The sequence below is a fragment of the Rhodothermales bacterium genome (assembly GCA_039944855.1).
Taxonomy (GTDB): domain Bacteria; phylum Bacteroidota; class Rhodothermia; order Rhodothermales; family JANQRZ01; genus JBBSMX01.
In genome coordinates this window covers 1-53,651 of the sequence record JBDUXZ010000039.1, presented here as the reverse complement: position 1 = coordinate 53,651, position 53,651 = coordinate 1, and the positions used below count along the sequence as shown (strand labels likewise).

Below are 53,651 nucleotides of genomic sequence, written 5' to 3'. Positions count from 1 at the left end.
AAGGACCGCGCCTCGCCGCCGGACTTCAGCGAGAGCACCGACGTGATCGCCGCCGTGAGCGTGGTCTTCCCGTGGTCGACGTGGCCGATCGTGCCGACGTTCACGTGCGGCTTCGTGCGCTGAAACGTTTCCTTTGCCATGGCCTTTGCTTACTGGTGATGCGGAGTGGAATGAGGGGCGTCGCTGGCGCAACGCGGAAGAACGAGGGGTATAGCAAAAAGGCGCATCCCCTGGCCCCATCGGGCGCACCCGATGAGACGGGCGTGGGACACGCCACGCGGCGCCGGGTCGCACGCCCGGGCCGTCATCGACGGCGTACCGGGCGGCGCTTCGAACGCCGTGGAGCCTCCTCCCGGACTTGAACCGGGGACCCCTTCCTTACCATGGAAGTGCTCTACCGCTGAGCTAAGGAGGCGGATACTACATGTGGAGCGGGAGACGAGATTCGAACTCGCGACCCTCAGCTTGGAAGGCTGATGCTCTACCAACTGAGCTACTCCCGCAAACGGGTCGGAGGTGCGAGGTCGAGAGTTGTGGGCTTCTTCAAACCCAGAACTTCCAACCTCAAACCTTTTGTGGGCAGGGAAGGATTCGAACCTCCGTACTCGTATGAGAACAGATTTACAGTCTGTCGCCTTTAACCACTCGGCCACCTGCCCAGGTGTATCAGCACGTCAAGACTGCCAGCGTTTCACAGCCGGCGAGCAGAGCTGGCGAAGGGACTCGAACCCCCAACCTGCTGATTACAAATCAGCTGCTCTACCAGTTGAGCTACGCCAGCCTGAATGGCAGATCTAACGCGCGCAGACAGACAGGAAAGGTAGGGAGCGTTCTGTCCGCTGTCAACTCTCCGGAGCGTCCGAAATCCCCGTTTTGGGGTCTTCGCCGTTTCTTTGAGAGCCCGCCCGCCGCTGCCATGCCTTCAGGCCGACGTAAACCACAGCCACGACGACGAGCACGACGGTGACGCCTTGCCCATACCGCTTCAGCCACTCGCCGACTAAGGCCCAGTTGTCTCCGACCACGGCACCGAGGTAGGCAATGATCCCGGTCCACACCGCCGCGCTCAACGCGGCCCACACCGCGACCGGCCCCGCCGGCATCCGGGCGACACCGACCATGAGCGAGATGACGGCCCGCGCCCCGCTCAGAAATCGGTTTGCCGCGACGACGCCGTAGCCGTACTTCTGCAGCCACGCGCGCACCTTCCACGCCGCCTGCTTCGGAATCCACCGCATTCGATCCGGGTCCAACACGGCCTCCCCGACCGTTCGCCCCACCGCGTACATCGACATGAATCCGAGCGTGCCCGCGACCGTCGCGAGCAGGATGACGGGGACGAGTCCGACCTGCCCCAATCCGGCGAGGTAACCGCCGAACACGACGATCATGTCGCCGGGAATCGGCGGGACGACGTTTTCGAGATACGCGACGCCGAACACGGTGACGTAGATCCACACCGGCGAGAGCCCCTGCATCCACGTGACGATATCGCCGAGGAGCTCACCCATCGGCGAGCAGCAGGCAGACGGCGTGCACGGCGGCTCCTTCTTCGCGCCCGACGAAGCCCATCGTCTCCCCCGTCGTCGCTTTCACGGCCACCTGACCGATCTCGACGCCGAGTACGTCGGCGATATTCGCGCGCATCGCGTCGATGTGCGGACGGAGCTTTGGCCGTTGCAGGACGACGACGGCGTCCACATTGCCGACGTTATAGCCTGCCTCGCGGACGAGGCCCCGGACGTGCGCGAGCAGCTTCATGCTGTCGGCCCCTTTCCACTCGGCATCGGTGTCGGGGAAGTGCTGGCCGATATCGCCGAGGGCAGCGGCGCCGAGGAGCGCATCGATGATCGCGTGGACGAGCACGTCGGCGTCGGAATGGCCGTCGAGCCCTCGGTCGTGCGGGATGTGGACGCCGCCGAGGATGAGCGGGCGGCCTTCGGCGAGGCGGTGGACGTCGTAGCCAATTCCGATGCGCACGGCGAAACAGGGAGGGGTGAGAGCACGAGGGGACGGAAACTACAGCCGCCGCTCCCCATCCTCCGCGCGCGCCCACTCCCTTTCCCAAAAAGGCCACAGCGCCTCGGCGAGCGTCCAGTCGGCAGGCGTGGTGATCTTGAACGTGAGCGCGCTACCCTCGACGATCCGCACCGCCCGGCCGAGCCGCTGCACGAGTTCGACCTCGTCGGTGCCGGGGACGCCGGCGAAGCGGGCGTGGGCTTCGCGGAGCAGGTCCAGCCGGAAGGCCTGTGGCGTCTGCATCCGCCAGAGCCCGTCGCGCGGGACCGTCTCCCCGAACGTCTCGTCGCCGCGCCGGACCGTGTCGGCCACCGGGATGGCGAGCGCGGCGGCGCCGTGCGCGCGGGCGGCTTCGACCACCGCACTCAGCGCATCAGCTGGGAGGAACGGGCGGACGGCATCGTGGACGAGCACGATCTCGGTCTCAGCCGGGAGCGCATCGAGCCCGCGCCCAACCGAGGCCTGCCGTGTCGCCCCGCCCTCGACGACAGCGTGGAGCTTCGTGAGACCGTAGTCTCGTAGTTCGTTGCGTAGCGCATTCGTCTCCCCCACTGGCCCGACGACGACGAGCGCACCCACCTCGGCGTGCCGCTCGAACACCTCCAGCGTCCGCACGAGGACGGGCGCACCGCCGAGCGTACGGAACTGCTTGCGCTCGCCCCCCATCCGGCGCCCCGATCCGGCGGCGGGGATTAATACGGTAGTCTCACCACTATGCATTACCCAGCCTTCGGCGGAAAGACTGCGTCCTTTAACAAATCAATGGCGCGAGGTACATAGCGCTTGTGTGCCCAAACTAGAGATCCGACGAAGTATCCAATGAGCCCAGGGAAGAGAAAGAACCCCATAGGATCCAGTATTCCTCGCTGTAGCATGGATATCATCGCGGCCGTGCACATGAATGCGAATAACCCGTTCACGAGGATTGCCCACGCAGCCAAGCCGGCTTGTGCTTGCAAATACGATCCGCCCTTCCGCTCTTCGATTACTCCTCGGATGACAATCATCGCGGCACCGAGCCACAGACCCCGAAGGCAGAACCAGAACGAGGTCTCTTTAACGAGCCCTGAGAGTCGTAGCCGCCAAGCGAAGAACCGCCACTTCGTTCGCTCACGAAGCCGGGCGACAACAGCCCCCCGTTCTTCCCGAAGCTCAAGCTCAATGGTCTTGGAGAAAAACAAGTCAGCAACGGACAACGAGCCAATGACGACGGACTACACGATGATCATCGCGTCGCCGAAGGAGAACAGCCGGTACTCCTGCTCGACGGCCTGCTCGTAGGCGTGGATCATCAGCTCGCGGTCCGAGAACGCCGAGACCAGCATCAGCAGCGTCGACTTCGGCATGTGGAAGTTGGTGATGAGTTGCTCGGCGATGCGGAACTCGTAGGGCGGGTAGATGAACTTGTCGGTCCAGCCCGAGCCCGACTTCAGCCCGCCGTTCGCCGAGATGCTCGACTCGAGGGCGCGCACGCACGTCGTCCCGACGACGGTCACCTTGTTGTGCGGCGAGGCGAGCGCGCGGTTGATCGCCTCGCACTCGTGATCCTCGACGATGAAGTTCTCCGAGTCCATCCGGTGCTTCGTGAGGTCCTCGACTTCGACCGGGCGGAACGTCCCGAGCCCGATGTGGAGCGTGACCGGGCAGACCGTGACGCCCTTCGCTTCGAGGTCGGCGATCAGCTCCGGGGTGAAGTGGAGCCCGGCGGTCGGCGCGGCGACGGCGCCGCGGCGCTGCGCGAACATCGTCTGGTAGCGCTCCTTGTCGTCGTCCTCCGCGTCGCGCTTGATGTACGGCGGGATCGGCGTGTTGCCGATCTCGTCGATCTGCTCGTAGAGCTCCTCGCACGTGCCGTCGAAGATGAAGCGGATCGTCCGGCCCCGGCTCGTCGTGTTGTCCACGACCTCGGCGACGAGGCCGTTATCGAAGTAGAGCTTGTTGCCGACGCGGATCTTGCGGGCGGGGTTGACGATCACGTCCCACAGCCGGCTGTCGCGGTTGAGCTCGCGGAGGAGGAAGACCTCGATGCGGGCGCCCGTCTTCTCCTTGTTGCCGAAGAGCCGTGCGGGAAACACCTTCGTGTTGTTCACCACGAGCACGTCGCCCTCGTTGAAGTAGTCGACGACGTCGCGGAAGGTGCGGTGGTCGACAGTCCGCTCTTTCCGGTTCACGACCATCAGCCGAGCGCTGTCACGCGGTTCCGCCGGATACTTGGCGATGAGCTTCTTCGGGTACTCGTAGTCGAAGTCCGAGAGCTTCAGCGAGAGGGTGGGGCGGAAAATGCGAGGCGCGGTAGCAACGCTACTCATATGACGGGGGGCAAGCGGTGAGTCGGGAGCACAGCGGGCAGGGGCATACGTCCGAAAAACGTGAAGGCGTCGTGAACCCCACCCACAGATCGGCCGCTAATATAACCGTGTTCCCAGGCGGCGCCAACCTTTTTGAACGGCCATACCGCTTCATTTCGCGCGGTTCGGCGCGCCGATGCGTCCCATTCCTCCCGTTCCGCTTCGGGGCTGTGGGCTCCGTTCGGAACCCGCAGCCGTCATCGCAGCGCGACGCGGAACCCCGTCAAATCGCCGGCTTCACGCGGCCCGCTACTTCCCCGAAACCAACGCGGTAGCCGTCGCCCTGCGCCCAGCCGGTCATCGTGACGAGGTCGCCGTCTTGGAGGAACTTCCGCTCGCCGCCACCGGGGAGTTGGAGCGGCTTCGAGCCACGCCACGAGAGTTCCAGCATGCTGCCGTACGAGCCCTCGTCGGTGCCGCTGATCGTGCCGCTCGCCATGAGGTCGCCGGGGCGCGCGTTGCAGCCGTTGACGGTGTGGTGCGTGAGCTGCTGCTCGACGCTCCAGTACAGGTTTTGCGTGTTCGACCGGGCGATGACGGCGGGCCGCTTCATCCCCTCCGCCTGCAACGCCACTTCGAGGTGGATGTCGAACGAGCGGTCGTCCCGCTGCTTGAGGTAGTCGAGGATTGCGGGATTCCCGGCCTCTTCGGTCTGCGGCTCGCCGGGGACGCGGAACGGTTCGAGCGCCTCCAGCATCACGACCCACGGGCTGACGCTCGTGGCGAAGCTCTTGCCGAGGAACGGCCCGAGCGGGACGTACTCCCACTTCTGGATGTCGCGCGCGCTCCAGTCGTTGACGAGGACGAGGCCGAAGATGTGCTCGTCGGCGTCGTCGATGGGGATGGGCCAGCCGAGTTCGTTGCCGGGCCCGACGAAGAAACCCATCTCGAGTTCAAAGTCGAGGAGCTTCGAGGTGCCGAAGACGGGCGGCGCGTCGTCGCTCGGCTTGAGTTGGCCGTGGGGCCGCACCACGTCGGTCCCGCTGACGACGACGGATGACGCGCGGCCGTGGTAACCGACGGGGAGGTGCAGCCAGTTTGGGAGGAGCGCGTTGTCCGGGTCGCGGAACATCGAGCCGACGTTCGTGGCGTGCTGCCGCGACGAGTAGAAATCGGTGTAGTCGCCGACGTGGGCGGGCAGCAGCATCTCGACCTCGTCGATGGGCACGAGGGCCTGCTCGCGGAGGGCTTCGTCGTCGCGGAGCGTCGCGTTGTCGTGGCGGAGGAGGTCCTGCACGGTGCGCCGCGCCTCGCGCCACGCCGGACGGCCGAGCCCCATGAACAGGTTCAGCGACGACTGCGAGAACGGCCGCCGCCCGGCGAGATATTCCCCGGTGAACAGCTTCCGATCTTCCAGCACCGCGAGGTCGAGCACGTAATCCCCGATCGCCACGCCTACCTGCGCCGCCCCGCCAACCTTCCGTTTGAACACACCGAACGGGAGGTTCTGAATCGGGAAGTGGGAGTCCGGCGCGACCTTGACGAACGAGCGGAGGGCGGGATCGTTGGTGGGGTTCATTTCTGGGGAGGATGGGAGGGCGAGGAAGGAATGGAGGGAATGAAAGAGCGTGGGGAGAACTAGAACTACGAAGGGATGGACATAAACGTGCCCTCTCCTTTCCCTCCACACGCTCCACCCCTCCTTTCCGCCGCGGAGCGGCTACAACAACCGGGCGGCACGGAGGTCTTCGCGCGGCTCGTCGAACGAGCAGCTCCCGTACGACGTGGCGAACTCCGCGCGGGCGCGGGCGACCTGCTCGGCGGAGATGCGGAGGTCCTGGAAGGCGAAGCCAGCCTCGTCGAAGACGAACGCTTTGATGGACTCGGTGCGGAGCACCTGCCGGAGTGCGGCCTCGCTGAGGTCGAGCGCGTGGGCGAGCACGCCCGCGCCGAACACGTTGAGGAAGCCGTGCATCATCGCCTCGATCTGCCGGTCGTAATGGCGGACGGGGTGATGGAGCCCGGCCGTCGCTTTGAAGGGGACGCGGGCATCGCGGCACGTCGCGAGCACGAAGGCGACCTGCTCGGGCGTGGGGAACGCGTCGGGCGTGACGCCGCCGCAGCGGACTTTGAAGCCGAACTCGGGCCCGCCGTTCGCGTCGTGCCTGGCGAGCGCGGTAATCGTGCCGTGGACGGTCTCGCGCCAATCTCCGGCGAACGCGGCCTCGACGTGGATGCGTTCGAAGGAAACGTCGGCATCGGCCAGGGCCTCGTTTACGCGGAGCAGCACCTCGGCGACGGCATCGGCCCCGGCTTCGGTGACGACGTCGGGGAAGCGGACTTCGTAGAGGTCGGCGCGGACGCGGCCGTCGTGGGCCGCCTCGCAAGCCTCGGCGGCCTTGAGATCGCTGCGGAAGGTGCGGAGGAACGTCTCGGCGTCGGCCCCGCCGGTGCCGAGCACGGAGACGGGGAACGGGCGGCCCGGCTCGAAGAGGTCGGTGTACGTGCGGAGGCCGTCGAGGCGGGCGGCGGGGCAGATGAACCGGCTCAGCATCCACGCATCCGTCGTCTGCCGGTAGGCGGCGAAGCTCGGGACGGCCTCGTCCAGCGGGAGCCGGGCGGGCGGGAAGAGTCCGGCGTAGTCGATGAGGCCGGTGAGAAAGGCCCGCATCCCGGCGGACGCCGTCGTGCGGGGGTGGGCAGAGGTCGAGGAAGAGGTCGTCATGAGGGGGGCGTGGGTGAAGCGCCAGAGACGGGGGCACACGCGAGAGCCGGGGGTCCCGTTCCATCGGCCCCGCAGGCGGCCGGGGTTGTGGGTCCCCAAAGATAGTGTTAGCTTACAAAGTCGACCGGAATAGGCACCCTGACGTGCGTCCCGCCCACTCTACGCACCGGCCGATTTTGGCCCGGCCTGCCCACCGGCCTCCCCTCTGTGCCCCCTTTGCAACCTATCCGCCACACCATCATGGACCTCTCCCGCATGCCCGCTGTCCGCCTCCCCTTCGCGCTCGGCCTCCTCGCCCTCGCCTTCCTCGTCGCCGGGGCCGATAGCTGCGGCAGCGACCCGAACGTGACCGGGGCGAAGCTCGAGATGAAGAACCAGGACTACGACCGCGTCCTCGAACTCACCGCCGCCGCCATCGAAGCAGATCCCGACAACGAGGAGGCCTACTTCATCCGCGGCGAGGCCTACCGGATGAAGGCCGAAGCGATGGACGACGCCTCCCAGCGCGCCGACCTCCTCGCCGAGATGACGCAGGCGTACAACCGCTCGCTCGAACTCGGCCACGCCCCCGCCGAAATCGAGAACCGGCTGCAGGTGGCCTGGGGCGCGGAGATGAACTACGGAGCCCGCGCCTTCCGCCGCGCCGCCGAGGACCCGAGCGCCTACGACGAGGCCGCCGCCTCCTTCAACAACGCCACGGTGATCCTCCCCGACTCTTCGGCCGGCTTCCTCAACCAGGGTCTCGCCTACCTCGCCGCCGGGAACTCCGCCGACGCCGCCGTGCCGCTCCAGATGGCGATCGACAAGGGCGCCAACAGCGCCGAGGCGTACATCTACCTCGGCCGGATCTACCTCTCTTCCGAGGACCGCGCCGCCGATGCCCTCGGCGTGCTGGAGCAGGGCCAGGCCGCCTTCCCCGACAACGAGGAGCTGCAGACCGAAATCCTCAACGCCTACGTCCGTGCCGGCCAGACCGACCGCGCCATCGACGCCTACAACGCCCGGATCGCGGCCGATCCGGAGAACCCGCTCTACCGCTACAACTACGGCTCCCTCCTCCTCCAGGCCGAGCGGTACGACGAGGCCGCCGAGCAACTCATGGTGGCGACGGAACTCGACGCCCAGAACGCGAATGCGTTCTACAACCTCGGCGCCGCCTACCAGAACAAGGCCGCGAGCTTCAACAAGCGCGTCGGCGAACTCGAAGACGCCGGCGCGAGCCAGGCCGAGGTAGACGCGGCGATCGCCGAACGGACGTCGCTGCTGGGTCAGGCGATGCCGAACCTCGAGCGCGCTCGCGCCCTCACCGAGGCTGCCGGCGAGGACTCCGCCGACATCTGCCGCGCCCTCTTCCAGGTCTACGCCGCTCTCGGCCAGGGCGAGAAGGCGCAGGAAGCCGCCGAGTGCGCCGGCCTCGACCTCAACTGACCGACCGGTTCCCTCATACGGAACGGGGGCGCGGTAGCCTGCGCCCCCGTTTCCTTTTAGGCCAGCACACCGCCCCCCACCCTCTCGCTCCCGCACCGTCATGGCTGACTCCTCCAACGGCCTCGCCACCAAACAACTCGGCTTCGGCACGCGCGCCATCCACGCAGGCCAGGAGCCCGACCCGACGACCGGCGCCATCATGACGCCCGTCTACCTCACGTCGACGTATGTGCAGGCCGCGCCCGGCGACCACCAGGGGCACGAGTACGCCCGCGTCTCGAACCCGACGCGCTCGGCGCTCGAAGCCAACCTCGCCTCGCTCGAAGGAGCCGACGAGGGGATCTGCTTCGCCTCCGGCCTCGCCGCCGTCGACGCGCTCCTCAAGCGGCTCCGGCCCGGCGACCATGTCGTCGCCACGAACGACCTCTACGGCGGGACGTACCGCCTCATGCGGCAGGTCTTCGAGCCCTTCGGCCTGCGGTTCTCCTTCGTCGACATGACCGACCTCGACGCGTTCGAGTCCGCGCTCACCGACGACACGAAGCTGGTCTGGGCCGAGACGCCGACGAACCCCCTCCTCCGCATCATCGACATCGCCGCCGTCGCCGAGCGCGCGAAGGCGAACGGGGCCGACCTCGTCGTGGACAACACGTTCGCCTCGCCGTTCCTCCAGCAGCCCCTCGCCCTCGGCGCCGACCTCGTCCTCCACTCCACGACGAAGTACATCGGCGGGCACTCCGACGTAATCGGCGGGGCCGTGCTGACGAATGACGCGGGCTGGACCGAGCACCTCCGCTTCCAGATCAAAGCGGCCGGCGCCGCGCCGGGGCCAATGGACTGCTTCCTCGTCCTCCGTGCCACGAAGACGCTCCACCTCCGCATGGAGCGCCACTGCGCGAACGCGAGTGCCCTCGCCGCCTTCCTCGACGAGCACCCCGCCGTCGGTCCCGTCCGCTACCCCGGCCTCGCCTCGCACCCCGGCCACGAGATCGCCGCGCGGCAGATGAGCGACTTCGGCGGCATGGTCTCGTTCACGCTCAAGGACGACTCGTACGAGCGGGCCGTGAAGCTGATGCAGGCGCTCCGCGTGTTCGCCCTCGCCGAGAGCCTCGGCGGCGTCGAGAGCCTCGTGAGCCACCCGGCGTCGATGACGCATGCCTCGATCCCGCTCGAAGAGCGCCTCGCGGCCGGCCTCTCGGATTCCCTCATCCGCCTCTCCGTCGGTGTCGAAGACCTCGACGACTTGCGGGACGACCTCGACCGGGCACTTAACACCGTTTGATCGGTATCGGTAGGACGCATCTCTCCCACCGCCTCTCACGACGTATGGAACGGGCCGTCGCCAAACAACGCGTTAACCGGATCGCGCTCGCTCGCTTCGAGCAGTGGGCCCTCCCGCGGATGGCCCGGCGGCTTCCGCAGTGGGTCACGCCCGACACGCTGACGGTGATCGGGCTGATCTCGGCCGTCGTCATCGGCCTCTCGTACTACCTCACGCAGTACAGCCTTGACTGGCTGTGGCTCGCCTCGGTCGGCTTCGTCGTCCACTGGTGGGGCGACTCGCTCGACGGCACGCTCGCCCGCGTCCGCAACATCCGCCGCGAGCGCTACGGGTTCTACGTCGACCACCAGAGCGATGCAATCTCGACGCTGCTGATCTTCCTCGGCCTCGGGTTCTCGCCGCTGATGGAGCTCTCGATCGCCCTCTTCCTCATCGTCGGCTACTACCTGATGATGATCCTCGTGAACCTCGTCACGATCTCGCGCGACGTGTTCAAGATCTCGTTCGCCGGCTTCGGCCCGACGGAGAGCCGGATCGCGATGATCGCGGCGAACACGCTCGTGTTCTTCCTCGCGAACCCGACGATCCCGGTCGCGGGCTACGAGTTCCAGCTCTTCAGCCTGATCGGCATCGCCGGCACGGCGATCCTGCTCGGGACGTACGTCGTCGTCGGGCTGAAGGAGCGGGCGACGCTCGCCGTGCTCGACCCACCGCCGAAACCGGGGCTGCCGACCGAGCCCAACGGCATCGCGGTGTCCGACGGGCAACCCGTGGCCGAGAAAGAGCCCGCAGGATCACGCTAGCTACAGGTTGGCTATGCGGCTCTCGAACTACCGGGCTCTGTTCGCTCTATGTGCCTTCCTTGCGGTGAGCCTCAGCGCGTGCTCTCCAGCCAGTGTCGTTCGTGACATCGGATACACGTTCGACCCACTCCCGAGAGTCGCATTCGGACCCGAGGATGGAATTCAGGACGACGTGGCCCTCGGACTCCCGCCATACGAGAGCTACTGGAAGCCGTCGCCGCACCAAATCCGACAGGTCGAACGAGCGCTTGCCGCTCGAACACCCGTGTGGCGCTACGGCGTTCAGTTTGTAGGTGTCGTAGAGGGCGGCAGAGATCTCATCATTGCCAATGGGATTCGTGGCGACCGCGATATCGAGAGCGGTTGGATTATCTGGTTCCACGGCGGCGAGTTTTTCTTCCGTGCCGCTTACGACGTTGACGAGGGAGAGCTTCTCTACTTCTGGTACGGCGACAACCTCGGCTGAGCCACGCAATTGTTAGTCCACGATGCGCACGACGTCGCCGACGCGGAGCGTGCCCGGCCGGAGGACGCGGGCGTAGAGCCGGCTCCACCCGGGATGCCGCTCCTCGCTGATCCGCTTGAACTGCCGCTCGGCGAAGTACGCCGCGATCGTGTTGCACGGCGTCGTGTATTTCGTCACCTCCAGCCGGACGGCGTCGCCGAGGTCGAGCACGGAGCCGGGGCCGAGCCCGCTCCAGTCGAGCCCCGCGAGCGTCACGTTCTCGCCGACCGCGCCCGGGAAAATCGGGTGGCCCTCCGCCTGCAACGCGAGGATCCGGTCGAGCGACCACAGGCAGACGGCCCGTTCCGGTCCGCCGTGGACCTTCGGGTGGTTCACGCCGTCGCCCTCAAGCCCGAGCGGCCCGACCGCGACGGCCTGCACCGCGCGCTTCGGCACGCCGCCCGGCGACGTGTTGAGTTGGAAGACGTGGCTCATGGCCGTCAGTGGTCGGTGGTCAGTAGTCAGCGGTCATAATTTGTAAGACCCGGTACCTTTCTAAGGGCCTATCCGAAAAGCCCAATGTCTGTCATTCTGAAGGAGCATAGCGACTGAAGAATCTCCCTGATTCGAGCGAAATCGATTGCCTTGAGGAGATCCTTCGCTGCGCTCAGGATGACAAGAATACTTTTCGGATAGGCTCTAAGCTTTCGTCCACACTCCCACACCTCCACAAGTCACAGTTTGGTTTCGATCCCGACGAACACCTCGACGGCGCGGAGGGCGTTGCGGGCGTAGGGCGCCGTGAACGCCTGCACGCTCAGCCCGGTCTCGCCGAACACGAGGAACGTCGCGCCCACGCCCGTCCGGAGAAACCGCTGCTGCGGGAACGCTTCGGGCTGCACGCCCGCCTCCGCGTTGACGGACTCCGGCGCATCGACCGACCACACGAGGTCGAGCAGGCCCTGCAGCCGCACGCGGTCAAACAGGGTGTAGCCCGCTTCCAACTTGAACAGCAACTCGTCGCTGTACGCGACCTCCCCCCCGCCGTCGGCGATGCACAGCTCTTCGGCATCGTCGGGCTGCGTCGCCGGGCAATCGACGACGCGGGAGAGGCCGAAGACGGACGTGCGGTGGCGGTAGCCGACGCCGACCTGCGCGTAGGCCGGGAGCGGCCACAGGCTTCGCCCATACGCCAGCAGCAACTGCGCATCGACCTGCCCCGGCCCCACCGCCGGCGCGAAGTTGCGCCGGTAGCCGAGGGGGACGACGAGTGCGACGTTCGCCGCGAGCGCCGAGCGGTCGTCGCGCAGTCCGACGGCTTCGTCGAGCCCGATCCGCAGCCCGACCACGGCCGAGCCGAGGTCCGATGCCTGCCGCTCCACGGGCACGTCGAATCCGCCGTCGGTGATGAATAGGCGTTTGTACGGGAGCGTCCCGAAGAGCGAGAGTTTCGGCGCCAGCCCGACCTCGCCGTAGAGGTAGCGGCTGCGGTCGCGGAACGGGGTCTCGCCCTCGACGGCCGGGTCGTAAGGCACGACGTCGCCGTTCGCGTCGTAGCGCTCGGAGGCGTTCGCGAAGCCCTGCGTGATCTTGAGGTAGACCTCGCCGGGCTGCATCGTCCACGCCTGCGCGTGCGCGAGAGCCGGGAAACAAAGGACGAGCAGGACGGCGATCCGATTCAGCATGGCGGCGCAGGCGGGCGGAAGAGGCAACGGGCGAGCAAAGATCGGCGCTGCTGCACGAGCGGGCAAGCGCGGGCGGGCTTCACTTCGCCGCGTTGAGGCCCCAGCGGTATTCGAACCGGACGTTCGGCTGCGCTTTGATTTCGGCCGCCGTACGGCCCTCGAACAGCGCCCTCAACCGCGCCGCGCTCGGCCGGGAGGCGTCCATGAACCCGAGGAGGTAATCCCCCGCCGGCTCGCCCGTTGCGTCGAAATCGGCGCCGAACCAGTCGAGCAGGCTCGACAGCACGGCCGTATCCCCGTCGTAGCGGAAGTGGTGGCGGCTGTTGACGAAGTCGCCCATCGCGCGGTCGAGTTCGGCGTCCACGTTCGCAGCGGTGAACGCGCGGCTGCGCAGGCGCGGGCACGAGACGGCCCCGCAGTTGAGCCCGACGTGGATGCGCGGGTCGAGCGCGCGGACCTGCAGCGCCGAGAGCGTCGTCGTCGGCTGCCGCCGGAGGATCACGTTCTCGATCTCATCGAGGGTCACGTCTCGGCCCGCCACGCGGACGGGCGTCTTGAAAAACGCGTCGAAGCCGGCGCGCTCGATGTTCGGCGGCGTGCCCTTCGCCAGCACGCGCTCGACCATCTTCACGTTGTAGGCGTTCATCCAGAACGCGAGCCGCGCGGCCTCGCTCGTGAGCGTGCTCGCGTCGAACGTCTCCACCGCGTCGACGACGGCGGCGAACTCGTCGGCGAGCGGGCCGGCGAGCCGGTCGTAGCGCACGAGTCCATCGTCGGTGACGACGCGCCGGAGGAGGTCGGACCACGCCTGTTCGTACGCGACGGATGGCGACGGCGCCTCGGGAGCGGTGAGCGACGGGGCGAGGAAGAGGGCGAGGAGAAGCGTCAGCATGGGCATCGGAGTCAGGAGGGAATGCGCGGGGCCGAGGCAGAACGGGCAGGTCCTCCCGGAACGTACAACAAAAGAGGCGCGATTCGCTGGAGCGAATCGCGCCTCAGCAGGCGGAGGGTAAGCGCTTTACTGCGACACGCCCGCGGCCCTTCCCGTGAGGCGGAGCGACTTCGTCGGCTGCGCGTCGTCGTCGGTGGTGAGGACGACGGCGTAGTCGAGGTCGCCGGACGTGCCGGGCGGGACGGTGACGCGGATGCTCACGAGGTCGTCGGCGAAGACGGGCGTGGTCGGATACACAATGCGGAGCCCGTCGGGGTAGCTCTTGGCTTCGGTGATGCGAATCGGCTTCGTGCCGGCGTGCTGCATCTTAAAGACGTGTGTCACCTGCTGATCCAATGTCACGGTCCCGAGGTCGAACGAGTCCGTGTCGAAGACGACGTTCCCCTGCGGCGCGCCTGTCGCGGCGGAGATCGTCTCCCGCGCCACGTCGCCCACGATGTAGAGCGTCTCATCGACCGTCGTGTCGCCGGTTTGGGCCGTCACCTGAATCGATTTGCGGAACGGGCCGGGCCGCCCCTGCGAATCGTATGCGATGACGATCTCGCCGGTCTCGCCCGGCGCGACGGCCTCCGTCGTAAACGTCGGCGCGGTGCAGCCGCACGACGGGCGGACGGAGCGGAGCTTGAGCGGCCTGGCCCCGTCGTTCGTGAAGATGAACGTGTGCGTCGCGGTGGCGCCTTCGGTGATCCCGCCGAAGTCGTGCGTGGTCGTGGCGAACGAGAGTTGGGCCTGCGCCGGGACGGCAAGCAGGACGGCAACGGCGAGCGCGAAGAGCGATTTGAGCATAGCGAGGCAGAGGCGAGGAATATGCGGGATCGGGTGTAAAAAGCAAAGGCGGCGAGAAGATCCCGCCGCCTCCGCGCACTGCTGTTCGGCGGGCGCTAATACGCCAGCACCTCGCGGGCTCCTGTGAGCACGTCGTCGTCCTGCGGGAGGACGGCGCGCTCCAGCGGGTCGGCGAAGGGGATGAACGTGAACGCCCCGGCCACGCGCTTCACGGGGGCGTCGAGGTGCTCGAACGCCTTGTCGACGATCTGCGCGGCGATCTCAGCGCCGAAGCCGAGGAACTCGTGGTCCTCGTAGAGCACGAGCGCGCGGCTCGTCTTCTCGACCGACGCGAGGATGGTCTCGGTGTCGAGCGGGTACATCGTCCGAATGTCGATGACCTCGACGCTGTGGCCTTCCTTCTCGAGCGCCTTCGCCGCGTTGATCGCCTTGTACACCATCGCGCCGTACGTCACGATCGTGAGGTCCGAGCCCTCGCGTACCGTCTTCGCCTTGCCGAAGGGGACGAGATAGTCGGCGTCGGGCTCGGGCGAGCGGGCCGGGCCCTGCCGGTAGAGCGACTTGTGTTCGAGGAAGATCACCGGATCGTTGAGCCGGATCGCCGTTTTGAGCAAGCCCTTCGCGTCCGCCGCGTTGCTCGGCATCGCGACTTTGAGCCCGGGGAAGTGGGCGAAGATCGACTCGACGTTCTGGCTGTGGCAGAGGCCGCCGTGGATGTAGCCGCCGCACGGGACGCGCATCACGACGGGCGCCTCCCACGCGTTGTTCGAGCGGTAGCGGAACGGGGCGAGCTGGTTGCGGATGGCCTGCATCGCGGGCCAGATGTAGTCCGCGAACTGGATCTCGACGACGGGCTTGTACCCCGCCGCCGCGAGCCCCACGGCGCTCCCGACGATGGAGTGCTCGGCGAGGGGCGAATTGAAGCAGCGATCGGCGCCGTGCTTCGCCGTAAGACCGCGCGTGGCGGTGAACACGCCGCCCTTCCCGCCGCCGACGTCCTCGCCGTAGACGAGCACGCGCTCGTCGCGGTCCATCTCCTCGTCGAGCGCGTGGTTGATCGCGTCGACCATCACGATGAGTTCGCCGCTCGGCTCGGAGGCTTCGTAGTCCAGCTCCGGCGGGTTCTCGTCGTAGATGTGGAGTAGGGCGGTCTCGGGCTCGGGGTCGGCCTGCTGCGCGGCCCACACGGCGGCCTCGTCGACCTCCTTCTGCACGTCCTTCTGGAGCGCGTCGACCTCGTCCTGCGTCATCACGCCGGCTTCGACGAGGCGGGCGGCGAGCTTCGTGATCGGGTCGCGCGTGCGGTCCTTTTCGAGGTCCTCGGCCACGCGGTACTTGTCGTGGCTGTCCGACGACGAGTGCGGGAGGAGGCGGACCACGTCGGCGACGAGGGCCACCGGCCCTTTGCCCGCGCGGAGGTGCTCGGCCGCGGCCTTGCCGACCGCCCACGCGGTGAAGAAGTCGGTGCCGTCGTACGAGGCGCGGGTGAGGCCGTGGTAGCCGGCCGTGATGTTGTGGATGTTCGCGCCCGCCGTCTGCTCGGCGATCGGGACGGAGATCGCGTACTTGTTGTCCTGAATGTGGAAGAGCGCGGGGGCGCCGGCGCGGGCGCTCCAGTTCAGCGCCTCGTGGAACGCGCCCTGGCTCGTCGCCCCGTCGCCGGACGAGATGTACGTGATCGCGTCGTCGCCGCGGCGCTGCGTGGCGAGGGCAAACCCGACGCCGGGCATGTACTGCGCGCCGACCGACGAGCTCGTCGTCATGATGTTGAGCTCGCGGTTACCGAAGTGCTCCGACATCTGGCGCCCGCCGGAGTTCACGTCGTCCGCCTTCGCCATGTGGGCGAGCATCGTGTCCCGCGCCGTCATCCCGAGAGTCAGCGTCATCGCGAGGTCACGGTAGTACATGCAGAACCAGTCGTGCCCACCCTTGAGGTGCATCCCGAGGCCGACCTGCGCCGCCTCGTGCCCGCTCGCGCCGATGTGGAAGAAGCCCTTGCCTTGCTTGAGGAGCGTCAGCATCTTCTCGTCGAGCCGGCGCGAGAGCATCATCGTGCGGAGCGCCTGCTTCAGCTCGTCCGGCTCGAAGTCGGCGGGACTGACGGGCGTCACGTCGAGATCGCCCTCGTAGGCGGCGAGGGCGGCGGCGCCGTTTGCGGCGGGCTTGCCGTTCTTATCGCGGGCGGAGGCGGACTTGCGGCTTTTCTTCTGCGTCTTCGTGCTCATGCGTCGGATTCGAAGGCTGGGACGGACGGGAAAAGAATATACACGGAGCGGACGCCACCGGAACTCGGAAGCGGTTCCGATGGGACCTCGAAGATACCGCCCGGGTTCGCGCGGCGGGAACGCCCGGCCGAGGATGACCTGGCAATTCACACGTCACAGCGCGGGGTTGGAACCGTCGAAAAATTTCGTCGTCATCGGCGGAAACATCCCGGCCCTTCGCGGGCTTTGAGCGCCGCTTCCGTCCCGGTCCCCGCCCCCCTTACCGGCCGTCTTGGTCCGCCCCCATGAGCACGTTCGATCTCAACAGCACCCCCGCCGAGTCCACCGGCGCCCCGTCCCACGCGAACCCGACCGTTTCGAAGTCGCAGTGGGCGAACTTCGCGCTCCGCAAGATGCAGGAGGGCTACGTCCTGCTCCAGTCCCCGAACGGGAAGGTCCACCAGTTCTACAAGTCGGGCGAGCCGCTCCAGCCCTGCGCCGCGCACGCCGCGAAGAAGCTGCTGGAGATGGGCCTGCTCGGCGTCGCGAAGACGGACATCCGCGGCACGCACTTCGGCCTCCGCGACGCGTTCCAGGCGGACGCGGCCGAGGCGTAACACGCTACCGACTCTCAGTGCCCGTAGGGGTGCAGCGCACGCTGCGCCCCTACGTTCGTTTTGAGGGGGGCTCGTAACTCTGCGAGTGGAGGGGGCGTAGCGCCAGCATCGTCCGATGCCTCTCCCCTGCCGCGCGCTCCCATGTTTAAGAGCTACCTGAAGACCGCCGTCCGCAACCTCCGCCGCGACCGTGTCCCCTCGGTCATCAACGTCGTCGGGCTCTCGATCGCGCTCGCGAGCTGCATCGTCGTCTACCTCTTCCTCCAGGTCTACTACTCGCTCGACACGTCCCACGCACACGGCGACCGGATCGTGATCGCGGAGACCGTCGAGGGCCGGGGCGAGCAGGCGACGACGTGGGGAACGACGCCCCTCGCGCTCGGCCCAGCGCTCGCAGCCGAGCTTCCCCACGTCGAGCGGGCGGCGCGCGTGGTGTGGGAGGGCGGCGACGTGCGGACGGCGGAGCACGCCTTCGGCGAGCGCATCGCCTTCGCGGACCCCGCCTTCTTCGAGGTCTTCTCGTTCCCGCTCCGCGCCGGCTCCCCCGCCGCCCTCGCCGACCCCGACGCGGCGATCCTCAGCGACGAGACCGCCCGGAAATACTTCGGCGACGCCGAACCCCTCGGCCAGCGCCTCACCCTCACCGTCGGCGACGCGATGCGGACCGTCACCGTCGGCGGCGTCGCCGCACCGTTCCCGAACAACGCGAGCCTCCGCTTCGAGGTCCTCCTCCCACTCGCCGCCCACCCCTCCGCCGACGCCGCGAGCTGGGCGGACACGGGCCACACGTTCCTCCTCCTCCGCGACCCCGGCGACCTCGCTGCCGTCGCCGCCTCTGCGGCCCGCTTTGTCGCGCCGACGAACGCGGCCACGGGCACCGACGCGGCGGAGCGGTTCGCGTGGGAACGCCTCACCGACCCCGCGCCGGACGGGCACCTCGTGCAGAACCGCCCGGCCGAGGCCCCGCACCCGGCCCTGTCGCTCATCATGGTCGGGCTCGCGGCGTTCATGCTGGCGCTCTCGTGCTTCAACTACGTCAACATCGCGCTCGGCAGCGCGGCGCGGCGGCTCAACGAGATCGGCGTGCGGAAGGTGATGGGCGGGACCAAGCGCTCGCTCATCGCGCAGTTCATGACGGAGAACCTGCTGCTGTGCGCGCTCGCGCTCGCCGTCGGCATCGGGATCGCGCGGCTCTTCCTCGTGCCCCTCTTCAACCAGACGTTCGTGCTGGACGTCTCGCTCTCGCTCGTCGAAGATTGGGGGCTGTGGGTATTTCTCGCGGGGCTGCTCGCGTTCGTCGCCGTCGTCTCGGGGGCGTATCCGGCGTTTTACGTCGCGTCGTTCAGCCCGGCCGACGTGCTCCGGGGGCGGCGGCAGCTCGCGGAGAAGCGGTGGCTCACGCGGGGGCTGATGACGGCGCAGTTCGCGATCGCGTGCCTCGCCGTGCTCGCGACCGTCCTGCTCGTGATGAACGGCCGGTTCATGCTGGGGCAGGACTGGGGCTACGACCCCGACGCGGCGGTCGTCGTGTCGCTCTCGGACCCGGCGCAGTTCGGGCCGCTCCGCGACGCCGCGCTCGGGCACGCGGCCGTGCTCGGCGCCGTCGGCGCGCGGGACCACGTCGGGCTCGGCCGCAATCGGACGACGTACGCCGTCGACGGCGAAGAGGGGTGGGCGTTCGGGTACGCCGTGGGGGCGGGCTACCTCGAAACGATGGGGCTCGCGCTCCACCACGGCCGCACCTTCGACCCACGTCTCGGACGCGAAGCCGACGAAGCCATCGTCAACCAGCGCTTCGCCGACGAGCACGGCTGGGCCGACGCCATCGGCCAGACGCTCCGCATCGACGAGCGGGACGTCACGATCGTCGGCGTCGCAGAGGACGTGCTGCAAGTCCCGTTCGCGCTCCCGCAACCTATGCTGATCCGGCAGGCCGAGGCGCCGTACCGCTTCCTCGTCGTGCGGACGGCGCCAGAGCAACGGGCAGCCGTGCTCGCCCATCTGGAATCGCGGTGGGACGCTCTCGCCTCCGACCTCCCCTTTGAGGGCTTCACGCAGCGCGAGGTGTTCGATACGCACTACGCGTCGTGGGCGAACCTCACGCGCAGTGTGGGGACGCTCGCCGGGCTCGCCCTGCTCATCGCGTGCATGGGCCTGTTCGGGCTCGCCGCGCAGAACGCGTCGCGGCGGCGGAAGGAAGTCGGCGTGCGGAAGGTGCTCGGCGCGTCGGTCGCCCACATCGTGCTCCTCGTCAACCGGCCGTTCCTCGTCATCCTCACCGTCGCGGCGAGCCTCGCTACGGTCGTGGTCTACGGCGCGCTGCTGTTCGCCCTGAGCTTCGACGTGGCGAACCTGATGCCGATCACGCCGCTGCCGTTCGTGCTGGCGTACGCGCTCGTGCTCCTCACCGTCGCCGTCTCGCTCGCCGCGCAGTCCCGCGACCTCGCCCTCACAAACCCCGCCGATGTGCTCCGCAGCGAGTGACGCCGAGCGGGCGTGACGGGTCTAGGCGTCGTCGCCCTGCGCTTCGAGTTCGTCGCGGGCCCACGCGAGCGTCTCGGCGAGTTCGTCGTCGGGCTCGGGGAAGTCGGCGTGGAGGCGGTGGAGGGTGTCGGAGATGATCGTCGCGGCGGCGGCGCGGGCGAACCACTTGTGGTCGGCGGGGAGGACGTACCACGGCGCGGCGTCGGTGCTCGTCGCGCGGAGGGCGTTGCCGTAGGCGTCCTGGAATGCGTCCCAGTCGTCGCGCTTCTCGACGTCGGCGCGGGAGAAGTCCCACCGCTTCTCGGGCCGTTCCGTCCGCTCGATCAGGCGTCGGCGCTGCTCCTCGTTCGAGACGTGGAGGAAGAGCTTGACGAGGTGGATCCCGTTCTCGACGAGGTAGCGCTCGACGTCGCGGATCTGCCGGTAGCGCTGCGGCCAGAGCGAGCCGTCGCGCGCGGCCTCGCGGATCGCGTCCGGGAGGTGCTGCCCGTCCATCAGGTCCGGGCTCACGCGCTCGGCGACGACCTGTTCGTAATACGAGCGGTTGAAGACGGCCATCTTCCCGCGCGCCGGGACGGCCCGCATCGCGCGCCAGAGGTAGTCGTGCCGCGCCTCCTCTTCATTCATCTGCGAGAACGCCCGCGCCGAGCACGCCGTCGGGTCCACGACGGACATCACGTGGTGGATCGCCTCGTCCTTGCCTGAGGCATCCATCCCCTGAAAGAGGACGAGGAGGCCGTGCGTCCCGTGCGCTTCGAGAATGAGCTGGCGCCGGGCAAGCCGCTTGGCCTCGTCCTCCATCACCTCCCGGGCCTCGTCTTCGGACGCGAACGGGCCGGTGTCCACTGGGTCGATGTCGGCGAGCCGGTCGGCGTCGGAGAACCGGAACGTGGCGGGGTCGAGGACGGGATCAGACATGGTAGGAGTACGGACGCCTCTCGGATGTTCGGCGCGAGAGGGCCCGTCGGCGAAGAGAAGGGAGAAGGGAGCCGCCAGCCTCGGGGGCTCGGCTATAGGGCTAGCGGCAACGGCCGGCTACAGCATCGCTTCCACGTCCTCGCCGAACGCGTTGTTCGCCGCGGCCCGCTCCTCGGAGGACCCGGCGAGAGGCAGCTCGAACCAGAACCGCGTGCCGCGCCCGGCCGTGCTCTCGACATGGATCGGCTCGCCGTGGGCCTGCAGGATCTGCTTGACGATCGAGAGCCCGAGCCCGGTGCCGCCCTGCTTCCGGCTGCGCGCGGCGTCGACGCGGTAGAACCGTTCGAAGATGCGGTCGAGTGAGTCCTCGGGAATGCCGCGCCCGGTGTCCACCACCTCGACGCGGATCTTGTCGCGGTGGCGGCGCATCCGGCAGCGGACGTTGCCTTCCTCCGTGTACGAGATCGCGTTGTCGATGAGGTTCGTGAGCACCTGCCGCAGCCGGCTCCGGTCGGCCCACACCTCGGCCGAGCGGTTGTCGTAGGTCAGCGCGAGCCCCTTCGCCACGGCCTTCGGCTCCAGCATCTCGGCCACCTCCGCAATCAGCTCCTGGATGTCGAACGCCTCGGGGCGGAGGAGGTCCTCGCGGTACTCCAACTTGGCGATCTCGATGAGCTCGCTGAAGAGGTTATTGAGCCGCTGGAGGTTCGTGAGCCCCTTCGCCACATACTTCTGCCGCTGGTCCGGCAGGAGGTCCGGCGCGGCGAGGGCCTCGATGTAGCCGCCGACGGCGAAGATCGGGTTCTTGACCTCGTGCGAGACGTTGCCGATGAACTCGTTCTGGATGCGCGCCACGCGCTGCAACTCGTAGATGTCCTCGCGGAAGCGCTCGGCCATGAGGTTGAGGCTCTTGGCGAGGTCCTGCACCTCGGCCGCCCGCGTGCGCACGACGATCTCGCGGTCGAGGTCGCCCTCGTTGATGCGGCGGGCGTTCTTCGAGATCGCCCGGAGCGGGCGCGTCACCTGCAGCGCGGCGAGCCACGCGCCGATGAGCGCGAGCGCGAGCGCGAGCGCCATCCCGATCACGAGCGTCGCCTGCATCCGCTCGACGACGGTGAGGAGGGGCGGCGTCGGCTGGCCGAGGCGGACGATGTAGCCCGAGACCGGGCGGTAGAGCGCGGCGAAGAGCATCCGGCGGCCGTTCGGGCCGGTCCGCTCCTCGTACCCGAAGCCCGTCGCGAGGGCCTGCTCCACCTCCGGCTGCTGGAGGAAATCGCGCTCGGTGATGATCCGGCTCCCCTCGAGCTCCCACACGAGCGAGTCCCGCGTGGCGACGCCGATCCGGTACGGCGTGACGGTGCTCGTCCGGCGGATCGTCTCGAAGAGGGTTTCGTAGTCCGAGGCCGTCTCGATCTGCGCCGCGACGTAGCGGGCCTGCCCGCGCAGCGTCTCTCGCGCCGCGTCGTTGATCTGCCCGCGCAGCACGACGAACGCGTAGAGCCCCACGAGCACGACGGCCGTGCCGACGAAGAGCGCGAACGTCAGCATCATCCACGTCTGCGTGGAGGCGCGACGGGGGAGCAGCAGGCTCTGGAGGTCCTTGAAGCGGCTCATGGCTCAGCGAGCAGGGGGCGGCGAGCAGTGGAACAGGCACTGCCCCCTGCTCGCCGCCCTCGGGCTCACACCTCCTCTTCGGCCGGTTCCTCTTCGACGAACCGGTAGCCGACGCCGCGCACGGTCTGGATGTGCTTGGCGAAATCGCCCAGCTTTTCGCGGAGGTTCTTGATGTGGGCGTCGACGGTCCGCTCGGTCACCATCATCGCGTCCTTCCAGATCGTCTCGAGCAACTGCTGCCGGGTGAACGCCTTGCGCGGGTGGCGGACGAGGTAGCGGAGGAGCTCAAACTCGGTAAGTGTGAGCCCGAGGTCTTCGCCGTGGAGCGTGGCGCGGTACTCGTCCTCGTAGATGGTCAGGTTGTTGACGGTGAGGATATGGCTCTCCTCGGTGCCCGTCCGGCGCAGGATGGCGCGCGCATTCGCCAGCACGATCTGCGGGCTGACTGGCTTCGTGAGGTAGGCGTCGCCGCCGGCCATCAGGCCCTCGATCTGGTCCTCCTCCTCGACCTTCGCCGTCAGGAAGAGGATCGGGATCTTCTCGGTCTCGACGCGCCCGCGCAGCCGGCGGGCGACCTCGAAGCCGTCGAGCCCCGGCAGCATCACGTCCAGCACGACGAGGTCGATGTCCTGCGCGGCCTGGGTGAGGGCCTCTTCGCCGTCGTAGGCGGTGAGCACGTTGAACCCTTCCTGGCGGAGGAAGTGGCTGATGATCTCGACGACGTCTTCCTCATCGTCCACGACGAGGATGGTCATCTCAGAGGGCGTGAGGGTTGCCATAATTGATGCGAAGGGTGGGTGAAGGAGGTGCGTAATGGAGATGATACGCAGCAGCGCACTTCTCGTTCGGCGGAAATGCAGGCGACAGCGCGAGGCGATTCCGAAAGCACTCCTGTGTTCCCATAGGCTTTGAGTCCAATCCCTCATACCCTCCCCGTCTACGTCTTGGAGAGATGTGGCAAGACGGTTAGCTTGATCCCATCCCTCGCTAAACACGCTCCTCCCATGCGCCTGCTTCTGCTCGCTCTCTCAATCGTCTTCGCCGCGCTCCCTGCCTCCGCTCAGTACGAAGCCACGCTCGCCGCTGACATCACCCTTGGCTTTAATGGCTCTCCTCCTATCGATTTTGCTGTGTACGACAGCCGTCTCTTCTTCAATGCCAACGACTTCCAGAGTGGAGAGGAGCTTTGGGTCTACGACGCGGCTACTGGGGAAGCAAACCTCGCCGTCGATATTAACCCGGCTCATAACGTTTCAGGTCCCTCTGGATTTACGGTCTACGACGGTCGTCTCTTCTTCAATGCCAACGACGGTCAGAGTGGAGCTGAACTTTGGGTCTACGACGCGGCCACGAGTGAGGCCACACTTGTTGCCGACCTGAGTTCATCTACCTACGGCTCTATCCCAAGAAATCTAACCATATACGACGACCGCCTCTTTTTTACTGCCCAGGACGATCAAAACGGAGTGGAGCTTTGGGTCTACGATGCTGCCACCGCTATGGCCTCTATTGCCAGCGAAGTCCTCTCTGGTAGCGATAGTTCTTACCCTCTTTACCTCGTCGTCTATGACGATCGTCTCTTCTTCCAAGCTACGGATCTGCAACAGGCTGGCCCTGGTACTCCAACGAACCAAGAACTCTGGGCCTATGATGCTTCCTCAAACACTATCACCCTCGCCGCCGAAGTTTTCCCAGGTCAAAACGGCTCACGTCCCTCTGGACTTACGGTCTACGATGGCCGCCTCTTCTTCACTGCCACAGACGGTCAGAGTGCAAGGCAGCCTTGGTTCTACGACGCGGCTACTGGGGCAGCAGCCCGCGCCGCTGACCTCCAGCCCAATGGTCATCCAGAGTCACCCTCATACATTGTCTACGACGACCGCCTCTTCTTCGATTACAACAGCGCCGATGATTCCGCTTCAAAACTGTGGGTACTCGCTCCCACCATCGTTGCCAACGAGCCATCATCTGCCTTGCAGTCGGCGCAGTTGCATGCGCCACACCCGAACCCGGTGAGTAGCGAGGCAAGCATTTCGTTCGAGATAGCCGATGCCGGTCCGATCCGCATCGAAGTGTTCGACGTGCTCGGGCGGCGGGTCGCGGTGCTGGCAGACGGTGTGGGTTCGGAGGGTGAACACACGGTGACGTGGGAGACAGGGTCGCTGCCGACCGGGCTCTATCTCATCCGCCTCACCGCTGGCGACGCGGTGCAGACGCGGCGGCTGACACTGGCGCGGTAGCTACTCGCTCACCACGCGGGGGACGCGGGCGGTGAGGCCGCACGGGAGATCGTACGAGATCGTCCCCGCCGCCTCCGCCGCCTCGAACGCGGACGGGCCGCCCGGGCCGAACACGACGGCCTCATTCCCCACTGACACGGATGCGCCGGGACCGTCGGGTGCGCCGAGATCGAGCATCGTGAAGTCCATGCAGACGCGGCCAGCAATCGGATAGCGCCGCCCGCCGATGCCGACGGCGCCCCGGTTCGAGAGCGCACGCGGGAGCCCGTCGCCGTAGCCCACCGCGAGCGTGGCGATGCGCGTCGGCGCCTCGGCCGCCCACGTCCGGCCGTACGACACGGTCTCGCCCGGCTGCACGGTTTTGACGTGGACGACGCGCGTGACGAGTCGCATTACCGGTTTCGTCTCCGTCCGCTCGGCGAGGACGTCCGACGAGGGAATTCCGTAGAGCAGCCCGCCGACACGCACGAAGGCACGGCCCCGCACGGCATCGGGCAACCCGACGAGCGCCCCACTGTTGGCGAGGTGCAACGGTGGCAGCGGCTCCCCGACCTCGGCGGCGACGTGCTCGAACGCATCGATCTGCGTTTCAGCGAACGAGGTGTCCGGCTCGTCGGCCGTGGCGAAGTGCGTCCACAACCCGACGATCTCGACGTGCGGCGCAGCCCGCAGCATCGCCATCACTCCGGCGACCTCGTCCGGCTGCAGCCCGATCCGCCCCATCCCGGTGTCGACTTTGACGTGGACGCGGAGCGACTGCCCGAGCGCGACCGCGGCCTCGGCCACGGCGCGCGACGACACGGTCACCTCGAGGTCGTGCGCGGCGTACGCGGGCAGCGCCTCCGGCAGCGGTGCGCCGAAGACGAGCACGCGCTCCGTCACCCCGATCTCGCGGAGGCGGACCGCCTCGGGCACGTTCGCCACGGCGAAGACGCCGACGCCCTCCGCCCGCAGCACCGGCACGACGTGCTCGACGCCGTGCCCATACGCGTTGGCCTTCACGATGCCCATCACCTCGGCATCGCCGGCGAGACGGCGGAGGTAACGGAGGTTGTAGCGGAGCGCGTTGAGGTCGATCTCGGCGCGGGCGAGGGACGCAGCGGCGCGGACCGTCTGCGGGTCGAGGAGGGCGGTGTCGGTCATCGGGAATAGAGAGAGGGAAGAGAAGTAGCAGCGAGCGAACGCATCTCCCACGACTCCGGCTCCGCGCCCGCATCGCCGTGGAAGGCGGCGGCGAGGAGTTCGACGGAGCGGACGAGACGCGGGCCGGGCCGGTTGAAATAGGCGTCGCCGTCGAAGACGAATACGCGGCCGTCGCGAACGGCCCGCAGCGCGGTCCACTCCGGCCGGTCGCTCAAAAAATGCAGATCGCGGAGCGCCTGCTCGACTCCGAGCCCGCACGCGACGACGGCGAGCACGTCGGGATCGGCCGCGACGATGGCGTCCCACGCGACGTACTGCGACGGCGCCCCGGCCTCGGCACAGACGGTGCGGCCCCCGGCGAGATCGACGAGGTCCGGCGCCCAGTGCCCCGCCGTCATCAGCGGCTCGATCCACTCGATGCAGGCCACCGTCGGCGTCGGGCGGTCGGCGAGCGTACCGTCGCGGCGGCGGCCGATGCGCTCGTGCAGGTCGCGGAGTCGGCGCTCACCGTCGGCGACGACACGCATCGCGTCGGGTAGCCGGCCGACGGTGCGGCCGAGCCGGAGCGCGGCGTCGAGCACCTGCTTGAACGTCATCGGCTCTAGCGAAAAAACCTGCGGCCGAGCGCCGGTCCAATCGGCAAGCGCGGCTTCGAGCGTGTCGAGCGAGACGGCGCACACGTCGCACTGCGCCTGCGTCACGACGAGGTCGGGCGCGAGCGTGCGGAGCGCGTCGAGGTCTACGTCGTAGAGACTCAGCCCGCGCTGCACCGTGTCGCGCACGGCCGCGTCGATCGCCGCCGAATCGCCGTCGCCGCGGAACGTCGACCGGGTGACGGCGGGCAAGTCCCGCGCCGCGGCCGGGTAGTCGCAGGCGTGCGAGCGGCCGACGAGGAGATCGCCCGCGCCGAAGGTGTAGAGCCACTCGGTGGCGGCGGGCAGGAGCGAAACAACGCGCATGATGAGTCGGTGTGAGACGGGCGGCCGATGCGGCCGTGCCCCCTCTAAACTCGCCCATCTCTCCGAGGATTCGATGTCCACGCCCCTCCCCCGCCGCCCCGCCCCGTCGCTCACGGTCGACCTCGTCGGCGGCGGCTCGTGGTCGCTCGCCGACCAGGAGCCCGAGCAGTTCACCCTCCTCGTGTTCTACCGTGGCCTCCACTGCCCCGTCTGCAAAGACTACCTCCAGACCCTCACCGACCTGCAGGCCGACTACGCCGAGCGCGGCGTCGACGTCGTCGCCGTAAGCATGGACAGCGAAGTCCGGGCCCGGAAAGCGCGCATGGACTGGGACCTCGGCGACTTCCCGCTCGGCTACGACCTCGACGCGGCGACGGCGCGGGCGTGGGGCCTCTGGCTCAGCACCGCCATCAAAGACGCGGAGCCCGACCTCTTCTCCGAGCCCGGCCTCTTCCTCGTCCGCCCCGACGGCGAGCTCTACTACGCCGCCGTCAACTCAATGCCGTTCGGCCGCCCCCACCTCCCCTCGTTCCTCAAGTCCGTCGACTTCATTCTCGAGAACGACTACCCCGCGCGCGGTGAAGTCGAAGTCGACCCCGTGGCGGCGTGAGTCAACGGGGTGATCCTGGCCTCGAGCTCCACGTTCCCCGACTCAAATGTTCGACGCGATGAGCAGGTCGATGTCGCGGTGGGGCATCCCGAAGAGGAGCGCGAGGCTCTTCTTCGTGAGGTGCCGTCGGTAGACGTACGTCCCGCTGCGGAGGCTCGTGTTCTGCCACAGCGCGTCGTTGATCGAGGCCGACTCGCCGACGTCGAGGAGGTACGGCGTGAGCACGTTCGTGAGGGCGTAGGTCGCCGTCCGCGCCGCGTTGCTCGGCATATTCGGGACGCAGTAGTGGATCACCTCCTCGGCGACGAACGTCGGGTCCGAGTGGCTCGTCGGGTGGCTCGTCTCGATGCAGCCGCCCTGGTCGGTCACGAGGTCGATGATGACGGAGCCGGGCCGCATCGACCCCACCATCTCGCGCGTGACGAGGACGGGCGAGCGCTGCCCCCCCGACATCATCGCCCCGACGACGACGTCCGCGCGCTGCACGGCCTGCCGGACGTACTGCGAGTTCGCCATCGCCGTCGTGATGCGGCGGTCGAGGTAGTGTTCGAGCGAGCGGAGCGCGCCGAGGTCCGAGTCGAGCACGATCACGTGGGCGCCGTAGCCGAGCGCCGTCCGCGCCGCCCACTCGCCGATCACGCCGGCGCCGAGGATTACGACCGTCGCCGGGGGCACGCCGGAGATCCCGCCGAGCATCACGCCGCGCCCGCCGTTGCTGCTCTCGAGGAGTCGGGCCGCCACCTGGATCGCCATCGAGCCCGAGATCTCGTGCATCATGCGGACGATCGGCAGCGTCCCGTCGGGCTCGGCGATGAACTCAAAGCCGATGCCGGTCACGCGGAGGTCCATCAGCCGGCGGAGGAACGTCGGCGTCATGTTGCCGAGGTGGAGGGCGGAGATGAGCACCTGCTTCTCCTGCATCCACTCCAGCTCCTCCTCACACGGCGGGAACACTTTGACGACGAGCTCCGACCTGCCGTAGAGCTCTTTGGCCGTGTCGACGAGTTCGGCCCCGGCGTCGGCGTACTCGGCGTCGGTGAAGTGAGCCTCCTCCCCCGCCCCGCGCTCGACGGCGACCTCGTGCCCGGCGGCGGCGAGGATGCCCGCTCCGTACGGCGCGAGCGCGACGCGGCGCTCCTCGCCTGAGACCTCCTTCGGCACGCCGATGCGGAGCGTGCGCTTCCGCTCCGAGAGCGCATGCGGTTTTTCGAGCGGCATGAGCGATTGCTCAGCCCCGAACCCTTGGATGGACGGTATCTCCATGCGGCACCACGGTGAGGAGGGAATAGCAGTGGAAACTACGAAGCCTCGGGGAGGATGCCTATCCCCCGCGTAGCGGGACGGAAGATAGAACGGCCCCACGGCAGCACGGACGGCGAGGGACGAACACGCCGCGCCGCGCGGTTAGCCCACCGCCGTCACCCCCCGAGCCAGCGGTGCAGGAGGACGCCCGCCGCCACGGACACGTTGAGGGACTCGACGCCCGGCCGGTCCGCATCCGCGTGCGGCGCCCCGATGCGGACGCGACCGTCGAGCCGGGCGCGCACGTCGCCGGAGAGCCCGTGCGCCTCGCTGCCGAGCACGAGCACGGCCGCGTGCGGCGGCGACCACGCGGAGGCCGGCTCCCCGTCGAGGTCAGCGCCGAAGAGAGGGTGGCCCGAGGCGCGGAGCCGGTCGAGGGCACCGGCGAGGTCGTCGGTCGCGGCGATCCGCAGGTCCCACAATCCGCCCATCGCGGCGCGAACGGCTTTGGGGCCGAAGGGGTCGGCGGTACCGGGGCCGGCGAGCACGGCGTCGGCGCCGAACCACGCGGCCGTACGGAGGATCGCGCCGACGTTGCCGGGGTCCTGCACCCCGTCGAGCGCGACGATGGCACCCGTGAGCGTGTCGGCGTCGGCGAGCGCGGTGCGGGCGACGGCGACGATCCCCTGCGTCGTCGCGGTGTCGGCGATGCGGTCGAGGTCACGCGCGGCGACGGCGTGGACCGACACGCTCGCGTTGTCAAGGAGGGCGCGCACGCGCTCGTCACGGCTCGCCTCCTCGGTCACGAGGATCTCCACGAGCGACGCCCCCGCCGCGAGGGCCGACTCGACCGAGCGAAGGCCCTCGACGAGGAATTCTCCCGCGCGGTCGCGGTGCTTTTTGCGGTGGAGCGAGGCGAGGTCCTTGAGGCGGCGGCGCGTGAGTTCGGGCACAGGGTAGAGGGTGGGCACGGTTTCTGTTGGTCGGGCGACCACTCGGTCCGCACACTCCGAAGCCCGCTAGCCCGTTCCAGATCGACCCCTCGCGGTTCGCCTTCGACCCACTCCGCGACACGCTACCCCGTGATCCTCCACGCCGACATCCTGCTTTCCCCGACGCCCGCGCTGTACGACATCGTGTAATTTTTCGGAAGCGCTTCCGAATATTACGCGCAGCCCGCGCCGTCTCCTTCCCACAACCGCGCCCTAGCTATATTAGCGCCGCGAACCCCCGGTTTGCTATGCACGCTCAAGCCAACGGCACCCTCACTGCTGCTCTGACTAGCACCCCACCCATGCCCTTCAAACGCGACGTCTACCGCCGAGCCGTCTACCAAGAGCCCGGCCCCATCTCCCACGACAACCCCTTCCAAGAGATGATGGAGCGGTTCGCCTCGGCGGCCGAGATCATCAGCCTCGATCCCGGGCTGTTCAAATACCTCTCGAACCCGACGCGCATCCACATCACGTCGGTCCCCGTCGCGATGGACGACGGCTCGATCGAGGTGTTCGAGGGCTACCGCGTGATCCACAACGAAGTGCTCGGCCCCTCGAAGGGCGGCGTCCGCTTCGCGCCCGACGTGAACCTCGGCGAGGTCAAAGCGCTCGCCGCGTGGATGACGTGGAAGTGCGCCGTCGTCGGCGTCCCGTTCGGCGGGGCGAAAGGCGGCATCCGCTGCAACCCCGCAGAGATGAGCCCCGGCGAACTCGAGCGGCTCACGCGCCGCTACACGGCCAATTTGATGGACGTCTTCGGTCCGGACAAGGACATTCCGGCGCCGGACATGAACACGAACGAGCAGATCATGGCGTGGCTGCTCGACACCTACTCCATGCACGTCCGCCGGACGGAGACGGCCGTGGTCACGGGCAAGCCCCTCCTCCTCGGCGGCTCGCTCGGCCGCCGCGAGGCCACGGGCCGCGGCGTGATGACGACGACGCTCGCGGCGATGGAGCGCCTCGGCCTCCGGCCCGCGCAGTGCACCGTCGCCGTGCAGGGCTTCGGGAACGTCGGCTCGATCGCGGCGCAGCTCCTCCACGAGCAGGGCTGCCGGATCGTCGCCGTCAGCGACGTCTCGGGCGGCTATTACAACGAGAACGGGATCGACATCATCGCCGCGATGGACTACGCCGCGTCGCATGGCCGCTCCCTCGCCGGCTTCGAGGGCGCCGAGGAGATCACGAACGAGGAGCTCCTCGAACTCGACGTGGACGTCCTCGCGCCCTGCGCCAAAGAGAACCAGATCACGAAGGACAATGCCGGCAACATCAAAGCGAAGATCGTCGCCGAAGGCGCGAACGGCCCGACGACGACGTTGGCCGACGAGATCCTGCAGGAGAACGGCGTCCTCGTCATCCCGGACATCCTCGCGAACGCGGGCGGCGTGACAGTCTCGTACTTCGAGTGGGTCCAGAACCGCCACGGCTACTTCTGGAGCATGGACCGCGTCAACCGCCGCCTCGACCGGATGATGCGCGAGGCGTTCGACAAGGTCTACGACGCCGGCCAGAAGCACGACGTTAAGCTTCGGATCGCGGCGTACATCATCGCCATCGAGAAGGTGGCGGGCGCGCTCAAACTGCGCGGGATCTACGCCTGACACAGACTGCACGTCGGGTATTTTGGGGAGCCGCGCCGGATCATTCGGCGCGGCTCCTCTCGTTTATGCCAACCATGCGCCTCTGCCTCCTCCTCTGCCTGCTGCTCGCCGCCGGCTGCGCCACGCCGATCCCGCCGTCCGGCGGCCCCGAGGACACCACGCCGCCCCGGCTCGAAACGGCCGAGCCTGCCGACGCCGCCGTCAACGTCCGCGCCGACCGGCTCGTGCTGACGTTTTCGGAGAACGTGGACGAGGGCTCCGTCGCCCGCGCGTTCGGGATCGCACCCGCGTGGGAGACGCCGCCCGACGTGCGTGTGCGAGGTCGCCGTATTGAGGTAACGTTCCCCGACTCGCTGCGGGCGAATACGACCTACGTCGTCACGTTCGACACGAACCTGCGCGACCTCCGCAACGTCGCGCTCCCGCAGCCGATCACGCTCGCTTTCGCCACGGGGCCGGTCCTCGACCGCGGGCAGATCGCGGGGCGCGTGTCGGACCCGCAGACCGGCGCGCCCGTCGCCGGCCTCGACGTGTTCGCCTATGCCCTCCCCGACACGACGGCGACCGATTCGACGGCGCTTGATTCGACGGCGCTTCCCGACCCACGCACGACGGCTCCGGACTACCGGACGCAGACGGGGCAGGCGGGCACATTCACGCTCGATTACCTCCGTCCTGAGCCGTTCTTCGTCGTCGCCGTGAGGGATGCGAACCGGAACCGCCGGGCCGATCCGGGCGAGGCGTTCGCCGTGCCGTACACGCCCGTCGCCCGCGCCGTCGCGCCCGACTCCGCGCGCACCGTACCGACGCTGCGCGCGTTCCGCACCCGGCTCGATACGATCCCGCCCGAGCCGCTCCGCGTCCGCACCCGTAGCAGCGCCCGCTTCGCCGTCCGCTTCGACGAACCCGTCGTGCTCCGCGACCGGAGTCCGGCGGCGTGGGCGCTCGTCGACACCACGACGGGCCGCGCCGCCGCCGTCGAGCAGGTCTACGCCGACGACGACCTTCAGCAGATCGTGCTGCGGACGGAGCCGCTCGCCGAGACCCCGCACCGGCTCCGGCTGACCGAGTCCGCCGCCGTCGCCGACTCTGCCGGGAATGCCGCCCGCCCCGAGCCTCTCGTCTTCACCCCGAGCCCCGACGCCGACACGCTCGCCGTCCGCTTCCTCAACTTCCTGCCCGCGTCAGTAGACGGGCAGCGGGCGCTCGCGCCGCTCGACACGGTCGGCGTCCGCTTCAACGCCCCGCCGGACTCCGCCACCCTCGCCGGCGTCGCCGTCACCGACACGCTCGGCGCGGCACTCCCCGCCGCGCTCACGACGGACGACGGCGTGCGCTACCGCATCGTCCCGCCGCCGTCGGAGCCGTTCCGCGTCGCCGTGCCGCAGCCGGATTCGACGTTCGTGCGCCGGTTCACGCCGCTCCCGCTCAGCGAACGCGGCGAACTCGCGGGCGTCGTCGTCGCGCCGGACAGCGGGCGCGTCGTCGTAGAGGCGCGGGCGGGTACGGCGCGGTACGTCGCCCTCGCCGATGCGACGGGAGCGTACCGGTTGGAGGGCTTGCCCGAGGGCGAGGTCCGCCTCCGCTTCTTCGTGGACCGCAACGGGAACGGACGGTGGGACGGCGGCCGACTCGCGCCCCTCATCCCGCCGGAGCCGCTACGCTTCCTCGACGCCCCGCAAGCCGTCCGCCCGCGGTGGGAATCGGTGATCGACACCGTCCGGTTCGAGGGATCGGACGAGCCCGCGAATGGGTAGGCCTCCCTTCCCGACCGCCCCGACTGCCCATTCTGCCATGCCCGACACCCCGCGCGATCTCTTCGAGCCCGTCCTCTCCACCGAGGCCATGCGCACCGCCGACCAGCGCACGATGGACGTGTTCGGGCTGCCCGGCTTCACACTCATGGAGATCGCCGGGCGCGGCGCGGCGGATGTCATCGAGTCCGTGTTTGGGGCCGCCGCCGGGCGCGACGTGCTCGTGCTCGCCGGGAAAGGCAACAACGGCGGTGACGGACTCGTGGTGGCGCGCGTGCTGGCCGGGCGCGGCGCCCACGTCCGCGTCATCGTCGTCGCGACGGAGGACGACGCGACGGAGGACACCGCGCACAACCTCCGCCTGCTCCGACGTGTCGCCGAGCACGACGATCGCGTGACCGTCGATCCGTTCGATGACATCCGGCAGGTCGCCGCCGCTCGTCCGCCGGACCTCATCGTGGATGCGCTCCTCGGGATCGGGGTGACGGGGCCCCTGCGTGCCCCGGTCGATGCCCTCGCCCGGTGGATGAATGGGCAGTCCGCGCCCATCGTCGCGCTCGACGTGCCGACCGGCCTCGACAGCACGACCGGCACCGCGCAGCACGACGCCGTCCGCGCCGACCTCACGGTGACGATGGCCGCGCGCAAAGCCGGCCTCCTCTACAACGACGGACCGGAGCACGCCGGCCGGGTCGAGGTCGTCGACATCGGGATTCCGCCGCACCTCATGGCCGAGGCGCTCGGCGTCGCGGGCAGCGCGCGGCGCTCGACGGACGCCGCCGTGCGCGCCCTCCTCCCCGAGCGCCCGCGCGACGCGCACAAGTACACCGCCGGCCGCGTCGTCACCGTCGTCGGGTCGCACGCCTTCCCCGGCGCGGCCGTGATGGCGTCGGAAGCAGCAGCGCGGGCCGGGGCCGGGGCCGTCATCTGCTGCACGGCCGCGAGCGCCCGCCCCATCGTCGAGACGAAGCTGACGGAAGTGATGACGGTCGCGCTCCCCGAAACGGACGACGGCACGATCTCTCACGGCGCGCTCGCGGCCCTCACCGAGCGCACCGGCAGTGCCGACGCCGTGCTCGTCGGCTGCGGGCTCGGCACGCATCCCGAGACGCAGCGGCTCGTCCGCACCCTCCTCACGAAGCTCACAGGCCCCGTCGTCGTCGACGCCGACGGGCTCAACGCGCTCGCCGGCCACACCGACCTGATCTCGAACTACGCCGATGGTCGGTGGGTGCTGACGCCGCACACGGGCGAGCTCGGCCGCCTCGTCGGCGACGCCGACCTCGACACGACGGACCGGATCGCGCTCGCTGCGCGGTGGGCGGCGCGGTGGAACTGCGTGCTCGTGCTCAAAGGAATGCCGAGCGTCGTCGCGACACCCGACGGCGAGGTGTTCGTCGCGGGCGTGAGCAACCCGGCCCTCGCCACGGCCGGCACGGGCGACGTGCTCGCGGGGATGACGGCGGGCCTGCTCGCGCAGGGCTTGGCGCCGACTGACGCTGCGGTCTGTGCGCTCCACCTCGGCGGCCGGGCAGCCGACCGCTACACCGCGACCCGGGAAGCCCGCACCATGCTCGCAACGGATCTGCTGCGCGAACTGCCGCACGTACGCTTCGACGGGCTCTGACGTTATCGTGCTGCCGCCGCCGCTCTCCTCTCCATCGCCCCGCCCGACATCCCCGCATGAAAGCCCTCTCGATCGGCTGGATCCTCTTTATCCTCGCGCTCCTTTCGATCCCCGGCGAGAGCATCCCGAGCCACACCCTCTTCACCTTCGACAAAGCGGGGCACTTCGGCGTCTTTTTCATCGGTGCTCTCCTGTGGATCCGGACGTGGCCGGACCGGGCGTTGCGCATCTTCGTCATCGGCGTGGCTTTTAGCGTGGGGACCGAGTTGTATCAAGGCCTCATGCCCTTCCTCGGCCGCAGCGCCGATGTGTACGATGTCGTCGCCGACGTGATCGGTTTGGCGTTGGGCCTCGGGCTCGCGCTCTGGCTCCAGCAGAAGCAGCGGGTCCCCGTCACGTGAGCGCGGCTCGTCGGGAAGAGCAACGATGGCGGGCTCCCGGGGTCTGATTGGTGGACTCCGACCCGTTCACTCGACCCCGACGCCCATGCGAGACCTCCGCCGCCGCTATCCCCTCTACGTCCAACTCGGCCTCCTCCTCTCGCTCGCTCTCGCGATCGCCGCGTTCTCCGTCCCCCTCCGCTTCAGCGAGGACATCGAGGTCATTCGCGTCCCGAACGAGCCGATCCTGCCGACCGAGATCGAGATCACGCAGCACCGTCCCGACCCGCCGCCGCCACGTCCGCCCGCGCCCATCGAAGTAGAAACGGTGGTGGACGAGATAACGGTCGAGCTTCCGCCGCTCGACCCGACGACGGAGGCCCCGCTCGCGATCCCACCCCTCCCCATCCCGCCGGACCTCGTGCCTGAGCCTGAGCCCGCGGCGGATGTGTCAGAGATTTTCGAGGTCGTCGAGGACCCGCCCGTCCTGCTCCCCGACGAGTTGGAAGGGCTGCGACAGCTCCAGCGGCGGGCGCGGTACCCGGAACTCGCGCGGCGCGCCGGCATCGAGGGGACGGTCCTCGTCCAGTTCGTCGTCGACGAGCAGGGCAACGTCGTCGACCCCGTCTGCGTCCGCGACCCCGGCGGGCAGACGTGCGAGGAGGCAATCCGCGCCGTCCGCGACGCCGAGTTCAAGCCAGGGCGGCAGCGCGGGAAGCCCGTGAAGGTCCGTTTCCGACTCCCCGTCCGCTTCCGACTCCGCTGATCTCCGCGGAGCGACGTATCGAGCCCCGGTTGCTGGAAAGCAGCCGGGGCTTTTTTCTCGGCTGCCACTCGGGCCGGCTTGGGGATTTCCCCCACACGCAGATGGCGGGATGGCGTACAACCCCTGCCTACTTCGTCATTACCGCGAGGGGCGACGGGGCCTCTCAGTCGCGCCCCCCCGTATTGGCTTGATTAGAGGCGAGTCCCACCAAACTCCCCCTACCATGGTCGTCATCAAGAGTGCCTCCGCCGACCTCCGCCGACGCTACCCGCTGTTCTTCGAGATCGGGCTCGCTACGTCCCTCGGCCTCGCCGTGATCCTGTTCACGGTGCCGTTCGAGACGAGTGACGACTTCGTCATCGTCGAGCAGCAGCAGGAAGTCGTCCACGTCGAGGACATCGAACAGACGCAGCAGCTCGAGAAGCCGCCGCCGCCGCCCCAGGCCCCGGCCCCGATCGAGGTCTCGAATGAGGCGATGGTAGAGGAGATCGCCCTCGACTTCGACATGGACCTCGACCTCAGCGAGACCGTGACGAGCGCGCCCGTGCCGCCGCCCCCGCCGCCGGACGCACCCGCGCCCGCACCGGAGCCGGAGCCCGAGATCGAGATCTTCGTGATCGTGGAGAACCCGCCCGAGTTGATCGGGGGCATTCAGGGCGTGCAGGACCGCCTCCAGTACCCCGAAGTCGCCCGCCTCGCCGGGTTGGAAGGCACCGTCTTCGTCCAGTTCATCGTCGACGAACGCGGCAACGTCGTCGACCCGATGTGCATCCGCGACCCCGGCGGCGGCACGTGCGACGAGGCCCTCCGTGTCATTCGGGATGCGAAGTTCAAACCGGGCCGCCAGCGCGGCAAGGCCGTGAAGGTCCGGTTCTCCCTCCCCGTCAAGTTCCGCTTGCAGTAGCGATCCGCAGGGCACATCCGATGGTGGGTGGGGCCGATGGTGGGTGGGGCGAGCGCGCTTGCAATGCTGCAGGCGCGCTCGTCGGCGTCAATCCCGGCTGAGCAACTTCGGCGGCGGCGCGGTGTCTATCCAGTATCACGGGTCGGGCGAACCGCGTTTGCCCCGGCTCCGTTGGAGTCCATACTTTCGGGCCTCCACAAAACGTTTATATTGCCGGAAGCCGCCCACGAACCCAGACGCCCCTATGCCCGTCCGCAAATCAGACAGTGCCGACCTCCGCAAGAGGTACACGATCTTCGTCCAGCTCGGGTTGGTCGCCTCCCTGATCATCCTCGTCATCCTCTTCACGGTCGATTACACGTCGAACCAGGACTTCCAGATCGTCGAGGAGCAGCAGGAGATCGTCCAGGTCGAGGAGATCGAGCAGACCCGGCAGATCGAGAAGCCGCCGCCGCCGCCGAAGCCGCCGGCCCCCGTCGAGGTGCCCGATGAGGATATCGATGAGCAGATCGACCTCGACCTCGACATGGACCTCGACCTCAACGACGCGCCGACCGACCTCCCGCCGCCCCCGCCCCCGCCGCCGGATGAGCCCGAGCCCGAGCCCGAGCCCGAGCCCGAGATCTTCGTGATCGTGGAGAACCCGCCGGAGCTGATCGGCGGCCTCGAAGGCCTGCAGGGGCGCATCCAGTACCCCGAGCTCGCGCGGCGCGCCGGCATCGAGGGGACGGTGTTCGTCCAGTTCGTCGTCGACGAGCAGGGCAACGTCGTCGACCCCGTCTGCGTCCGCGACCCCGGCGGGCAGACGTGCGAGGAGGCCCTCCGCGCCGTCCGCGTCTCGAAGTTCAAGCCGGGCCGCCAGCGCGGGAAGCCGGTGAAGGTGCGGTTCTCGCTCCCGGTGAAGTTCCGCCTCCGCTAAACGCTGCGGATCGACGTATCGAGCCCCGGCTGCCTCAGCGGCCGGGGCTTTTTTGTCGGGTAGCTCGTCAGGCCGGGTGCCGTCCGTGGAGACGCGACATGTCGCGTCGCTACCTCGATGCCGACCGCTGGTGCCGAACTTCACCGCCTGGCTCGCCGACGAGCACGTCCGTCGCCATCGCAACGAACAGGCCGTGGTCGAGCACGCCGGGGATCGCGTGGATCGCCACGCCGAGAGCGGCCGGATCGGCGATGGGGTCGAACGTGGTGTCGAGAATCCAGAACCCCTGATCGGTGACGACGGGACCGTCCTTCTTCTGTCCCATCCGTAACGCGGGCTCGCCGCCGAGCCCGCGGAGGGCACGTTCGACCGGCGCGAGCGCGAAGGGGAGCACCTCGACCGGTACCGGCATCGTCGCCCCGAGCCGTTCCACCTCCTTCGAGGGGTCGACGAGCACGACGAATCGGTCCGCCGCTGCGGCGACGACTTTTTCGCGCGTCAGCGCCGCACCGCGCCCTTTCACGAGGTGGATCGCGCCGTCCGCATCCGTCGCCACCTCGTCGGCCCCGTCGAGCGCGAGGTCGAGCCCGTCCACATCGTCGAGGGTGGCGAGCGGGATGCCGTACTGCCGGGCGAGCCGCTCGGCGGCGAACGAGGTCGGGACGCCGACCACGTGCACCCCTTCCTCCGCGATGCGATGGCCGATGGCTTCGAGCGCGTAGGCCGTCGTCGAGCCCGTGCCGAGGCCGAGGCGCATCCCGTCCTCGACGAACTCGGCGGCAGCGCGCCCGACGATTTGCTTGGCCTGCTGTTGGTCCGTGGTCATTCGTCCGTGGTCAGTGGCGGGTGCCGGAGTCTACGAAACCACGGACAACGGACCAATGACCACGGACTATTCGTAGCGGAGCGCGTCGATGGGGTTGAGCCGGGCGGCTTTGTACGCCGGGTACACGCCAAAGACGAGCGCGATGACCGTCACGCCAACGACGCCCATCATCGCCCACGCCCACGGGAACGTCGGGCGGAGGTCGAAGGTGAAGGCGAGCACATTCCCGCCGACGACCCCGAGCAGGATGCCGAGCAGGCCGCCGATCTGGCACAGGAAGACGGCTTCGAGCAGGAACTGCCGGAGCACGTCTTGCCGCGTCGCCCCGAGCGCCTTGCGGATGCCGATCTCCTTCGTCCGCTCGGTCACGCTCACGAGCATGATGTTCATGATCCCGATGCCAGCGGCGAGGAGCGCGATCAGCCCGATCCCCGCGCCGCCGAGCGTGAGGTACTGCGTGAACGACTCCATCGGCCCCTTCAGCGCGTCGTTCGTCACCACGTCGAAGTTGTTCTCGTCCTGCGGCCGGACCTTGCGGATCACGCGGAGGTGGCCCGTGATCTCGTCGATCGTGGCCTGCAACATCTGCGGACTGGGCGCGCGGACGTCGTACGAGATGTTGCGGTCGGGCTCGCCGTAGACGGCGAACAGCCGCGTGATCGGGGCCATCACGTGGTTGTCGGGCGAGTCGCCGAGGAAGGCTCCCTTCTCTTTGAAGGTGCCGACGACGCGGTAGCGCCGCCCTGCGATCCGCACCGTCTTGCCGACGGCCTGCTCGACGTCGAACAGCCGCTTTACGATCGGCGAGCCGAGCACGACGACGGCGCGGGCGTAGCGGACGTCGTCCTCCGTAATGAACCTGCCCTCTTCGATCTCGAAACCGTTGTTGACGGCCCAGTCCTGATTGACGCCGCGCAGGCCCACCGTCGGGTCCGTCTCCTCCCCGCCGTAGCTCACCCGCGTTCGGTCGAACGACCCGTCGGGCGCGATCGAGAGCGGGAGCTGGGCGCGGCGGCGGAGCATCTCCATGTCCTCGTACGTGAGGTCCGGCCGGTTGCGGAGGCTGCGGTCGCGCGGGCCGATCGAGAAGCCGCCGCCGACTTTGGAGACGTAGAACGTGTTCGCGCCCATCCCCCGGAACGTGTCGTTGAAGTAGACCTCGATCACCTGCACCGCCGTCACGGCCGCGATCACCGAGAACACGCCGATCACGATGCCGAGGAGCGTCAGCATGCTCCGGAGCTTGTTGCTGCGGAGCGACTCCCACGCCATGCGGAGGTATTCGAAGAGGAGCACGAGATGTTTGGGGTTTGAGGTTTGGGGATGTGGGTGAGCGACTCAGAACCTCAGACCCACAGCCTCAGACTTATTCGTAGCGGAGGGCATCGATGGGGCGGCTGCGAGCGGCGGCCCACGCCGGGATGAACCCGAAGAGGATGCCGATGCCGACGCAGATCCCGAAGGCGAGCACGACGGTCCCCGGCGAGAGCACGGCCGTGAACACGAGGTTGATGAGGTAGGTGATGCCCGTCGAGATCAGCACGCCGATGAGCCCGCCGATCATGCACACGATGATAGCTTCGAGCAGGAACTGCGTGAGGATCGCCCGCCGCGACGCCCCGACGGCTTTGCGGATCCCGATCTCGCGGGTCCGCTCGCGCACGCTCACGAACATGATGTTCATCACGCCGATGCCGCCGACGAGGAGCGCGAGCCCAGTGAGGAAGAGCCCGACGCCGTAGATCGCCCCCTTCACCCCGGCAATCTGCGTCTCGAACGCATCTTGTCGGTTGATGGCGAAGTTGTCCTCCTCCATCGGGTCGAGCTGGCGCGCCGTCCGCACGATGCCCGTCAGCTCGTCGCGGGCCGCCTCCATGTTCTCGGCGGCGTCCACTTTCACCTCGATCGAGATCTGGCGCCACTCGCTCAGCCCGAACGCCTTCTCGAAGGCCGAGAGCGGCATGAGCACCTGGTTGTCGAACGAGATCAACCCGAGGAACTTGCCCTGCTCCTCGAGCACGCCGATCACCTCGAAGCGCGTCCCTCCGACGCGGATCCGCTTGCCGATGGGTGACTCGTTGAAGAACAGCGCCTCGGCCACCTCCTGCCCGATGATGCAGACGTTGCGCGCCGCGCGCTGCTCGGTCTCGCCGAAGAATCGCCCCGCGCTGAGGTCGAGGTTGTTGATCTCGGCGATGTCGGGCGTGGAGGCGCGGACGAAGACGGTCGAGAGCTGCCGGTCCTCGTACTGCACGCCGCGGACGGTGCCCGTCGTCGGGGCCACGGCGACGGCGTAACGCGAGTGCTGCCGGATGCGCTCGGCGACGTCCTGCGTGATGGCCGGGCGGTTTGTGTACTTCCACCAGTCGTTCTCGAACGTCTGCGGCTGCTTGCTCACCGAGAGCACGTTCGTCCCGAGCATCGCCATCGAGCGGTCGAGCCCGCGCTCGATCCCGTTGATGGTGGTGAACATCGCCGTCACCGAGACGATGCCGATGATGATGCCGAGCGTGGTGAGGATGGCGCGGAGCCGGTTGGCCCAGATCGCGCGGACGGCGATGCGGAGGCCTTCGACGAATTCGAGGAGCGCGGCGGGCAACGGTCGGGGGGCCGGAGGAAAGGGCGACGGATGCGACCACGTACGAGCGAGGCGAACGGGAGTTGCGCGGGCGAGCATACCGCGCACCGTCGACCGCGCGCCGTCAGGGATGGGTCACGTCGATCGCCTTGTAGCCGTGCCGCCGGTAAACGAGGAAGTCGCCGTCCACCGTCATGACTTCGCAGTTCGGGCGCTGCTCGGCCATCCTCACGAGGCAGGCGTCGGCGAAGTCCGTCGGCCGGTTGGCGTACTTCGCCATCAGCGCGGCCACGTTCGCCTCATCCCCGCGCAAACTGTACGCGATCTACAGCACCCCCGCCTCCAACAGCCCGAGTACCCGCGCCACCCCGTTGTGCTGGCGCTGAGCCAGATGACACGACTCCGTGATGACCGCTTCGCAAGTGAGGAACGACGGGGATCGGTCGAACTGCTCCGCCGCCCAGCCGTGGTGCCGGTCGTCGGGGTCGAGATACGCTACGATCAACCCGGTGTCGGCGATGAGAGATCGGCTCATGAGAGCGAGCTTTCGCCGAGGTCTTTCAGGTAATCCTTGTTGCTCGACAGGTCGCTCAGGCCGCTGCCCGGCCCGATCAGGTGCTTGGCTTTGTCGTGCGCGCTGAGCGGCCTCGGTGGCGGGGCGACCGGGTCGGAGCTACGCAGCTCGTCCAGTCCGACGTACGCTCGGCGGCGCTCGCTGTCGGGGAGGTCGGCGATGGCGGCGATAATTTCTTTGACGCTCATGGCTGTCGGAGTCTGTCGATGATGGGGCGGCCCTTCGCCCGAACGTGATGCCAGCCATCGTCCCTGAGGATTCGGACGGCCTCGCGCCTACTCGATGTGACCTACAGTGCTTTCTCGAACCGGATGCGGTAGTCCTGGTACGTCGCGTTGTAGCCCGCGGCGGTGACCTCGAAGCCCTCGCGGAGGCCGAGGACGGTCATGCCGGGATGCATGTTCGGGAACGTGTCGTAGGCGAAGCGCGGGTAGCCGAGCCGCCGCACCTCCGCCTCCATCGCGTGGAGCAGCGCCCGCGCCACCCCGCGCCCGCGCCACGGCTCCAACACGCCGCCCTTCGCGCTGTAAAACGTCGTCCGCGTCAGCCCGTAGCCGACTTTGAACCCGACGGGCTCGCCGCCGACGGAGGCCAGAAACATCAGCAAGTCCCGCCGGTCGAGTTGATTGATGACGCGCGCCTCGCCGAACACGGTGTGGTTCAGCCGCTGGATCGTCGGGAGGGACGCCATCCCCACGAGGTCGATCTGAATGGTGTCGGTGGTGGTCTGCACGGCAGCGGGCGGCGGGACGGGAGCGGTGGACGCCGGTAGCATACAAACGGTTCGGCTAAAACGGGAGCCCGTCGCTCGTGTCGCGGCGCGCGGGCGGGAGGCGTGGCGGCGCGGGCGCTTCGAGTACAGCGGGCTCGCTGTCTTCGTCCTCAGCGAGCGTCCACGGCTCCAGCAGCTTCTCGGGCACATCCGCGAGGAAACGACTCGGGTTCGTGAAGAAGTCGCCGCTCCGGCGCTGGTACTGCACGGTCGGGTAGCTCACGAAGAGGTTCGTCTCGGCCCGCGTGAGAGCGACGTAGAGCAGGCGCAGTTCCTCGTCGAGCTCGGCATCGTCTTTCACGGCGTACTGGCTCGGGAGGATGCCGTCGAGCGCCTGGATCAAAAAGACGGTGTCGAACTCCAGCCCCTTGGCGCTGTGGATCGTCGAGAGGATGAGCGGCGGCTCGTCTTTGTGCGTGCCCTCCACGTCCGTCGCCGTGAGGTCGATGGGGTCGAGCGCGAGCGATTCGAGGAAGGTGGCGCGCGAGCCTTGCCCTTCGGCGATCCCGGCGAAGCTCTCCAGGTCCTGCGCCCGCTTCCCGAAGTCCTCGAAGTAGACCCGCTCCAGGAGCGGCTGGTAATACTGGAGGAGGAGTTCGATCTGCGCGGGGAGCGTGACGCCGGCGGCGCGCATCCGCTGGAGCGTCTCGCCCAAGTGGCGGACGCGCTCGGCGTAGCGCGGCGAGACGGCCGGGGCGTCGAGCGCGAACGGGTCGTCGGCCGCCAGCACCCAGTCGACGAGTTCGCGCGCCGTCTTCGGCCCGATGCCCTCAATCAGCTTCAGCACACGGTTCCACGCGACGACGTCGAGCGGATTCTCCGCCACGCGGAGGTGCGCGACCACGTCTTTGATGTGCGCCGCCTCGGTCAGCTTCAGCCCGCCGAACTTCACGAACGGGATCCGTCGCCGGTCGAGCTCGACTTCGAGGTCGTACGAGTTGTAGCCGCTGCGAAAGAGGACGGCCATCCGGTTCAGCGCGGTCCCCTCCTCGCGCAGTTGGAGCAGGAGCTGGCACACGAACCGGCTCTGCCAGCGGTCGTCGGGCGCGGCGACGAGCGCGGGCTTCTCGCCACCCTCGCGCTCGGTGTACAGTTCCTTCTCGTACTTCCGCTTCGCGCGGCGGAGGACGTGGTTGGCGAGGTCGAGGATGGGCTGCGTCGAGCGGTAGTTCTGCTCCAGCTTGTAGAGCCGCGTGCCGGGGAAGACCTCGGGGAAGGCGAGGATGTTGCCCACATCCGCGCCGCGAAAGCGGTAGATGCTCTGCGCGTCGTCGCCGACGGCGGTGACATTCCCGTGCACGCTCGCGAAGAGTTCGACGAGCCGGGCCTGCAGCCGGTTCGTGTCCTGGTACTCGTCGACGAGTACGTACCGGCACGCGCCCGCAACCTTCGCCCGTACGGCGTCGTCGCTCTCCAAAAGGCGGACGGTGAGGGCGAGGAGGTCGTCATAGTCCACGAGCCCGTGCCGTCGCTTGTAGTCGGTGAAGGCACGGCCGAGGTCTTCGATCTCGTCGAGGTGGATGAGGAACTGCGGGTACGTCTGTTCGAGCACGTCCGCGAGGTCGAGACTGCGATTCGCGGCGGCGGAGTAGATGCCCTGCAGCGTGCGCTTCTTCGGGAACCGCTTCTTCGAGAGGTGCAGCCCGCGCTCGGACCGCAGCACGTCGATCACATCCGCGGCGTCGACGGCGTCGAGGATCGTGAAGTTCTTCGGGTAGCCCACCGCCTCGGCCCAGCGGCGGAGGATCTGGAGGCAGAAGGCGTGGAACGTCCCGCCGCGCACGCGCTCGCAGCGACCGTCGAGGAGGAGCGCGGCGCGGCCGAGCATCTCGCGTGCGGCGCGGCGCGTGAACGTCAGCAGCAGGATGCCCTCGGGCGGCGTCCCCGTCTCGATGAGGTAGGCCACGCGGTAGACGAGCGTGCGCGTCTTCCCCGTCCCCGCGCCCGCCACGATCAGCACCGGCCCGTCGCCCGCCGTCGCCGCCGCGTGCTGCTGCTCGTTGAGTTCGCCCGCGTAGTCGATCGTCAGGGTCGACGGGGCGGCGAGCTCGGGCTCTTTCTTGAGAACGAAACGGCGGGCCACGGGCGGGACGAGGGTGTGGGAGACGAACGAGAATCGGAAGGTACGCGCGGTCTGGACCCCGCAAACAGTGGCCCGGCACGACTGGGAAACAGACCGAACTTAACGCGTTACGGCGGGGCGAACAGCGACCGCTCTCGCCCGCGTCTCCGGCCTGTCTTCGCTTGCGAAGGGGGAGGGCCGCGGGTATATTGGCGGCGCACACCCGAGCGGGTCGGCGCGGCGGCAGACACAGAGCCACCGCCCCCGTTTATGCCCTCCGGCATCGGGTGCCACCGGACAGATCACCACGCACAGCAGGCGCGGCCATGGGGAAGGTTATCGCGGTAGCGAACCAGAAAGGCGGGGTCGGGAAAACCACGACCGCCGTGAACCTCGCCTCGTCCCTCGCGGCTACGGAGCACCCCACGCTGCTCCTCGACATCGACCCACAGGCTAACGGCACGTCCGCCGTCGGCGTGGACCAGCGCGCCGTCGAGCTCTCGACGTACGAGGTCCTCACGGGCGACACCTCGCTCGAAGACGCCGTCTGCCAGACGGAGATGCCGTTCCTCGACGTCGTCCCGAGCCACATCAACCTCGTCGGCGCGGAGATCGAGATGATCGACGTGATGGAGCGCGAGCGCGTGCTGAAGCGGGCCATCACGAACGCCCGCCGGAAGTACGACTTCGTCGTTATCGACTGCCCGCCGTCGCTCGGCCTCCTCACGCTCAACGCCCTCACCGCTGCCGACTCGGTCGTGATCCCCGTGCAGTGCGAGTACTTCGCGCTCGAAGGGCTCGGCCAGTTGCTCAACACGGTGAAGATCGTCCGCCAGCACCTCAACCCCGGTCTTGAGATCGAAGGCGTGCTCCTGACGATGTACGACTCGCGGCTGCGCCTCTCGAAGCAGGTCGCCGCCGAGGTCCGCCGCTACTTCGGCGACAAGGTGTTCAAGACCGTCATCCAGCGGAACGTCCGGCTCAGCGAGGCCCCGAGCTTCGGCAAGCCGGTGCTGCTCTACGAGGCGACCTCGATCGGCGCGCGCAACTACATCGGCCTCGCCAAAGAGGTGATCACCGCGAACAAGACGTACCTCCAGCAAGAGGAGGCGGGGGCGCGGCGCCCGAACGGCCCCGTCGCAGCGGGCCTGCGCGCGGGGAACGGCACGGCGGCGCACCCGACGGCCGGCCCCGTCGTCCCGGCGGTCGTGCCGCAGCCCAGCGGTGACCTCGACTCCGTCCTCCACTCCGACTCCCCCTCGCGGTAACGCGACCCGCTCCCCCCGGCTCACTCTCTACCCCCATGGCGACGAAGAAAGCAGCGCTCGGCAAAGGACTCAGCGCGTTGCTCCCCTCCACCTCGGAGCGGAGCGAGGACGCGCGCGAAGGCCAGGCCTCCGGCCCGAAGCTCTACAACTTCGAGGACCGCGTCCGCCTGCTCGGCCGCGTCGCCGAGCTCGATGTGGAGGCGATCCGGCCGAACCCGTACCAGCCGCGCGAGACGTTCAACGAGCAGGCCCTCGACGAGCTCGCCGCGTCGATCAGCCAGCTCGGCATCATCCAGCCGATCACCGTCCGCTCCCTCGGCGACAGCCGGTTCGAGATCATCTCGGGCGAGCGCCGCCTCCGTGCCGCTAAGCGCGCCGGGCTCACGCGTGTGCCGGCCTACGTCCGCGAGGCCGACACCGAGGCGATGCTGGAGATGGCGATCGTCGAGAACATCCAGCGCGAGAACCTCAACCCCGTCGAGGTGGCCCTCGGCTACTTCCGCCTCATCGACGAGTGCGGGCTGACGCAGGAGGAGGTCGCCAAGAAGGTCAGCAAGAACCGCTCGACGGTGGCGAACACGCTCCGCCTCCTCCGCCTCCCGCCGCCCGTCCTCGCCTCGCTCCGCGACGGCACGCTGACGTCGGGCCACGCTCGGATGCTCGTCTCGATCGAGGACGACGACGCCCAGCTCGAGCTCTACCGCGAGATCGTGGCCAACGAGCTTTCCGTCCGGCAGGTGGAGCAGCTCATCCGCGAGTACCGCAAGCGGCTCGACGCCGCCGACGCCCCGGCCGAGGACGCCGTCGAGAATGCCACCGAGGCCGTGACGACGCCCAGCCGCGACGCCCTCCAGCTCCGCGAGTTCACGGGGGCTCTCCGCGACCGGCTGAGCACGCAGGTCAAGATCCGCCACAAGGACAGCGGGAGCGGCAAGATCGAGATCGAGTACTACTCGCAGGACGACCTCGAGCGTGTCCTCGACCTCCTGCTGGAGCGGTAGGGTGCGCCGCGCGGCGCTGCTGCTGACCCTGGCCCTCTGCCACGCGGCTGCGGCGCAGCCCGTCACCGCGCCGGATACGGTCGCCACGTCGCCCGTGGTCGTGGGCACGACAGAGGCGCTGCCGCCCCTCGCCCCACTTCCGCTCGCGCCGAAGACCGCGCTCCGGCGCAGCCTGCTCGTCCCCGGCTGGGGCCAGGTCTCGAACGGCGATTACGTCAGAGCGGGCGTAGCCGTGGCCGCGGTCAGCGGGCTCGTCACGCTCGCCGTCGTCAACCACGTGCGGACCGTGCGCTACCGCCGCGCCGCCATCTACGCCGACTGCGACACCGGCACGACCGTGCCGCCCGGCACGTGCGACGGCTTCGAGCAGTTCGAGGACGAGTGGATCGCGATCGGGATGCTGCCCGCCGCGTCGAGCCGGGCGCTCCGCGACGCCAGCCGCCGCGACCGCGACTTCTCGATCCTGCTCTCCGGCCTCGCCTACGCCCTCCAAGCGCTCGACGCCTATGTCAGCGCCCACCTCGCCGACTTCGACGTGAGCGAGGACCTGTCGATCCATCTCGCCCCGACGCCGACCGGCGCGACGGCCTCGCTGCGATGGAATTTCTGACGCTGCGCCTGCCCGCAAGGTAGAGACGCCCCGGCGGGGCATATCTACGGCGGTCCATCGGGAGCCAACGGGCGGGCTAGCGCGTAGGCCGATCGCTCCTCTCCCCTCTCTCCTCTCGCTGTGGCTCGCATCCTCTACGCGCTCAACGGGCAGGGCCGCGGCCATACGTCCCGCGCGCTCGGCGTCGCCCACACCCTCCGCCAGCGCGGACACGACGTCCTCTTCTGCTGCGGTGCCGACGCCGCCGACCGCCTACGCCGGCAGGGCGAATTCGTGCTCGACGTCCCCGCCCCCGCCGAACTCGTCCGCGGCAACCGCGTCCGCCTCCTCGCGACGGCGTGGCAGAACGCGCCGCTCGCCGTCCGCACGCCCGAGATTGTGGAGGCCCTCACCGAGCGGATCGACGACCTCGACCCCGACCTCGTCGTGGCCGACTTCGAGCCGTTCGCCCCGCGCGCGGCCCGGCGGCTCGGCCTTCCGGTCGTGGCGCTCAGCCACCAGCAGATTCTAACCGAGACGCGCTGCCACGTCCCGTTACGTTACGCCGCGAGCGCCGCGCTCACCCGGCTCGGTATCGGCGTGATGGCTCCGCGCGGGCTGTTCGACCGCGTCGTCGTGCCGTCGTTTTTCTTTCCGCCGCATCGGGCGGGCAGCGACGCCGCGCTCGTCCCGCCGATCCTCCGGCCCGACGTGCTCGACGCCGCGCCGCGTCGGGGCGCGCACCTCCTCGTCTACGTCAACCACCCCGAGGGCTCCGACCGCCTGCTCGACGTGTTGCGCCGCGTGGACGCGCCGTTCGTGGTCTACAACGTGCCCGCGCCCGCAGACTCAGCAGCCTACCCGAACCTCACCTTCCGCGCAGCGTCGCGCCGGGGGTTCGTCGACGACCTCGCGGCGTGCCGCGCCGTCGTCAGCACGGCCGGGTTCACCCTCCTCTCCGAAGCGCTCCACCTCGGTAAGCCCGTGCTCGCAGCGCCGAACCGGGGGTTCTTCGAGCAAGCCGTCAACGCCCTCTACCTCCGCCGCTCCGGGCGGGGCGATGCCGTGCTCGGCCGCCTCACCGCACCGGCGATCGAGCGGTTTCTGCGTGTGCTGCCTCCCGTCGCAGGGGGCGGGCCGCTCGGGAACGCCCTCGCCGCCGATCACATTGAAGCGGTCTGCCCGCGCCGCACCTTCGCTCTCGCCTCGTGAAGGCACTCGCGCGGCCCAACGGCACGCTTCCGAACGGGTGGAAGCGTTTCACTATATTTTGCCGGGCGCGTCCGGTGCCGCGCCGTAGCTTCGCAAAGATCGTGCGGCCGGAAGACTTTAGCGACCTGGAGAGCGCCTATGACGTTGCCTGATTTCACGGGGGGACCCCGACGTGTGGAGACGGATGTGGAGAAATCCGCCGCCGCCGAGCGGGCGGCCGAGCGCAACAGCCGCTCCATCTTCGACAAGACCCGCCGGTTCTTCGATCCGGACAACGACTACGCCCAGGTCAAAGCCGCCGATCTCTACCCCTACTTCCGCCCCATCGAGGTGGCGGAGGGCACGCGGGCCGTCATCCGCGGGCACGAGGTCATTATGGCCGGGTCGAACAACTACCTCGGCCTGACGAACCACCCGCGCGTCGTCGAAGCCGCGCAGCAGGCGATTGCCGACTACGGAACGGGCTGCACCGGCAGCCGCTTCCTCAACGGCACGCTCGACCTCCACCTGGAGTTGGAGCAACGCCTCGCCGAGTTCATGGGGAAGGACGCCTGCGTCCTCTTCTCGACGGGCTACATGACGAACCAGGGCGTCATCCAGAGCGTCGCGTCGAAGGGCGACCTGATCTTCTCGGACAAGGACAACCACGCCTGCATCGTCGCCGGCACGCAGGCCAGCCTCGCCGAGACTGTCCGGTACCGCCACGACAACATGCGCCACCTCCGGCTCCTCCTCGAGAAGTACGCCGAGGAGCGGCCCGACGCCGGCAAGATCATCGTCACCGACGGCGTGTTCTCGATGAACGGGACGCTCGCCAAAGTGCCCGAGTTGGTCGACCTCGCGAACGAGTTCGGCGCAGCGCTCATGCTCGACGACGCGCACGCGATCGGCGTCGTCGGCGAGGGCGGGCGCGGCTCGGCCAGCGCCTTCGGGCTGATGGACGAAGTGGACCTCGTGACGGGCACGTTCTCGAAGAGCTTCGCCTCGCTCGGCGGCTTCGCCGTCGGCTCCGAGTCCGTCACCGAATACATCCGCCACTCGGCCAGCACCCACATCTTCAGCGCCTCGATGCCTCCGGCGAACGTGGCGACGGTCCTCGCCTGCCTCGACATCCTGATCGAGGAGCCCGAGCGGCTCGCTCGCCTCGACGAGATCTCGAACTACATGCGCGCCGGCTTCCGCGACCTCGGCTTCAACGTGTGGACGAGCCAGACGCCGATCATCCCCGTCGTCGTCGGCGACATGATGACGTGCTTCCAGTTCTGGCACGACCTCCTCGACGAGGGCGTGTTCGTCAACGCCGTCGTCCCGCCCGCCGTGCCGAAGGGGCAGGCCCTCATGCGGACGAGCTACATGGCGACGCACACGAACGAGGAGCTCGACTTCATCCTCGACGCGTTCAAGCGCATCGGCCTCCGCTACGGCGTCATCGGCGCGAACGGCAGCAACGGCGTCAATGGGCACCACGACGACTGACCGCCTCACGCCACCGTTTCCCGTAGGGGCGCAGCGTGCTGTGCCCCTACGTCGTTTCTTGTAGCCCCTCATCCACCGCGCCCCCTATGAGCGAAGCCGATACCGCCTCCCGCGCCACCGTCCGGCCTGTATCGTCCAACAGCGACAAACGCCGGTTCATCGACTTCCCGTACCGCCACTACGCGGAGAACCGGCACTGGATCGCCCCGCTACGGATGGACCAGGCAAAGGTGCTCGACCCGAAGAAGAACCCGTTCTTCGAGCACGGCGAGATCCAGCTTTTCCTGGCGGAAGATGCGGGCGGCGAGGTCGTCGGCCGCATCGCTGCGATCGTCAACGGGATGCACCTGAAGAAGTACGCCGACAACAACGCGTTCTTCGGCTTCTTCGAATCGGTCGACGACTACGCCGTGGCCGAGGCGCTCCTCGACGCGGCGACGGGCTGGCTGCGCGAGCGCGGCTACACCGGCGTGCGCGGCCCCGTCAACCCGTCGATGAACGACACGGCAGGGCTGCTCGTCGAGGGATTCGACCGCGAGCCGTCGATCCTGATGCCGTACAACCCGCCGTACTACGTCGACTTCCTCCAGCGCTACGGGTTCGAGCGGGCGATGACAATGTGGGCGTACTACGTCCACGAGGCCTACGTCAACAAAGACAAGCTGCGGCGCGGGGCCGAGATCGTGATGCGGCGGAACCCCGGCCTGAGCCTCCGCACGCTCGACGTGGACCGGTTCTGGGAGGACGCCGACGCCATCCTGCGGATCTACAACGAGGCGTGGTCGCAGAACTGGGGCCATGTCCCGATGACGGAGCACGAGTTCAAGCACCTCGCCAAAGACCTCAAACAGGTCATCGAGCCCGAACTGGTGTACATCCTCGAAATGGAGGGCGAACCCGTCGCCTTCGCCATCTCGATCCCAAACCTCAACCAGGCGCTCCGCCACGTCCCGAGCGGTCGGCTCTTCCCACTCGGCCTGCCGAAGCTGCTGGCCTACGCCAAGCTCGGCGCGGTCTACGAGATCCGGCTCCCGCTGATGGGCGTGCTCCCCGAATACCACGGCCGCGGCTTCGACGCGATCCTCGTGGACGCCACGATCCAGAACGGGCTCGAAGCCGGCTACGACGCCTGCGAGATGAGCTGGGTGCTCGACGTGAACATGCCGCTCGTCAACTCCCTCGACAAGCTCGGCGCCGTCCGCGACAAGGAGTACGCGATGATGGAGAAAGCGCTGTGACGATGCTCGACGTATCCGCCGTCCGCTTCGTCTACTTCGACCTCGACGACACGCTCCTCGACCACCGCGCCGCCGAGCGGGAGGCCCTCGCCGATTGCTGCTCGACGTTCGCCACCCACTTCGACGGGCACGCCCTCGCGCACGTGCAGGAGACCTACCACGCGCACAACGTCCCGCTCTGGCGACGCTACGCCGCCGGCGAGATCGGCCGCGACGACGTGCAGCGCCTCCGCTTCGAGCGGCTCCATGCCGCGCTCGAGCTCGACGGACTCGACGCCGCCCACCTCGGCGAGACCTACCTCGACCGCTACGCCGCGCATTGGCGCTGGACCGACGGCGCCGGAGCCGCCTTTCACGCCGTCGCCGACCGCTTCCCTGTCGGCCTCCTCACGAACGGCTTTGCGGACGTGCAGCACGCCAAGCTCGACCGCTTTCCCGTACTCCGCGAGCGGTCCGACGCCGTCGTCATCAGCGAGGAGGTCGGCGTGATGAAGCCGCATCCGGCGATCTTCGCGCACGCGGCCGACGTTGCCGGGGTCGAGCCCGGCGCGATCCTCTACATCGGCGACTCGCTGCACTCGGACGTGGAGGGCGGGCGCGGCGCGGGCTGGCAGGTCGCGTGGTACGGCGGCGACCCCGCGCGCTCGGAGGCGTTCGTGTTCGCCGAGTGGACGGCGCTGGTCGACGCGCTCCTCGGCTAGAGCCCGAGTTGGTGCAGGAAGATCGAGAGCGCGTCGGGGTAGACGAGGAGGGTCAGGAGGACGCCGCCGAGCGCGCCGCCGAGGTGCGCCTCGTGCGCGATCCGCCCGCCGCCCTGCTGCGAGGCGTAGATCGAGCCGACGACGTAGAGCACGGCGAAGAGGATCGCCGGCATCGGGATGATGAACATCACCCCGAGCATCGCGAACGGCTGGAACAGGCAGAACGAGAACAGCACGCCCGAAATCGCCCCCGACGCGCCGACGGCCGAGTACGCCGGGTTGTCCTTGTGCTTGGCCAGCGTCAGCATGTTCGCCGCGATCTCGGAGCCGAAGTAGATCGCCAGAAACTTCGCCGGCCCGAGCAGGCCCTCGATCCACGGCCCGAAGAAGTAGAGCGTGATCATGTTGAAGGCGAGGTGGGCGAGGCCGACATGGACGAACCCCGCCGTGAGCGCGCGCCAGTACTCCCCGCGCAGGAACTGGTACGGCTTGAACGACCACCGGTCCAGGAGGGACGGGTCGCTCGTCATCGTGTACACGCCGATGAGCACGTTGATGACGAGGAGGATGAGGGTGACGGGCGATTCGAGAAACATTGGGCAGAGGTGGAGAAACGGGCGGGCCGCGACGGAGCGGCGGCCGGGGCGAGTGGGCGTTGTATCCGGCATCCGCCGCGCGGTTCTGCCCCACCGGCACGGGCCGGACCGAACAGGCGGGCCGAGCGGACAGGGGCACGATTCGGCGGCACTCCGTACCGCGTTCGTAGTCTAACTTATCGGCCTGCGGAGGAACCCGCGCCCCGGTATCCTCCGTGTCACCGTGCCCCCGCTCCAGGCAACGACTCGCCCCCGACGCGCTATGCCCCGACCGCTCCACGCCCTCCTCTCGCTTGCCCTCGCCGCCGCGCTCATGCCCGGCTGCGCACAGGACGAACCGCCGGTCGACCCCGCCGCCGCGCTCGTCGGCACGTGGGAGATCACGGGCGAGGCTGGCACGCTCAACCGCAACGGCCAGCTCTACGTCTTCGCCGAGAACGGCAGCCTCCAGATCACGCGCCCGCGCCCGCTCGGGCCCGCCTCGACGATCAACGCCGCCTACGACTTCATCGACGACTCGACGCTCCAGATCCGCTCGCAGTTCGACGCCGAGAACCTCATCCCGGTCGTACGCGGCGACACCCTCCTCCTCCGCCCGCTCGGCACGGGCGAGCCGATGCTGCTCGTCCGCCTCGTGGACGCCCCGCCGGTGCCGCCCGCGCCGCCGCCGCCGCCGCCCGACTCCGTCTACTCGCCGCCGTTGGACGCGCCGCTCGATGAGCTGCCGCCCGCCCAGCCGCCCGCCCAGCCGCCCGCTCCGTAACGCCGCCTGCTTCGTATTGCCTACCCAACGCCCAGCCCAATGCGCATCCTGACCACTTCCCTCTTCACCGCCCTCTTCCTCGCCGCCTGCGCCAGCGAACCCGCCGAGCCCGACGCGCTCACGATCGACCCCGACGCCTCCGGGCCCGAAGTGCCGACCGCGCCGCAAGAGATCATCGAGGGCGCCGACGATCTCCTCGGGCAGTGGGTCATCACGGAGCAGGCTGGCACCGCGCCCGAGGACCTCTACTTCGTAACGTTCACGCGCGAGGGCGACTACATCGTCCAAAACGAAGCGGGCTCCACCAATCGCTCCACCTTCCGCCTCGCCGGGGATAACCTCATCGCCGTCGAGGACAGCGCCGAAACCCGGCGCTTCGCCTACGACGTGGACGGGATCACCCTCACGCTGACGGTGCCCGGCACCGAGACGCGGACGATCCTCGAACGCCGCGACGGCATCTAGAGCGTGTTATGAACTCAGGTAAGTCGAACCCAGCGAGCGCGTTCAGATCGCGTCCCTCCCCCTCGGAGGGGGAGGACAGGTGGGGGTCCGCCTCGCTCGACGCGACCGCATCGGGCTCCTCGAACGCTGCGGACCCC

The 53,651-nt window shown here is 68.5% G+C and carries 52 protein-coding genes and 4 tRNA genes; 24 read left to right on the top strand and 32 right to left on the bottom strand.

Going from position 1 to position 53,651, the window contains the following annotated elements; genetic code table 11:
* The 11 genes from ABJF88_19165 to ABJF88_19115 all read right to left on the bottom strand — a co-directional run.
* The coding region (locus tag ABJF88_19165) for a GTP-binding protein (GenBank protein ID MEP0549059.1) at window positions 1-140 on the bottom strand (140 nt) is incomplete at its 3' end.
* A 200-nt stretch (window positions 141-340) separates the two neighbouring features.
* Window positions 341-415 (bottom strand) — tRNA-Thr (locus ABJF88_19160).
* Between the two features lie 12 nt (window positions 416-427).
* A tRNA-Gly gene (locus ABJF88_19155) sits at window positions 428-503 on the bottom strand.
* A 73-nt stretch (window positions 504-576) separates the two neighbouring features.
* Window positions 577-659, bottom strand: a tRNA-Tyr gene (locus ABJF88_19150).
* Window positions 660-708: 49 nt separating this feature from the next.
* Window positions 709-781 (bottom strand) — tRNA-Thr (locus tag ABJF88_19145).
* Between the two features lie 61 nt (window positions 782-842).
* Entirely contained in the window at window positions 843-1,511 is a 669-nt protein-coding gene (locus ABJF88_19140) for a DedA family protein (protein ID MEP0549058.1), read from the bottom strand.
* Window positions 1,504-1,980, bottom strand: a complete 477-nt coding sequence (gene ispF / locus ABJF88_19135) for a 2-C-methyl-D-erythritol 2,4-cyclodiphosphate synthase (GenBank protein ID MEP0549057.1) — start codon at window positions 1,978-1,980, stop codon at window positions 1,504-1,506. Before ispF ends, ABJF88_19140 begins: the two co-directional genes overlap by 8 nt.
* Window positions 1,981-2,019: 39 nt before the next feature.
* The gene (gene ispD / locus ABJF88_19130; GenBank protein MEP0549056.1) at window positions 2,020-2,739 is read right to left on the bottom strand and encodes a 2-C-methyl-D-erythritol 4-phosphate cytidylyltransferase; all 720 of its coding nucleotides are present in this window, start codon (window positions 2,737-2,739) and stop codon (window positions 2,020-2,022) included.
* A 494-nt stretch (window positions 2,740-3,233) separates the two neighbouring features.
* A complete protein-coding gene (queA, locus tag ABJF88_19125) occupies window positions 3,234-4,280 on the bottom strand; it encodes a tRNA preQ1(34) S-adenosylmethionine ribosyltransferase-isomerase QueA (GenBank protein ID MEP0549055.1) in 1,047 nt (348 codons plus the stop codon).
* Window positions 4,281-4,590: 310 nt separating this feature from the next.
* On the bottom strand, window positions 4,591-5,886 hold the full coding sequence (gene fahA / locus ABJF88_19120) for a fumarylacetoacetase (protein ID MEP0549054.1): 1,296 nt from the start codon (window positions 5,884-5,886) through the stop codon (window positions 4,591-4,593).
* A gap of 141 nt (window positions 5,887-6,027) precedes the next feature.
* Complete coding sequence (locus ABJF88_19115) at window positions 6,028-7,032, bottom strand: hypothetical protein (protein MEP0549053.1); 1,005 nt, start codon at window positions 7,030-7,032, stop codon at window positions 6,028-6,030.
* Between the two features lie 240 nt (window positions 7,033-7,272).
* Between ABJF88_19115 and ABJF88_19110 the strand changes: the two genes are divergently transcribed.
* The 4 genes from ABJF88_19110 to ABJF88_19095 all read left to right on the top strand — a co-directional run bounded on the left by ABJF88_19110 (window position 7,273) and on the right by ABJF88_19095 (window position 11,011).
* The gene (locus tag ABJF88_19110) at window positions 7,273-8,460 is read left to right on the top strand and encodes a tetratricopeptide repeat protein (protein ID MEP0549052.1); all 1,188 of its coding nucleotides are present in this window, start codon (window positions 7,273-7,275) and stop codon (window positions 8,458-8,460) included.
* A gap of 100 nt (window positions 8,461-8,560) precedes the next feature.
* Window positions 8,561-9,742 (top strand): cystathionine gamma-synthase, encoded by a 1,182-nt coding sequence (locus tag ABJF88_19105; GenBank protein ID MEP0549051.1) that lies wholly within the window; start codon window positions 8,561-8,563, stop codon window positions 9,740-9,742.
* A gap of 44 nt (window positions 9,743-9,786) precedes the next feature.
* Complete coding sequence (locus ABJF88_19100) at window positions 9,787-10,545, top strand: CDP-alcohol phosphatidyltransferase family protein (protein ID MEP0549050.1); 759 nt, start codon at window positions 9,787-9,789, stop codon at window positions 10,543-10,545.
* A gap of 13 nt (window positions 10,546-10,558) precedes the next feature.
* A complete protein-coding gene (locus tag ABJF88_19095) occupies window positions 10,559-11,011 on the top strand; it encodes a hypothetical protein (protein ID MEP0549049.1) in 453 nt (150 codons plus the stop codon).
* Window positions 11,012-11,023: 12 nt separating this feature from the next.
* Here ABJF88_19095 and ABJF88_19090 read toward each other — a convergent pair whose 3' ends face one another.
* From ABJF88_19090 to ABJF88_19070, 5 genes are all read right to left on the bottom strand, one after another.
* Window positions 11,024-11,485 (bottom strand): MOSC domain-containing protein, encoded by a 462-nt coding sequence (locus ABJF88_19090; GenBank protein ID MEP0549048.1) that lies wholly within the window; start codon window positions 11,483-11,485, stop codon window positions 11,024-11,026.
* Window positions 11,486-11,724: 239 nt separating this feature from the next.
* Window positions 11,725-12,675 (bottom strand): hypothetical protein, encoded by a 951-nt coding sequence (locus ABJF88_19085; protein ID MEP0549047.1) that lies wholly within the window; start codon window positions 12,673-12,675, stop codon window positions 11,725-11,727.
* 79 nt (window positions 12,676-12,754) lie between these two features.
* Window positions 12,755-13,567 carry a DUF547 domain-containing protein gene (locus tag ABJF88_19080; protein ID MEP0549046.1) on the bottom strand — a complete coding sequence of 271 codons (813 nt, stop codon included), beginning with the start codon at window positions 13,565-13,567 and terminating at the stop codon, window positions 12,755-12,757.
* Between the two features lie 126 nt (window positions 13,568-13,693).
* Entirely contained in the window at window positions 13,694-14,413 is a 720-nt protein-coding gene (locus ABJF88_19075) for a DUF1573 domain-containing protein (GenBank protein MEP0549045.1), read from the bottom strand.
* Between the two features lie 95 nt (window positions 14,414-14,508).
* The gene (locus tag ABJF88_19070; protein MEP0549044.1) at window positions 14,509-16,638 is read right to left on the bottom strand and encodes a dehydrogenase E1 component subunit alpha/beta; all 2,130 of its coding nucleotides are present in this window, start codon (window positions 16,636-16,638) and stop codon (window positions 14,509-14,511) included.
* Between the two features lie 284 nt (window positions 16,639-16,922).
* Between ABJF88_19070 and ABJF88_19065 the strand changes: the two genes are divergently transcribed.
* The gene (locus ABJF88_19065) at window positions 16,923-17,234 is read left to right on the top strand and encodes a hypothetical protein (protein MEP0549043.1); all 312 of its coding nucleotides are present in this window, start codon (window positions 16,923-16,925) and stop codon (window positions 17,232-17,234) included.
* A 141-nt stretch (window positions 17,235-17,375) separates the two neighbouring features.
* Complete coding sequence (locus tag ABJF88_19060) at window positions 17,376-19,718, top strand: ABC transporter permease (GenBank protein ID MEP0549042.1); 2,343 nt, start codon at window positions 17,376-17,378, stop codon at window positions 19,716-19,718.
* 21 nt (window positions 19,719-19,739) lie between these two features.
* On the opposite strand, the gene ABJF88_19055 is transcribed toward ABJF88_19060, so the two are convergent.
* From ABJF88_19055 to ABJF88_19045, 3 genes are all read right to left on the bottom strand, one after another.
* Window positions 19,740-20,636 (bottom strand): PPK2 family polyphosphate kinase, encoded by an 897-nt coding sequence (locus ABJF88_19055; protein ID MEP0549041.1) that lies wholly within the window; start codon window positions 20,634-20,636, stop codon window positions 19,740-19,742.
* A gap of 117 nt (window positions 20,637-20,753) precedes the next feature.
* Window positions 20,754-22,250, bottom strand: a complete 1,497-nt coding sequence (locus ABJF88_19050; protein ID MEP0549040.1) for a HAMP domain-containing sensor histidine kinase — start codon at window positions 22,248-22,250, stop codon at window positions 20,754-20,756.
* A 65-nt stretch (window positions 22,251-22,315) separates the two neighbouring features.
* Window positions 22,316-23,029 carry a response regulator transcription factor gene (locus ABJF88_19045; protein MEP0549039.1) on the bottom strand — a complete coding sequence of 238 codons (714 nt, stop codon included), beginning with the start codon at window positions 23,027-23,029 and terminating at the stop codon, window positions 22,316-22,318.
* A gap of 225 nt (window positions 23,030-23,254) precedes the next feature.
* Between ABJF88_19045 and ABJF88_19040 the strand changes: the two genes are divergently transcribed.
* Window positions 23,255-24,490, top strand: coding sequence for a T9SS type A sorting domain-containing protein (locus tag ABJF88_19040; GenBank protein MEP0549038.1), 1,236 nt, complete (start codon window positions 23,255-23,257; stop codon window positions 24,488-24,490).
* Here the strand turns inward: ABJF88_19040 and alr are convergent, their stop codons facing one another.
* Together alr and ABJF88_19030 are read right to left on the bottom strand one after the other, a co-directional pair.
* Window positions 24,491-25,633, bottom strand: coding sequence for an alanine racemase (gene alr / locus ABJF88_19035; protein MEP0549037.1), 1,143 nt, complete (start codon window positions 25,631-25,633; stop codon window positions 24,491-24,493). It lies immediately after the preceding gene.
* The gene (locus ABJF88_19030; protein ID MEP0549036.1) at window positions 25,630-26,592 is read right to left on the bottom strand and encodes a cobalamin-binding protein; all 963 of its coding nucleotides are present in this window, start codon (window positions 26,590-26,592) and stop codon (window positions 25,630-25,632) included. The genes alr and ABJF88_19030 overlap by 4 nt, the downstream gene beginning before the upstream one ends.
* A 73-nt stretch (window positions 26,593-26,665) precedes the next feature.
* On the opposite strand from ABJF88_19030, the gene ABJF88_19025 reads away from it, so the two are divergent.
* A complete protein-coding gene (locus tag ABJF88_19025) occupies window positions 26,666-27,202 on the top strand; it encodes a peroxiredoxin-like family protein (protein ID MEP0549035.1) in 537 nt (178 codons plus the stop codon).
* 42 nt (window positions 27,203-27,244) lie between these two features.
* Here ABJF88_19025 and ABJF88_19020 read toward each other — a convergent pair whose 3' ends face one another.
* Window positions 27,245-28,420 carry an alanine dehydrogenase gene (locus ABJF88_19020; protein MEP0549034.1) on the bottom strand — a complete coding sequence of 392 codons (1,176 nt, stop codon included), beginning with the start codon at window positions 28,418-28,420 and terminating at the stop codon, window positions 27,245-27,247.
* A 200-nt stretch (window positions 28,421-28,620) separates the two neighbouring features.
* Window positions 28,621-29,415, bottom strand: coding sequence for an RNA methyltransferase (locus tag ABJF88_19015; protein ID MEP0549033.1), 795 nt, complete (start codon window positions 29,413-29,415; stop codon window positions 28,621-28,623).
* 323 nt (window positions 29,416-29,738) lie between these two features.
* Here ABJF88_19015 and ABJF88_19010 point away from each other — a divergent pair, with 323 nt between their 5' ends.
* The 7 genes from ABJF88_19010 (at window position 29,739) to ABJF88_18980 (ending at window position 37,393) form a co-directional block, all read left to right on the top strand.
* Complete coding sequence (locus ABJF88_19010) at window positions 29,739-31,043, top strand: Glu/Leu/Phe/Val dehydrogenase (protein ID MEP0549032.1); 1,305 nt, start codon at window positions 29,739-29,741, stop codon at window positions 31,041-31,043.
* Window positions 31,044-31,117: 74 nt separating this feature from the next.
* The gene (locus tag ABJF88_19005; protein MEP0549031.1) at window positions 31,118-32,800 is read left to right on the top strand and encodes an Ig-like domain-containing protein; all 1,683 of its coding nucleotides are present in this window, start codon (window positions 31,118-31,120) and stop codon (window positions 32,798-32,800) included.
* 37 nt (window positions 32,801-32,837) lie between these two features.
* Window positions 32,838-34,424 (top strand): NAD(P)H-hydrate dehydratase, encoded by a 1,587-nt coding sequence (locus ABJF88_19000; protein MEP0549030.1) that lies wholly within the window; start codon window positions 32,838-32,840, stop codon window positions 34,422-34,424.
* Window positions 34,425-34,480: 56 nt separating this feature from the next.
* A complete protein-coding gene (locus ABJF88_18995; protein ID MEP0549029.1) occupies window positions 34,481-34,825 on the top strand; it encodes a VanZ family protein in 345 nt (114 codons plus the stop codon).
* An 85-nt stretch (window positions 34,826-34,910) separates the two neighbouring features.
* Window positions 34,911-35,570, top strand: a complete 660-nt coding sequence (locus ABJF88_18990) for an energy transducer TonB (GenBank protein ID MEP0549028.1) — start codon at window positions 34,911-34,913, stop codon at window positions 35,568-35,570.
* Window positions 35,571-35,793: 223 nt separating this feature from the next.
* Window positions 35,794-36,474, top strand: coding sequence for an energy transducer TonB (locus ABJF88_18985; protein MEP0549027.1), 681 nt, complete (start codon window positions 35,794-35,796; stop codon window positions 36,472-36,474).
* A gap of 244 nt (window positions 36,475-36,718) precedes the next feature.
* A complete protein-coding gene (locus tag ABJF88_18980; protein ID MEP0549026.1) occupies window positions 36,719-37,393 on the top strand; it encodes an energy transducer TonB in 675 nt (224 codons plus the stop codon).
* A 109-nt stretch (window positions 37,394-37,502) separates the two neighbouring features.
* Here ABJF88_18980 and rpiA read toward each other — a convergent pair whose 3' ends face one another.
* The 8 genes from rpiA to ABJF88_18940 all read right to left on the bottom strand — a co-directional run bounded on the left by rpiA (window position 37,503) and on the right by ABJF88_18940 (window position 44,226).
* The gene (gene rpiA / locus ABJF88_18975) at window positions 37,503-38,219 is read right to left on the bottom strand and encodes a ribose-5-phosphate isomerase RpiA (protein MEP0549025.1); all 717 of its coding nucleotides are present in this window, start codon (window positions 38,217-38,219) and stop codon (window positions 37,503-37,505) included.
* Window positions 38,220-38,285: 66 nt separating this feature from the next.
* Window positions 38,286-39,515: an ABC transporter permease gene (locus ABJF88_18970; GenBank protein ID MEP0549024.1), complete on the bottom strand. Its 1,230-nt coding sequence runs from the start codon at window positions 39,513-39,515 to the stop codon at window positions 38,286-38,288.
* A 70-nt stretch (window positions 39,516-39,585) separates the two neighbouring features.
* Window positions 39,586-40,818: an ABC transporter permease gene (locus ABJF88_18965; protein ID MEP0549023.1), complete on the bottom strand. Its 1,233-nt coding sequence runs from the start codon at window positions 40,816-40,818 to the stop codon at window positions 39,586-39,588.
* A gap of 103 nt (window positions 40,819-40,921) precedes the next feature.
* Window positions 40,922-41,110 carry a hypothetical protein gene (locus ABJF88_18960; protein ID MEP0549022.1) on the bottom strand — a complete coding sequence of 63 codons (189 nt, stop codon included), beginning with the start codon at window positions 41,108-41,110 and terminating at the stop codon, window positions 40,922-40,924.
* A gap of 12 nt (window positions 41,111-41,122) precedes the next feature.
* A complete protein-coding gene (locus tag ABJF88_18955) occupies window positions 41,123-41,332 on the bottom strand; it encodes a hypothetical protein (GenBank protein MEP0549021.1) in 210 nt (69 codons plus the stop codon).
* Window positions 41,329-41,559: a hypothetical protein gene (locus ABJF88_18950; GenBank protein MEP0549020.1), complete on the bottom strand. Its 231-nt coding sequence runs from the start codon at window positions 41,557-41,559 to the stop codon at window positions 41,329-41,331. The genes ABJF88_18955 and ABJF88_18950 overlap by 4 nt, the downstream gene beginning before the upstream one ends.
* Window positions 41,560-41,660: 101 nt before the next feature.
* Window positions 41,661-42,146, bottom strand: a complete 486-nt coding sequence (locus tag ABJF88_18945; protein MEP0549019.1) for a GNAT family N-acetyltransferase — start codon at window positions 42,144-42,146, stop codon at window positions 41,661-41,663.
* A 13-nt stretch (window positions 42,147-42,159) separates the two neighbouring features.
* Window positions 42,160-44,226, bottom strand: a complete 2,067-nt coding sequence (locus ABJF88_18940; protein ID MEP0549018.1) for an ATP-dependent helicase — start codon at window positions 44,224-44,226, stop codon at window positions 42,160-42,162.
* Between the two features lie 305 nt (window positions 44,227-44,531).
* Here ABJF88_18940 and ABJF88_18935 point away from each other — a divergent pair, with 305 nt between their 5' ends.
* The 7 genes from ABJF88_18935 to ABJF88_18905 all read left to right on the top strand — a co-directional run bounded on the left by ABJF88_18935 (window position 44,532) and on the right by ABJF88_18905 (window position 51,690).
* Complete coding sequence (locus ABJF88_18935) at window positions 44,532-45,473, top strand: AAA family ATPase (GenBank protein ID MEP0549017.1); 942 nt, start codon at window positions 44,532-44,534, stop codon at window positions 45,471-45,473.
* A gap of 35 nt (window positions 45,474-45,508) precedes the next feature.
* Window positions 45,509-46,474, top strand: a complete 966-nt coding sequence (locus ABJF88_18930; GenBank protein ID MEP0549016.1) for a ParB/RepB/Spo0J family partition protein — start codon at window positions 45,509-45,511, stop codon at window positions 46,472-46,474.
* Window positions 46,446-47,084, top strand: coding sequence for a DUF5683 domain-containing protein (locus tag ABJF88_18925; GenBank protein MEP0549015.1), 639 nt, complete (start codon window positions 46,446-46,448; stop codon window positions 47,082-47,084). Before ABJF88_18930 ends, ABJF88_18925 begins: the two co-directional genes overlap by 29 nt.
* A 120-nt stretch (window positions 47,085-47,204) precedes the next feature.
* Window positions 47,205-48,275, top strand: coding sequence for a glycosyltransferase family protein (locus tag ABJF88_18920; GenBank protein ID MEP0549014.1), 1,071 nt, complete (start codon window positions 47,205-47,207; stop codon window positions 48,273-48,275).
* Between the two features lie 186 nt (window positions 48,276-48,461).
* Window positions 48,462-49,751, top strand: a complete 1,290-nt coding sequence (locus tag ABJF88_18915; GenBank protein ID MEP0549013.1) for a pyridoxal phosphate-dependent aminotransferase family protein — start codon at window positions 48,462-48,464, stop codon at window positions 49,749-49,751.
* An 86-nt stretch (window positions 49,752-49,837) separates the two neighbouring features.
* On the top strand, window positions 49,838-50,989 hold the full coding sequence (locus ABJF88_18910; GenBank protein ID MEP0549012.1) for a hypothetical protein: 1,152 nt from the start codon (window positions 49,838-49,840) through the stop codon (window positions 50,987-50,989).
* Between the two features lie 2 nt (window positions 50,990-50,991).
* A complete protein-coding gene (locus tag ABJF88_18905) occupies window positions 50,992-51,690 on the top strand; it encodes an HAD family hydrolase (GenBank protein ID MEP0549011.1) in 699 nt (232 codons plus the stop codon).
* Here the strand turns inward: ABJF88_18905 and ABJF88_18900 are convergent.
* On the bottom strand, window positions 51,687-52,358 hold the full coding sequence (locus ABJF88_18900; GenBank protein ID MEP0549010.1) for a rhomboid family intramembrane serine protease: 672 nt from the start codon (window positions 52,356-52,358) through the stop codon (window positions 51,687-51,689). The genes ABJF88_18905 and ABJF88_18900 overlap by 4 nt on opposite strands.
* 190 nt (window positions 52,359-52,548) lie before the next feature.
* Between ABJF88_18900 and ABJF88_18895 the strand changes: the two genes are divergently transcribed.
* Window positions 52,549-53,049 (top strand): hypothetical protein, encoded by a 501-nt coding sequence (locus ABJF88_18895; protein MEP0549009.1) that lies wholly within the window; start codon window positions 52,549-52,551, stop codon window positions 53,047-53,049.
* A gap of 39 nt (window positions 53,050-53,088) precedes the next feature.
* Window positions 53,089-53,514, top strand: coding sequence for a hypothetical protein (locus ABJF88_18890; protein MEP0549008.1), 426 nt, complete (start codon window positions 53,089-53,091; stop codon window positions 53,512-53,514).
* Window positions 53,515-53,651: the final 137 nt, after the last annotated feature.

Bases quoted from the DNA above. Each gene is read 5' to 3' on its own strand.
- ABJF88_19110 (MEP0549052.1), top strand. From the start codon at position 7,273: ATGGACCTCTCCCGCATGCCCGCTGTCCGCCTCCCCTTCGCGCTCGGC.
- ABJF88_18985 (MEP0549027.1), top strand. From the start codon at position 35,794: ATGGTCGTCATCAAGAGTGCCTCCGCCGACCTCCGCCGACGCTACCCG.
- ABJF88_19045 (MEP0549039.1), bottom strand. From the start codon at position 23,029: ATGGCAACCCTCACGCCCTCTGAGATGACCATCCTCGTCGTGGACGAT.
- ABJF88_19090 (MEP0549048.1), bottom strand. From the start codon at position 11,485: ATGAGCCACGTCTTCCAACTCAACACGTCGCCGGGCGGCGTGCCGAAG.
- ABJF88_19050 (MEP0549040.1), bottom strand. From the start codon at position 22,250: ATGAGCCGCTTCAAGGACCTCCAGAGCCTGCTGCTCCCCCGTCGCGCC.
- ABJF88_18935 (MEP0549017.1), top strand. From the start codon at position 44,532: ATGGGGAAGGTTATCGCGGTAGCGAACCAGAAAGGCGGGGTCGGGAAA.
- ABJF88_19085 (MEP0549047.1), bottom strand. From the start codon at position 12,675: ATGCTGAATCGGATCGCCGTCCTGCTCGTCCTTTGTTTCCCGGCTCTC.
- ABJF88_18895 (MEP0549009.1), top strand. From the start codon at position 52,549: ATGCCCCGACCGCTCCACGCCCTCCTCTCGCTTGCCCTCGCCGCCGCG.
- fahA (MEP0549054.1), bottom strand. From the start codon at position 5,886: ATGAACCCCACCAACGATCCCGCCCTCCGCTCGTTCGTCAAGGTCGCG.
- ABJF88_18990 (MEP0549028.1), top strand. From the start codon at position 34,911: ATGCGAGACCTCCGCCGCCGCTATCCCCTCTACGTCCAACTCGGCCTC.
- ABJF88_19100 (MEP0549050.1), top strand. From the start codon at position 9,787: ATGGAACGGGCCGTCGCCAAACAACGCGTTAACCGGATCGCGCTCGCT.
- ABJF88_18900 (MEP0549010.1), bottom strand. From the start codon at position 52,358: ATGCCGGATACAACGCCCACTCGCCCCGGCCGCCGCTCCGTCGCGGCC.
- ispD (MEP0549056.1), bottom strand. From the start codon at position 2,739: ATGCATAGTGGTGAGACTACCGTATTAATCCCCGCCGCCGGATCGGGG.
- ABJF88_19105 (MEP0549051.1), top strand. From the start codon at position 8,561: ATGGCTGACTCCTCCAACGGCCTCGCCACCAAACAACTCGGCTTCGGC.
- ABJF88_18905 (MEP0549011.1), top strand. From the start codon at position 50,992: ATGCTCGACGTATCCGCCGTCCGCTTCGTCTACTTCGACCTCGACGAC.
- ABJF88_18890 (MEP0549008.1), top strand. From the start codon at position 53,089: ATGCGCATCCTGACCACTTCCCTCTTCACCGCCCTCTTCCTCGCCGCC.
- ABJF88_18950 (MEP0549020.1), bottom strand. From the start codon at position 41,559: ATGAGCGTCAAAGAAATTATCGCCGCCATCGCCGACCTCCCCGACAGC.
- ABJF88_19115 (MEP0549053.1), bottom strand. From the start codon at position 7,032: ATGACGACCTCTTCCTCGACCTCTGCCCACCCCCGCACGACGGCGTCC.
- ABJF88_19080 (MEP0549046.1), bottom strand. From the start codon at position 13,567: ATGCTGACGCTTCTCCTCGCCCTCTTCCTCGCCCCGTCGCTCACCGCT.
- ABJF88_19025 (MEP0549035.1), top strand. From the start codon at position 26,666: ATGTCCACGCCCCTCCCCCGCCGCCCCGCCCCGTCGCTCACGGTCGAC.
- rpiA (MEP0549025.1), bottom strand. From the start codon at position 38,219: ATGACCACGGACCAACAGCAGGCCAAGCAAATCGTCGGGCGCGCTGCC.
- ABJF88_19140 (MEP0549058.1), bottom strand. From the start codon at position 1,511: ATGGGTGAGCTCCTCGGCGATATCGTCACGTGGATGCAGGGGCTCTCG.
- ABJF88_18930 (MEP0549016.1), top strand. From the start codon at position 45,509: ATGGCGACGAAGAAAGCAGCGCTCGGCAAAGGACTCAGCGCGTTGCTC.
- alr (MEP0549037.1), bottom strand. From the start codon at position 25,633: ATGACCGACACCGCCCTCCTCGACCCGCAGACGGTCCGCGCCGCTGCG.
- ABJF88_19010 (MEP0549032.1), top strand. From the start codon at position 29,739: ATGCCCTTCAAACGCGACGTCTACCGCCGAGCCGTCTACCAAGAGCCC.
- ABJF88_19040 (MEP0549038.1), top strand. From the start codon at position 23,255: ATGCGCCTGCTTCTGCTCGCTCTCTCAATCGTCTTCGCCGCGCTCCCT.
- ABJF88_19075 (MEP0549045.1), bottom strand. From the start codon at position 14,413: ATGCTCAAATCGCTCTTCGCGCTCGCCGTTGCCGTCCTGCTTGCCGTC.
- ABJF88_19005 (MEP0549031.1), top strand. From the start codon at position 31,118: ATGCGCCTCTGCCTCCTCCTCTGCCTGCTGCTCGCCGCCGGCTGCGCC.
- ABJF88_19000 (MEP0549030.1), top strand. From the start codon at position 32,838: ATGCCCGACACCCCGCGCGATCTCTTCGAGCCCGTCCTCTCCACCGAG.
- ABJF88_18910 (MEP0549012.1), top strand. From the start codon at position 49,838: ATGAGCGAAGCCGATACCGCCTCCCGCGCCACCGTCCGGCCTGTATCG.
- ABJF88_19020 (MEP0549034.1), bottom strand. From the start codon at position 28,420: ATGCCGCTCGAAAAACCGCATGCGCTCTCGGAGCGGAAGCGCACGCTC.
- ABJF88_19030 (MEP0549036.1), bottom strand. From the start codon at position 26,592: ATGCGCGTTGTTTCGCTCCTGCCCGCCGCCACCGAGTGGCTCTACACC.
- ABJF88_19055 (MEP0549041.1), bottom strand. From the start codon at position 20,636: ATGTCTGATCCCGTCCTCGACCCCGCCACGTTCCGGTTCTCCGACGCC.
- ABJF88_19060 (MEP0549042.1), top strand. From the start codon at position 17,376: ATGTTTAAGAGCTACCTGAAGACCGCCGTCCGCAACCTCCGCCGCGAC.
- ABJF88_19065 (MEP0549043.1), top strand. From the start codon at position 16,923: ATGAGCACGTTCGATCTCAACAGCACCCCCGCCGAGTCCACCGGCGCC.
- ABJF88_19095 (MEP0549049.1), top strand. From the start codon at position 10,559: ATGCGGCTCTCGAACTACCGGGCTCTGTTCGCTCTATGTGCCTTCCTT.
- ABJF88_19070 (MEP0549044.1), bottom strand. From the start codon at position 16,638: ATGAGCACGAAGACGCAGAAGAAAAGCCGCAAGTCCGCCTCCGCCCGC.
- ABJF88_18945 (MEP0549019.1), bottom strand. From the start codon at position 42,146: ATGCTACCGGCGTCCACCGCTCCCGTCCCGCCGCCCGCTGCCGTGCAG.
- ABJF88_18995 (MEP0549029.1), top strand. From the start codon at position 34,481: ATGAAAGCCCTCTCGATCGGCTGGATCCTCTTTATCCTCGCGCTCCTT.
- ABJF88_18980 (MEP0549026.1), top strand. From the start codon at position 36,719: ATGCCCGTCCGCAAATCAGACAGTGCCGACCTCCGCAAGAGGTACACG.
- ABJF88_18955 (MEP0549021.1), bottom strand. From the start codon at position 41,332: ATGAGCCGATCTCTCATCGCCGACACCGGGTTGATCGTAGCGTATCTC.